Origin of the sequence: Janibacter alkaliphilus, from assembly GCF_013408565.1 — a bacterium.
Classification (GTDB): domain Bacteria; phylum Actinomycetota; class Actinomycetes; order Actinomycetales; family Dermatophilaceae; genus Janibacter; species Janibacter alkaliphilus.
Map to the genome: position 1 here is coordinate 1,508,067 of NZ_JACBZX010000001.1, position 57,100 is coordinate 1,565,166.

49 protein-coding genes and 2 tRNA genes (2 of these 51 only partly in view) are annotated in these 57,100 nt (G+C 73.5%); 21 read left to right on the forward strand and 30 right to left on the reverse strand.

Translation table 11 applies throughout. The features are described 5' to 3' along the window. The 4 genes from BJY28_RS07355 to BJY28_RS07370 form a co-directional block, all read right to left on the reverse strand. Window positions 1–1,059: the beginning of a DUF2339 domain-containing protein gene (locus BJY28_RS07355; protein WP_179462435.1), read on the reverse strand. Its footprint begins 1,065 nt before the window's first position; the window shows 1,059 of its 2,124 coding nt (coding positions 1–1,059); it begins with the start codon at window positions 1,057–1,059; its stop codon lies off the left edge, out of view. 482 nt (window positions 1,060–1,541) lie between these two features. Further along, window positions 1,542–2,891, reverse strand: coding sequence for a S1C family serine protease (locus BJY28_RS07360; RefSeq protein WP_246313365.1), 1,350 nt, complete (start codon window positions 2,889–2,891; stop codon window positions 1,542–1,544). A gap of 44 nt (window positions 2,892–2,935) precedes the next feature. After that, window positions 2,936–4,402 (reverse strand): sensor histidine kinase, encoded by a 1,467-nt coding sequence (locus tag BJY28_RS07365; RefSeq protein ID WP_179462436.1) that lies wholly within the window; start codon window positions 4,400–4,402, stop codon window positions 2,936–2,938. After that, on the reverse strand, window positions 4,402–5,124 hold the full coding sequence (locus tag BJY28_RS07370) for a response regulator transcription factor (protein WP_179462437.1): 723 nt from the start codon (window positions 5,122–5,124) through the stop codon (window positions 4,402–4,404). The genes BJY28_RS07365 and BJY28_RS07370 overlap by 1 nt, the downstream gene beginning before the upstream one ends. Before the next feature lie 238 nt (window positions 5,125–5,362). On the opposite strand from BJY28_RS07370, the gene BJY28_RS07375 reads away from it, so the two are divergent. Beyond that, window positions 5,363–7,087, forward strand: coding sequence for a multicopper oxidase domain-containing protein (locus tag BJY28_RS07375; protein ID WP_218875243.1), 1,725 nt, complete (start codon window positions 5,363–5,365; stop codon window positions 7,085–7,087). A gap of 22 nt (window positions 7,088–7,109) precedes the next feature. Here the strand turns inward: BJY28_RS07375 and BJY28_RS16830 are convergent, their stop codons facing one another. The 3 genes from BJY28_RS16830 to BJY28_RS07390 form a co-directional block, all read right to left on the reverse strand. Continuing rightward, on the reverse strand, window positions 7,110–8,678 hold the full coding sequence (locus tag BJY28_RS16830; RefSeq protein ID WP_179462439.1) for an ATP-binding protein: 1,569 nt from the start codon (window positions 8,676–8,678) through the stop codon (window positions 7,110–7,112). Window positions 8,679–8,909: 231 nt separating this feature from the next. Continuing rightward, complete coding sequence (locus BJY28_RS07385) at window positions 8,910–10,583, reverse strand: DNA repair helicase XPB (RefSeq protein WP_179462440.1); 1,674 nt, start codon at window positions 10,581–10,583, stop codon at window positions 8,910–8,912. Between the two features lie 48 nt (window positions 10,584–10,631). Further along, window positions 10,632–11,156 (reverse strand): hypothetical protein, encoded by a 525-nt coding sequence (locus tag BJY28_RS07390; RefSeq protein WP_179462441.1) that lies wholly within the window; start codon window positions 11,154–11,156, stop codon window positions 10,632–10,634. A gap of 109 nt (window positions 11,157–11,265) precedes the next feature. Between BJY28_RS07390 and BJY28_RS07395 the strand changes: the two genes are divergently transcribed. After that, a complete protein-coding gene (locus BJY28_RS07395) occupies window positions 11,266–12,231 on the forward strand; it encodes a hydroxymethylglutaryl-CoA lyase (RefSeq protein WP_179462442.1) in 966 nt (321 codons plus the stop codon). Here the strand turns inward: BJY28_RS07395 and BJY28_RS16835 are convergent. After that, window positions 12,166–14,409 carry a helicase-associated domain-containing protein gene (locus tag BJY28_RS16835; RefSeq protein ID WP_179462443.1) on the reverse strand — a complete coding sequence of 748 codons (2,244 nt, stop codon included), beginning with the start codon at window positions 14,407–14,409 and terminating at the stop codon, window positions 12,166–12,168. The genes BJY28_RS07395 and BJY28_RS16835 overlap by 66 nt on opposite strands. Window positions 14,410–14,483: 74 nt before the next feature. On the opposite strand from BJY28_RS16835, the gene BJY28_RS07405 reads away from it, so the two are divergent. The 3 genes from BJY28_RS07405 to BJY28_RS07415 all read left to right on the forward strand — a co-directional run bounded on the left by BJY28_RS07405 (window position 14,484) and on the right by BJY28_RS07415 (window position 16,685). Beyond that, a complete protein-coding gene (locus BJY28_RS07405) occupies window positions 14,484–15,452 on the forward strand; it encodes an aldose 1-epimerase family protein (protein ID WP_179462444.1) in 969 nt (322 codons plus the stop codon). An 83-nt stretch (window positions 15,453–15,535) separates the two neighbouring features. Then, complete coding sequence (locus BJY28_RS16605; protein WP_179462445.1) at window positions 15,536–15,931, forward strand: cold shock domain-containing protein; 396 nt, start codon at window positions 15,536–15,538, stop codon at window positions 15,929–15,931. Window position 15,932: 1 nt separating this feature from the next. Further along, complete coding sequence (locus tag BJY28_RS07415; protein ID WP_179462446.1) at window positions 15,933–16,685, forward strand: DUF3027 domain-containing protein; 753 nt, start codon at window positions 15,933–15,935, stop codon at window positions 16,683–16,685. Window positions 16,686–16,751: 66 nt separating this feature from the next. On the opposite strand, the gene BJY28_RS07420 is transcribed toward BJY28_RS07415, so the two are convergent. After that, complete coding sequence (locus tag BJY28_RS07420) at window positions 16,752–17,102, reverse strand: DUF2530 domain-containing protein (protein ID WP_179462447.1); 351 nt, start codon at window positions 17,100–17,102, stop codon at window positions 16,752–16,754. Window positions 17,103–17,165: 63 nt separating this feature from the next. Between BJY28_RS07420 and BJY28_RS07425 the strand changes: the two genes are divergently transcribed. From BJY28_RS07425 to serC, 3 genes are all read left to right on the forward strand, one after another. Next, window positions 17,166–18,656 carry an NCS2 family permease gene (locus BJY28_RS07425; protein WP_179462448.1) on the forward strand — a complete coding sequence of 497 codons (1,491 nt, stop codon included), beginning with the start codon at window positions 17,166–17,168 and terminating at the stop codon, window positions 18,654–18,656. 136 nt (window positions 18,657–18,792) lie between these two features. Next, window positions 18,793–20,076 (forward strand): MFS transporter, encoded by a 1,284-nt coding sequence (locus BJY28_RS07430; RefSeq protein WP_179462449.1) that lies wholly within the window; start codon window positions 18,793–18,795, stop codon window positions 20,074–20,076. Between the two features lie 107 nt (window positions 20,077–20,183). Next, window positions 20,184–21,311 carry a phosphoserine transaminase gene (gene serC, locus BJY28_RS07435; RefSeq protein ID WP_179462450.1) on the forward strand — a complete coding sequence of 376 codons (1,128 nt, stop codon included), beginning with the start codon at window positions 20,184–20,186 and terminating at the stop codon, window positions 21,309–21,311. A gap of 104 nt (window positions 21,312–21,415) precedes the next feature. On the opposite strand, the gene BJY28_RS07440 is transcribed toward serC, so the two are convergent. Further along, window positions 21,416–22,342, reverse strand: coding sequence for a hypothetical protein (locus BJY28_RS07440; protein ID WP_179462451.1), 927 nt, complete (start codon window positions 22,340–22,342; stop codon window positions 21,416–21,418). 230 nt (window positions 22,343–22,572) lie between these two features. Continuing rightward, window positions 22,573–23,679, reverse strand: a complete 1,107-nt coding sequence (locus BJY28_RS07445) for a citrate synthase 2 (protein ID WP_179462452.1) — start codon at window positions 23,677–23,679, stop codon at window positions 22,573–22,575. A 127-nt stretch (window positions 23,680–23,806) separates the two neighbouring features. Between BJY28_RS07445 and BJY28_RS07450 the strand changes: the two genes are divergently transcribed. Continuing rightward, entirely contained in the window at window positions 23,807–25,765 is a 1,959-nt protein-coding gene (locus BJY28_RS07450; RefSeq protein ID WP_179462453.1) for an acyltransferase family protein, read from the forward strand. A gap of 7 nt (window positions 25,766–25,772) precedes the next feature. Here BJY28_RS07450 and BJY28_RS07455 read toward each other — a convergent pair whose 3' ends face one another. Further along, window positions 25,773–27,776 carry an acyltransferase family protein gene (locus BJY28_RS07455; RefSeq protein ID WP_179462454.1) on the reverse strand — a complete coding sequence of 668 codons (2,004 nt, stop codon included), beginning with the start codon at window positions 27,774–27,776 and terminating at the stop codon, window positions 25,773–25,775. Window positions 27,777–27,896: 120 nt separating this feature from the next. Then, complete coding sequence (locus tag BJY28_RS07460; protein ID WP_179462455.1) at window positions 27,897–28,250, reverse strand: hotdog family protein; 354 nt, start codon at window positions 28,248–28,250, stop codon at window positions 27,897–27,899. A 527-nt stretch (window positions 28,251–28,777) separates the two neighbouring features. On the opposite strand from BJY28_RS07460, the gene BJY28_RS07465 reads away from it, so the two are divergent. Both BJY28_RS07465 and BJY28_RS07470 read left to right on the forward strand, forming a co-directional pair. Further along, on the forward strand, window positions 28,778–30,013 hold the full coding sequence (locus tag BJY28_RS07465; RefSeq protein ID WP_179462456.1) for an MFS transporter: 1,236 nt from the start codon (window positions 28,778–28,780) through the stop codon (window positions 30,011–30,013). After that, window positions 30,010–30,729 (forward strand): iron-dependent transcriptional repressor DtxR, encoded by a 720-nt coding sequence (locus tag BJY28_RS07470; RefSeq protein WP_179462457.1) that lies wholly within the window; start codon window positions 30,010–30,012, stop codon window positions 30,727–30,729. Before BJY28_RS07465 ends, BJY28_RS07470 begins: the two co-directional genes overlap by 4 nt. Before the next feature lie 60 nt (window positions 30,730–30,789). Here BJY28_RS07470 and mnhG read toward each other — a convergent pair whose 3' ends face one another. The 10 genes from mnhG to BJY28_RS07520 form a co-directional block, all read right to left on the reverse strand. Further along, window positions 30,790–31,170 carry a monovalent cation/H(+) antiporter subunit G gene (mnhG, locus tag BJY28_RS07475; protein WP_179462458.1) on the reverse strand — a complete coding sequence of 127 codons (381 nt, stop codon included), beginning with the start codon at window positions 31,168–31,170 and terminating at the stop codon, window positions 30,790–30,792. Next, window positions 31,167–31,433 (reverse strand): MrpF/PhaF family protein, encoded by a 267-nt coding sequence (locus BJY28_RS07480; protein ID WP_179462459.1) that lies wholly within the window; start codon window positions 31,431–31,433, stop codon window positions 31,167–31,169. The genes mnhG and BJY28_RS07480 overlap by 4 nt, the downstream gene beginning before the upstream one ends. Then, complete coding sequence (locus BJY28_RS07485; protein ID WP_179462460.1) at window positions 31,430–32,023, reverse strand: Na+/H+ antiporter subunit E; 594 nt, start codon at window positions 32,021–32,023, stop codon at window positions 31,430–31,432. Before BJY28_RS07485 ends, BJY28_RS07480 begins: the two co-directional genes overlap by 4 nt. Then, entirely contained in the window at window positions 32,023–33,648 is a 1,626-nt protein-coding gene (locus BJY28_RS07490; protein WP_179462461.1) for a Na+/H+ antiporter subunit D, read from the reverse strand. Before BJY28_RS07490 ends, BJY28_RS07485 begins: the two co-directional genes overlap by 1 nt. Then, window positions 33,645–34,079: a Na(+)/H(+) antiporter subunit C gene (locus BJY28_RS07495; protein WP_179462462.1), complete on the reverse strand. Its 435-nt coding sequence runs from the start codon at window positions 34,077–34,079 to the stop codon at window positions 33,645–33,647. The genes BJY28_RS07490 and BJY28_RS07495 overlap by 4 nt, the downstream gene beginning before the upstream one ends. Then, entirely contained in the window at window positions 34,076–36,937 is a 2,862-nt protein-coding gene (locus tag BJY28_RS07500) for a Na+/H+ antiporter subunit A (protein WP_179462463.1), read from the reverse strand. The genes BJY28_RS07495 and BJY28_RS07500 overlap by 4 nt, the downstream gene beginning before the upstream one ends. A 71-nt stretch (window positions 36,938–37,008) precedes the next feature. Beyond that, the gene (locus tag BJY28_RS07505; RefSeq protein ID WP_179462464.1) at window positions 37,009–38,544 is read right to left on the reverse strand and encodes a fused MFS/spermidine synthase; all 1,536 of its coding nucleotides are present in this window, start codon (window positions 38,542–38,544) and stop codon (window positions 37,009–37,011) included. 10 nt (window positions 38,545–38,554) lie between these two features. Beyond that, on the reverse strand, window positions 38,555–38,998 hold the full coding sequence (locus tag BJY28_RS07510; protein ID WP_179462465.1) for a potassium channel family protein: 444 nt from the start codon (window positions 38,996–38,998) through the stop codon (window positions 38,555–38,557). Further along, window positions 38,991–40,355, reverse strand: a complete 1,365-nt coding sequence (locus BJY28_RS07515) for a TrkH family potassium uptake protein (RefSeq protein WP_343037009.1) — start codon at window positions 40,353–40,355, stop codon at window positions 38,991–38,993. Before BJY28_RS07515 ends, BJY28_RS07510 begins: the two co-directional genes overlap by 8 nt. 45 nt (window positions 40,356–40,400) lie before the next feature. Continuing rightward, a complete protein-coding gene (locus BJY28_RS07520; RefSeq protein WP_179462466.1) occupies window positions 40,401–40,919 on the reverse strand; it encodes an O-acetyl-ADP-ribose deacetylase in 519 nt (172 codons plus the stop codon). A gap of 106 nt (window positions 40,920–41,025) precedes the next feature. Between BJY28_RS07520 and BJY28_RS07525 the strand changes: the two genes are divergently transcribed. From BJY28_RS07525 to BJY28_RS07540, 4 genes are all read left to right on the forward strand, one after another. After that, window positions 41,026–41,778 carry a (Fe-S)-binding protein gene (locus BJY28_RS07525; RefSeq protein ID WP_179463999.1) on the forward strand — a complete coding sequence of 251 codons (753 nt, stop codon included), beginning with the start codon at window positions 41,026–41,028 and terminating at the stop codon, window positions 41,776–41,778. After that, window positions 41,775–43,277 (forward strand): LUD domain-containing protein, encoded by a 1,503-nt coding sequence (locus BJY28_RS07530; RefSeq protein ID WP_179462467.1) that lies wholly within the window; start codon window positions 41,775–41,777, stop codon window positions 43,275–43,277. Before BJY28_RS07525 ends, BJY28_RS07530 begins: the two co-directional genes overlap by 4 nt. Further along, window positions 43,274–43,927: an LUD domain-containing protein gene (locus BJY28_RS07535; RefSeq protein ID WP_179462468.1), complete on the forward strand. Its 654-nt coding sequence runs from the start codon at window positions 43,274–43,276 to the stop codon at window positions 43,925–43,927. The genes BJY28_RS07530 and BJY28_RS07535 overlap by 4 nt, the downstream gene beginning before the upstream one ends. Window positions 43,928–44,065: 138 nt before the next feature. Beyond that, window positions 44,066–44,365, forward strand: coding sequence for a hypothetical protein (locus BJY28_RS07540; RefSeq protein ID WP_179462469.1), 300 nt, complete (start codon window positions 44,066–44,068; stop codon window positions 44,363–44,365). 164 nt (window positions 44,366–44,529) lie between these two features. On the opposite strand, the gene BJY28_RS07545 is transcribed toward BJY28_RS07540, so the two are convergent. After that, window positions 44,530–44,601, reverse strand: a tRNA-Arg gene (locus BJY28_RS07545). A gap of 273 nt (window positions 44,602–44,874) precedes the next feature. Here BJY28_RS07545 and BJY28_RS07550 point away from each other — a divergent pair. Then, window positions 44,875–48,495, forward strand: coding sequence for a DUF4011 domain-containing protein (locus tag BJY28_RS07550; protein ID WP_179462470.1), 3,621 nt, complete (start codon window positions 44,875–44,877; stop codon window positions 48,493–48,495). Beyond that, window positions 48,492–48,719, forward strand: coding sequence for a hypothetical protein (locus tag BJY28_RS07555; protein WP_179461186.1), 228 nt, complete (start codon window positions 48,492–48,494; stop codon window positions 48,717–48,719). The genes BJY28_RS07550 and BJY28_RS07555 overlap by 4 nt, the downstream gene beginning before the upstream one ends. Before the next feature lie 157 nt (window positions 48,720–48,876). On the opposite strand, the gene BJY28_RS07560 is transcribed toward BJY28_RS07555, so the two are convergent. From BJY28_RS07560 to BJY28_RS07575, 4 genes are all read right to left on the reverse strand, one after another. After that, window positions 48,877–49,245, reverse strand: coding sequence for an MscL family protein (locus tag BJY28_RS07560; RefSeq protein ID WP_179462471.1), 369 nt, complete (start codon window positions 49,243–49,245; stop codon window positions 48,877–48,879). Between the two features lie 198 nt (window positions 49,246–49,443). Next, complete coding sequence (locus BJY28_RS07565; RefSeq protein ID WP_179462472.1) at window positions 49,444–50,085, reverse strand: SAF domain-containing protein; 642 nt, start codon at window positions 50,083–50,085, stop codon at window positions 49,444–49,446. A 42-nt stretch (window positions 50,086–50,127) separates the two neighbouring features. Continuing rightward, on the reverse strand, window positions 50,128–50,502 hold the full coding sequence (locus BJY28_RS07570) for an FmdB family zinc ribbon protein (protein WP_179462473.1): 375 nt from the start codon (window positions 50,500–50,502) through the stop codon (window positions 50,128–50,130). Window positions 50,503–50,563: 61 nt separating this feature from the next. Beyond that, window positions 50,564–51,241, reverse strand: coding sequence for a 5-formyltetrahydrofolate cyclo-ligase (locus BJY28_RS07575; RefSeq protein ID WP_179462474.1), 678 nt, complete (start codon window positions 51,239–51,241; stop codon window positions 50,564–50,566). A gap of 23 nt (window positions 51,242–51,264) precedes the next feature. Here BJY28_RS07575 and BJY28_RS07580 point away from each other — a divergent pair, with 23 nt between their 5' ends. The 3 genes from BJY28_RS07580 to BJY28_RS07590 are packed head-to-tail and all read left to right on the forward strand — an operon-like array spanning window position 51,265 to window position 54,397. Continuing rightward, complete coding sequence (locus BJY28_RS07580; RefSeq protein ID WP_179462475.1) at window positions 51,265–52,668, forward strand: UTP--glucose-1-phosphate uridylyltransferase; 1,404 nt, start codon at window positions 51,265–51,267, stop codon at window positions 52,666–52,668. Beyond that, a complete protein-coding gene (locus BJY28_RS07585; protein WP_179462476.1) occupies window positions 52,665–53,333 on the forward strand; it encodes a GNAT family N-acetyltransferase in 669 nt (222 codons plus the stop codon). The genes BJY28_RS07580 and BJY28_RS07585 overlap by 4 nt, the downstream gene beginning before the upstream one ends. 26 nt (window positions 53,334–53,359) lie before the next feature. Continuing rightward, on the forward strand, window positions 53,360–54,397 hold the full coding sequence (locus BJY28_RS07590) for a hypothetical protein (RefSeq protein ID WP_179462477.1): 1,038 nt from the start codon (window positions 53,360–53,362) through the stop codon (window positions 54,395–54,397). Between the two features lie 262 nt (window positions 54,398–54,659). Here the strand turns inward: BJY28_RS07590 and BJY28_RS07595 are convergent, their stop codons facing one another. Continuing rightward, entirely contained in the window at window positions 54,660–55,976 is a 1,317-nt protein-coding gene (locus BJY28_RS07595; RefSeq protein WP_179462478.1) for an AI-2E family transporter, read from the reverse strand. Window positions 55,977–56,115: 139 nt separating this feature from the next. On the opposite strand from BJY28_RS07595, the gene BJY28_RS07600 reads away from it, so the two are divergent. Then, window positions 56,116–56,188, forward strand: a tRNA-Ala gene (locus BJY28_RS07600). 60 nt (window positions 56,189–56,248) lie between these two features. On the opposite strand, the gene BJY28_RS07605 is transcribed toward BJY28_RS07600, so the two are convergent. Then, window positions 56,249–57,100, reverse strand: the 3' portion of a protein-coding gene (locus BJY28_RS07605) for a restriction endonuclease (RefSeq protein ID WP_246313677.1). 24 nt of this gene lie beyond the right edge of the window; the window shows 852 of its 876 coding nt (coding positions 25–876); its start codon lies beyond the right edge, outside the window; the stop codon is at window positions 56,249–56,251.

Genomic DNA, 57,100 nt, shown 5'->3' on the forward strand with positions numbered 1-57,100 from the left:
CGCCAGCACCAGCGGGCGGTGCTCGCCGTCGCCGGAGACCGGCGCCAGGGTGAGCACGACCAGGCTGGTCGGCAGCACCCGGGCGAGCTCGAGCAGGTGCCAGCGGTGACCGATCTGGACCGGCCAGGTGGCGGCGGTGAGCAGCACGAGGAAGCCGCCGACGAGGACCCCGTCCGGCCAGCCGACGGCGGGGGCGAGCGCGGCCGCCCCGAGCACGGTCAGCAGACCGAGCAGCTCGCGCTCCCAGCGCCGGGCGAGCAGCAGCCCGCCGCCGGTGACGAGGGCGGCCAGGACCAGGCCGGCCGCGGCCGGGACCCACTCGTAGATCCGGGTCACGGCGAGGATGTCGAGGTAGGCGGCGGCCAGGCCGGTGCCGACCAGACCCACCGACCCGGTGGTGCTGCGCTGACGCTGGGCGACCAGCAGGCCCGCGCCGACCAGTCCGGCCGCGAGCAGCCCGCCGGCGATCACGCGGGCGGCCGGGCCGAAGAGACCCATCTGGATGGCGATGGCCACGAGGAAGGCGACGCCGATGAGGGTGATCGCGCCGCCGACCGCGGCGAGCACCGTGGCGATGCTCGCCCGGCGCCACCAGGGCACCTGCGGGGCGCCGAGGCCGGGGGGAGGCATGGGCGGGACCGGGCCGTGGGGGCCGGCGGCGAGCGGGGGCGGCGTGATCCGGGTGCCGCCCGGTCGGGCCGCGCCCGGTGCGGGTGCGGCGCCGGGGGCGACAGGGGCAGGACCGGCCATGGCCGGGGCCGGGGCGGCGGGCCTGGCTGCTCCGGCCGTCGGGGCGGCGGCCTGGTCCGGGCGGGGGGCGGCCGGCCACTCCGGGCGTCGCGGTGCTCCGGCGACGGGGGAGGCGGTCGTGGGTGCGGACGCGGCGGCTGCGCTCGTGGGGGGCGACGAGGCGGCGGTGGCCGGTCCGGCGGCGGCCGGCTGCTCGTCCGCGAGCGTGCGGCGCAGCCGGGCGAGGTCGTTGCCGACGGCGTACATCTGGGTCATCGCCGCGGCGAACTCGTCCTCGAGGTGCCGCACGGAGTCGAGAGTGGTGCTCATGCCCCCAGCGTGCTCCCTGTAGCACGCCGGGGGCATGAGTCTGGCTACTCAGCCCGGGCCAGACGCCACACCTGGTGTCCGGGCTCGGAGCAGCACCCCTTGCCAGGAACCGGGGTGGCTCGTGCGACCTGTCCGGGGAGGAGACGGCCGGTGCAACCGAGCCATCGTCCCGGCTCCTGATGGATACTCTGCACCCCCGATCTTGGGCCGCGCTGGCACGGACCTGAGAGTCGCCTGGGACCGGGACCACGCCCTTCGCCGCCGGCCTCTCACCCCCTTCGTCATCACCCCTCCGGCTGCAGACAACCTCTCGCTCACCCGACAAGCCTTCCCCCGCATCGGAGCCCTTATCGGGTAACCCGATAAAGGCTTGGTGACCGGAGAAGGCTTGTCGGGCTTTCGAGAGGTTCTCGTCGTGGAGACGGGGACGGCCCGGACCTCGCGGGGAGGTCCGGGCCGGTCGGCGGTGGGCGAAGGGGGGATCAGCCGTCGGCGGCCACCAGGGTCACCTGGGCGGTCTGCTCCTGGCCGTCGCGGACATAGGTCACCGGCACGCTCGTGCCGACGCCCTCGGCCCGCACCAGACCCACGAGCGACTCGGCGCCACCGACCGCCTTGCCGTCCAGCTCGGTGATGACGTCGCCCTCCTGCAGCCCGGCGTCAGCGGCCGGGCTGCCGTCGACGACCTGCTCGACCCGGGCGCCGGTGCGGCTGCCCGAGCCCACCTCGGCCTCGCCGTCGGCCGGGGTGACCCCGAGGAAGGCGTGCTCGGCGGTGCCGCTCTCCACGAGCTGGTCGGCGACGAGCTTCACCTGGTCGACCGGGATGGCGAAGCCGATCCCGATGCTGCCGGACTGGCTGGAGGCGGAGGAGCCGAGCGAGGCGATCGAGGAGTTGATGCCGATGAGCCGGCCGGCGGCGTCCACCAGCGCCCCGCCGCTGTTGCCGGGGTTGATCGCCGCGGAGGTCTGCACGGCGTTGGTCACGACGGTGGTGCCCTGCCCCTGCAGCTGGCCCTGACCCTCGCTGGAGGCCTGGGTTGCGACCGGGCGGTCCAGCGCGCTGACGATGCCGGTGGTGACCGTGCCGTCCAGGCCGAGCGGGTTGCCGATCGCCATGACCGCGTCACCGACGGTGAGCTGGTCGGAGGAGCCGAGGGTGACCGGCGTCAGCTCGTCCGGCGGGTCGGTCAGGCGCAGCACGGCGATGTCCGTGGAGGTGTCGCTGCCGGTGACCTCGGCCTCGTAGGTGACCCCGTCGGCGAGGGTCACGCTCACCTGCTGCGCGCCGTCGACCACATGCGCGTTGGTGACCACGTGGCCCTCCTCGTCCCAGACGACGCCGGAGCCCTCGCCCTCGCCTCCGTTGCCGCTCACGCCGATCGCCACCACGCTGGGCGAGACGGTCTCGGCGACCGCGTCCCAGTCGGGGGCGGAGTTGGCGGCGTCGGAGACCGGCACGGTCGACGCGCCGGAGCCGTCGCCCGCGGCGGTGGTCGTCGTGGTCGCCCCGGAGTCGTCGTCGAGCAGCGTCGTCGCCGCCACGGTGCCGCCGCTGGCGAGCATCGCGGCGAGCACCGCCACGGCGCCCAGCTCGGCCACCCGCCGTCCGCGACGCTCCCGTCGCGGCGGCGTCGGCGTGGGCACCGCGAAGGCGGGAGCGGGGGCGCCGGCGCCGGGGGCGGGGAAGGTGGGGATCGGCGCGGTCTGGTGCTCGGGCGCCTCGTGGAAGGCGCCCGGCGTGCGCTCGGGACCGGTCCGGCCCGGCTCGAGGGCGTGCGCGCGGGACCCGGGCGAGGGCGGCTCCTCCGGCGGGCGGTGCTGGTCCGACATGGTGGTCTCCTTCGTAGGGGTGACCACAGTCAAGCCGCCGAACTTCAGGGTCGGCTCGGTCCCACCTGGGTGCCGGCTGTGGGCAGCTCCACCCGGAAGGTGGCGCCGCCGCCGTCGGTCTGGCGCACGTCGACCCGGCCGCCGTGCTGGGCGACGACGGCGGCCACGATCGCCAGACCCAGGCCGCTGCCGCCGCGGGCGCGCGAGCGCGCCTTGTCCTCGCGGTAGAAGCGCTCGAAGACCCGGTCGGCGACCTCGGGCTCGATCCCCGGTCCGTGGTCGCGCACCTCGACCACGGCACTCCCGGTCGCTGCCGACGCCCCGTCGGCGGGGTCGGTGCCGACGAGCACCTCCACCGGCACGTCGTCCTCGGTGTGCATCAGGGCATTGCCGATGAGGTTGACCAGGACCTGGCGCAGCCGCGAGTCGTCGCCCGGCACGAGGACCGGGGCGAGCTCGCCGTGCAGCCCGCGCACCGTGACGGAGCGGTGCGGCGCGCGGGCCCGGGCGTCGTGGGCGACCTCGGCGGCCAGCACGACGAGGTCGACCTCGGTCACCTCCAGCGGACGCTCGTCGTCCAGCCGGGCGAGCATCAGCAGGTCCTCGACGAGGCCGGACATCCGGCCCGCCTCGCCCTCGATGCGGCCCATCGCGGTGGCCACGTCCTCGTCGCTGGTCACCGCGCCCTGACGGTAGAGCTCGGCGTAGCCCTGCACCGTGGCCAACGGGGTGCGCAGCTCGTGGCTGGCGTCGGCGACGAACTGGCGCATCCGCACCTCGGACTGCTCCTGCACGGTGAAGGAGTGCTCGATCCGGCCGAGCATGACGTTGAGGCTGTCGCTGAGGCTGGCCACCTCGTCGTGGCTGGTCCTCTCCGGCACCCGTCGGCTGAGGTCGCCGGCGGCGATCGCCGAGGCGACGTCCTCGATCCGGCGCAGCGGGCGGACTGCCCTCCGGGTGGCGAACCAGCCGAGCACCCCGCTGCCGACGAGCGTCATCAGCCCCAGCGAGGTGGCGATCACCGCGAACCGGCTGATCGTCTCGTTGACGCCGCGCATCGGGGTGCCCACGGCGAAGGTCGCCGACCCGTCCTCGTACTGACCGGCGATGAAGCGCCACGTCGTGCCGCTCTCGGTGGACTCGACGGTGAAGGGCTCGCCGGTGCGCACGTGCACCGAGTCCAGCGGGAGGGCCGGCACCTGCGGCTCGGCCTGCTCGCCGGTGGGGTTGATCGAGTAGCCGGGGGAGCCGTCGGTGGGCTGCAGGTCGAAGGCAAAGGTGTTCAGCGCGGTGTCGACGTAGGTCGCCCGCGGGTTGGCCGCCAGCGGCTGGGCGACCGCGCGGAGCTGGTCGTCGGTGGACTGGACCAGCTCGCGCTTGAGCAGGTAGGCGGTGATCCCCGAGGTGACCACGAGCGCGGTCATGAGGATGGTCAGCAGGATCGCCACCAGCCGCCAGGTCAGCGGCACCGACTCCAGCCGGCGGACGACCGCCTTGTGCGCCGGGCTCATCAGGCCTCCGGCGGCATCCGCAGCACGTAGCCGAAGCCGCGCTTGGTGTGGATCAGCGGGACCCGGTCCTCGGTGTCGATCTTGCGCCGGAGGTAGGAGATGTAGGACTCGACGATGCCCATCTCGCCGCGGAAGTCGTAGTCCCACACGTGGTCGAGGATCTGCGACTTCGACAGCACCCGGTTCGGGTTGAGCATGAGGTAGCGCAGCAGCTTGAACTCGGTGGGTGAGACGTCGACGACCCGGCCGTCGCGGCGCACCTCGTGCGCCTCGTCGTCCAGCTCGAGGTCGGCGAAGCGGAGCACCGCCTCGGAGGTGGGCTCGGTCTGGGTGCGGCGCAGGATGACCCGGATGCGGGCGATGACCTCCTCCAGGGAGAAGGGCTTGGTGACGTAGTCGTCGCCGCCGACGGTCAGACCCTTGATCTTGTCCTCGAGGGAGTCCCGGGCGGTGAGGAAGAGGATCGGCTGCTGCCGGTCGGCCGCGCGCATCCGGCGGGCGACGTCGAAGCCGTCGGTGTCGGGGAGCATGACGTCGAGCACGACGAGCTCGGGGTCGCTCTCGTGGACCAGGCGCATGGCGCTCTCACCGTCCGCGGCGACGTCGACCGAGAATCCGGCGAAGCGCAGCGAGGTGGCCAGGAGCTCGCGGATGTTCGGCTCGTCCTCGACGACGAGCAGGTGGGCCTCGACGTCACCTCGTCCGGGCGTGGCTGGGCTCATGGCCGACCAGTGTGCGCGCCGAGGCTGGGAGTCGGCTGTGCGCGCCGGCCGGGCACCCGGAAGCCGGTACTTGACTCGTCAGTAACAAAGATGTTTACTGCTCAGTAACAACCGGTCGGGGAGGACCGGGGGCCGAGATCGGGGGGCCGATGCTCTCCCGTGGGGACAGGGGGGTTCTGTCATGCATGCTGTGACACGTCGGACGATGCTCGGAGGGGCGCTCGGTGGAGCGGCTGTGGTGGGAGTCGGGGCTCCGCTCCCGCACAGCCGCTCTGCCGGCGCCCGGTCTCCCTTCCTCTTCCACTCACCGCCCTCGCCGCCCTTCCGCGACGAGGTGCCGCGGCTGCCGGTGCTCGACGGGACCGACCTCTCGGTGGCCGCCCGCTCCACCCAGCACCGCTTCCACCGGGACTACGACCTCTCGCCGGCGCTCGGCTACGGCGACCGCTCCTACCTCGGGCCGGTCATCGAGGCCCGCTCCGGGGTGCAGACCTCGGTGCGGCTGCGCAACCGGATGGGGGAGCACCCCTTCGCCGCCGACGTCGACCTCAGCCTGCACGGGGTGCCCGAGGACTTCGGCTCACAGCCGCCGACCACGCTGCACCTGCACGGCGGCGTGACCCGGCCCCGCTTCGACGGGCACCCGGAGGACTTCATCGTCCCGGGCGAGGCGCTGCGCAACCGGTACGGCAACGGCCAGGAGGCCGGCAGCCTCTGGTACCACGACCACACGCTCGGCACGACCCGGCTCAACGTCTACGCCGGGCTGGCCGCGCCCTACCTGATCAGGGACGAGTTCGACACCGGCGGCGAGGACAACCCGCTCGGGCTGCCCGCCGGCGAGTTCGAGTGGCCGCTGGTGCTGCAGGAGAAGGTCTTCGCCGACGGCGGTCGGCAGAGCGTGCGCTCGGTGCGGCTGGTGCCGCAGGGCAGCTGGGAGGGTGGCGCGGTCGGCGACCGTGGCCTGATCAACGGGGTCGTCTGGCCGCAGCTGAAGGTGGCCCGCGGGCTGTACCGCTTCCGGATCTGCAACGCGGCCTCGCTCAGCGTGTGGAACCTGCACTTCTCCGACCGGCGACGCTTCTGGGTGATCGGCAACGACCTCGGCCTGCTCGACGCGCCGGCCCCGACCCGTGAGGTGCGGATGGGTCCGGCCGAGCGGATCGACATCCTCGTCGACTTCTCCGACCTGCGCGCCGGCGAGAGCGTCGAGCTGCGCAACGACGAGCCGGTGCCGCTGCCGGCCGCCGCGGTCGGGGCGAAGCCGATGCCGCTCTTCGGCCGGTTCGTGGCGACCAGCGAGCGGGGTCACACCGGTCCGGTGCCGACCCGGCTGCGCGGCGGCTCGGGGCGCCCGGCGGTGCTGTCCCCGGTGGCCCGGCCGGAGCGCTCGCGGGACCTGACGCTCATCCAGGACCTCGACCGGCGCTTCCCGCCGACGATGATGCTGCTGAACAACCTGCACTACGACGACGAGGACATCGAGCGTCCGGTGCAGGGCACGGTCGAGGAGTGGAACCTCATCAACACCACCCCCGACCCGCACACGATCCATCTGCACCTGGTGCACTTCCGGGTCATCGAGCGGCAGCGCTTCAGCGTGTGGCGCTACAAGCTGGCCAACCACCGCCCGCCGGTCGGCACCCGCTGGACCCCGTCGGCGGACCGCTTCGCCTGGGGCTCGCCCAGCGCGCCGAAGCAGTGGGAGAGCGGGCCCAAGGACACCGTGCACGTCGACCCGCACACGATCACCCGGATCCTCGTGCGCTGGCCGGACCGGGCCGAGCTCGGCTTCGACCCGGACCAGACCTTCGTGCCGGCCGGCGCCGAGGCCCGGATGGCGACGACCATGCCGATGTCCACCGCCGAGGACGGCCGGCTGGGCGGCTACATGTGGCACTGCCACATGCTCGACCACGAGGACCACGACATGATGGCCCGCTTCCGGCTGGTCACCGGCTGAGCCCTGGCGGAGGTTGAGTCGCCTAACGATCGGTAGGCAAGGTGTAGCGCGTCCCTCGGCGCTGTCCCTCTTGGCGCAGTCGCCCCTCCCGGACCAGCCTCCGCAGAAGGGAGAGAGCCTCGCCGCGGTCGATGCCGGTGAGCTCGCGAACGCGCTGGTTCGTCAGAGGCTCATCCCTGGCTGCATCAAGGACGATCTGCTGGGTGCTGCGTTCAGGGCCGAGGATTCCTAGGGTGTAGTAGGCGCCCCCACGCGCACCGTGCTGCTCCAGCAGCCCAAGGTCACGCAGGCGCCGGAGGCGCGCTCGTGCCTCTGTGCTGTCGATGTCGAGTATGGCTCGTGCCACCCCGTTGTTGATGTGGTCGTTGCGCAGTGTCTCGACGAGGAGCGAACGGTCTTGGCGGTCAAGGTCGCCTCGGTGCTCGTGCTCTGCGAGCCATGCGCGCTCCGTCGCAGAGACCTGACCGCTCAGACGCAGGGTCACGATGAAGGAGTCACGTGTCTCGCGAAACACGGGCTCGTCGAGCAGCTCGAGTCGCATGTCGTCTTGCATGACGTCGATGCCTTGCCCGCTGTCCTCAGCCAGGCCGAATCGACGGAGTACGTCGATGACGGCGTGATTGCGTGCGGACTGGGCCTCGCGGAGAGACTCAACCGTCACGGGGTCTGGCAGGGAGCCAGGGCTGGCCACGCTGACGAAGGAGGGGCGTACCTCGATGACGATCGGCATCGCGTCGATCGAGTAGTCCCGGTGTGCGGCCGCGTTGGCTACTGTCTCGCGCACGACTCGGCTTGGTATCCGGCTCAGGTCATGGCGGCGTGATCCGGTGACGACGAGCTCGGTACCGATCTCTCTCAGCACGTACTCGGTGGCAGTCTCGACCTGGTGCTGCAACGTTCCAGTCACGACCTCCCGTCGCACGTAGGAGGTGCCCTGGTCCCGGGTATAGCTCCGGATGTCGATGTGGAACTTGGACGCGTCGAGGCTGAGATCAGGTGAGGTGAGGACAAGGGCTCCGGCAACTGTGAGGCTATGTCCGTCCGACGTCAGCAGCCCTCGTGTCTTCGCATGGGGTTCCCAAGCGGTCGATGGCCACCCATAGCTGTCGACCACCGATCTGAGCACTCCGCTGTCGATCGACGACAGTGGGACGGGGAGTGGTGTGCGCTCGTACGGAGTTTGGGTCCGGATCGACATGAGCTCGAACAGTTCACGACCGAACAAGGCGACGTTGCGTGCGCCCCTCCGTACCAGCACTCGCCCATCGCTGGTCTGGCTCACAGTGTCGATCCGCTGAGCCACGTCGATCGCGACGACCGTGCGATCGCCGACCTTGACTTCTCGCACGGTGTACGGACCGAGGTCGCGCGCGTCCTGAGCCGCTTGATGGATCGCGTCGTCTGTCCCCTGGTCGAGCCGCTTGCCGATGACAGTTCGCTCGTCGGTCACCCCGATGAAGACGGTCCCGCCATCGGTGTTACTCATGGCGACGAAGGCTTCCTGAAGCTTCTTGCCACTCGCGCCGCTCTTGAGCTCGATCTTGTTCGTCTCGCGTTCGACGAGCGTGGCGAACTCGTCATCGGTGTACACCTCGGCCGTGCCACCACTTTGACCCTCTTATAAAGAGACTTCAAGTTCGACTCGCTATCGAACATCCGATCTCTCCATAACGTGCTCATACGCGCTGCACGCTCGTGGTCGGCGTCGTTGTCTCTCACACGGCCATCTCGCGAGTGGCGTGGGTTGCTAGTCCTCAGGGGACAGACCTAGGCCCGCAGCCGCTGGTGCCATGGGCCACCGCGGAAGGCGCCAGGGTCTTGGTCAGGCCTGCTCGCGGGTGATGTCGTCGGCGTCGACGATCCGGTAGCCGTAGCCCTGCTCGGCGAGGAAGCGCTGCCGGTGGGCGGCCATCTCGGCATCCACGGTGTCGCGGGCGACGACGGTGTAGAAGTGGGCGGTCCGCCCGTCCTCCTTCGGCCGCAGCACCCGACCGAGGCGCTGGGCCTCCTCCTGGCGGGAGCCGAAGGTGCCGGAGACCTGGATGGCGACCGTCGCCTCGGGCAGGTCCACCGAGAAGTTGGCGACCTTGGAGACGACGAGCAGCCGCGAGCGGCCCTCGCGGAAGTCGGCGAAGAGCTGCTGGCGCTCCTTGACCGGGGTCTCCCCGGTGATCAGCGGGGCGTTCAGCCGCTCGGCCAGCTCGTGCAGCTGGTCGAGGTACTGGCCGATGACCAGGGTGGGCTCGCCCTGCCCGTCGCTGCCGGCGTCGGCGTGCCGACGCACCAGCGTCTCGACCACCGGCAGCTTGACCGGCGAGGTCGAGGCGAGCCGGTAGCGGTCCTCGGCGTCGGCGGTGGCGTAGGCCATCCGCTCGCTCTCGCTCGGGGTCACCCGCACCTCGACGCAGTCGGCCGGGGCGATGTAGCCCTGGGCCTCGATGTCCTTCCACGGGGCGTCGAAGCGCTTGGGCCCGATGAGGCTGAAGACGTCGGCCTCGCGCCCGTCCTCGCGGACCAGGGTGGCGGTCAGCCCGAGCCGGCGGCGGGCCTGCAGGTCGGCGGTCATCCGGAAGATCGGCGCCGGCAGCAGGTGCACCTCGTCGTAGACGATGAGGCCCCAGTCGCGGGCGTCGAGCAGGTCGATGTGCGGGTAGACGCCCTTCCGCTTCATCGTCAGCACCTGGTAGGTGGCGATGGTGACCGGCCGGATCTCCTTGCGGGCGCCGGAGTACTCGCCGATCTCGTCCTCGGTGAGGGTGGTCCGGCGCAGCAGCTCCTCGCGCCACTGCCGGGCCGAGACGGTGTTGGTGACGAGGATGAGGGTGGTCGACCGGGCGGCGGCCATCGCCCCGGCACCGACCAGGGTCTTGCCGGCGCCGCAGGGCAGCACGACCACCCCGGAGCCGCCGTCCCAGAAGCCGTCGACCGCCTGCTGCTGGTACGGCCGCAGCGACCAGTCGCCGGTGTCCAGGTCGATCGGGTGCGCCTCGCCGTCGACGTAGCCGGCCTCGTCCTCGGCCGGCCAGCCGACCTTGAGCAGCTCCTGCTTGAGGTGGCCACGCTCGGAGGGGTGCACCAGCAGCCGGTCCTCGCTCAGCCGGTCGCCCAGCAGCGGGGCGATCTTCTTGTGCCGCATCACCTCGGCGAGCACCGCCTGGTCGGTGGTGGTCAGCACCAGCCGGTCCTGCTCGTCCTTGCTCAGGGTCAGCCGCCCGTAGCGATCCATCGTCTCGGCGACGTCGACCAGCAGCGACTGCGGGACGGGGTAGCGGCTGTGGCTGAGCAGGGCGTCGACGACCTGCTCGGCGTCGTGGCCCGCGGCGCGCGCGTTCCACAGGCCCAGCGGGGTGACCCGGTAGGTGTGGATGTGCTCCGGGGCGCGCTCCAGCTCGGCGAAGGGGGCGATCGCCCGGCGAGCCTCGGCGGCGCGGGCGTGGTCGACCTCCAGCAGGAGGGTGCGGTCGGACTGGACGATGAGGGCACCGTCGGTGGTCATGTGAGGCGTCTCGGCTCCGTGATGTCGTGCGGTCTGTCGGTGGTGCGGTCAGTAGGTGCTCGGCGGCTGGCTGCCCAACCACCAGAAGAAGGCCACGACGGCGACGATCAGGACGAAGGTGAGCCCGACCAGGGTGACCCAGCCGACCCGGGCGAGCCGGTCGGCCTCCTCGGGGTCGGTGGAGTTCTTGCTCAGCGCCACCGCGCCGAGGACCAGCGGGATGAGGCTGGCCGGCGCGCAGTAGCAGGTGATCGTCATGATCCCGGAGATGATCGTCAGCACCAGGGCCGAGGCGCTCATCGGCCGCGGCGGCGGGTAGCCGTAGGGGGGGTAGGGATAGGGGTAGGCCGGGTACCCGGGGGCTGCCGCATAGGGGTAGCCCGGTGCCGGGTAGCCACCGGGGTACCCCTGGGCGGGCTGCCCGGCGGCCGGGATGGGCGTGGTCGGCGGCGTGCCGATCGGCTGGCCGTAGGCATCGACGTCGCCCTCCGACGGGCGCGACCCGCCGCGGCGCGCGTCCCGGTACGGGTCGGCGTCGTAGGGGTCGTGCGGGTACGGATCCTGCTGGCTCATCGCCGGGCGACCTCCTGCGCGCGTCCCTCCGGGCGGTGCACCCGGCTGCGGGTCAACACTAGGCGAGGGACCGGCATTCCGTGCCAGGCCGTGGTGGGACGATGGGGCGATGTCACGAGCATTGCCGCAGCGTGCACCGGCCGTCGGGCTGCCGGAGTCGGTGACGATCTACGAGGTCGGGCCCCGGGACGGCCTGCAGAACGAGCAGGCGGTCGTGCCCGCCGAGGTCAAGGCCCAGTTCGTCCGCCGGCTCCTCGACGCCGGCCTGACGACGGTGGAGACGACCTCCTTCGTCTCGCCCCGGTGGGTGCCGCAGCTCGCCGATGCCGCCGAGGTGCTCGCCGACCTCGGTGAGCTGGGACGCGGCCGCGACCGTCCGGTGCTCGTGCCGAACGAGCGCGGGCTGGACCGGGCGCTGGAGAGCGGCGTGCAGGCGGTGGCGATCTTCGGCAGCGCCACCGAGACCTTCGCGCAGCGCAACCTGGGCCGCGGCCTCGCCGAGTCGGTCGAGATGTTCGCGCCGGTGGTGCGGCGCAGCCAGGAGGCCGGGCTGTGGGTGCGCGCCTACGTCTCGATGTGCTTCGGCGACCCCTGGGAGGGGCCGGTGCCGGTCGAGCAGGTCGCCGACGCGTGCGTCTCGCTGATGGACCTCGGCTGCGACCAGCTGAGCCTCGGCGACACCATCGGGACCGGCACCCCGGGCCACGTCGAGGCGCTGCTGGAGGCGCTGGAGCGCCGGGGCATCGGCGTCGACCGGACCGGGGTGCACTTCCACGACACCTATGGCCAGGCGCTGGCCAACACCCTCACGGCGCTGCGTGCCGGGGTGCGGGTGGTGGACGCCTCCACCGGGGGGCTCGGCGGCTGCCCCTACGCCAAGAGCGCCACCGGCAACCTGGCCACCGAGGACCTTGTGTGGATGCTCGACGGCGCCGGGGTGCGTACCGGGGTCGACCTGGACGCGCTGGTGGCCACCTCGCGGTGGATGGCCCAGCAGCTGGGCCGCCCGTCACCCTCGCGGGTCGTCAAGGCTCTCGGGGGAGACGTCGCCGACGCCGGTGATCCGGTGCAGTGACAGGGTGCGGGGACTCCCGTCCACCTCGCCGTGCACCCGGCCGCCCTCGACCTGTCGCGGGTGGAAGAGCAGCCGGGAGGTGCTGCCGACCGCGTCGGTGACGCCCACCCAGACCGGCAGCCGGTCGGCGGCGGCCTCGCGCAGCAGCGCGGCCGAGCTCACCGGGTCCAGCGCCGGGACGCTGCGGCCGGTGCCGGTCTCCCGCCGCGGCCGGTCCTCGGCCGCCCGAAGGGCGGTGACGACCTCACCCGGGGCGTCCGGCTCGACGTCGGTCACCCCCCGTCGTCGCGGCGGCGGGACCCTGCGTCGGGAGGGTCCGCTGGAGACGACGCCCCCGCCGCTCTCCAGCACCGGGCTGGCGCCGACCTCGCGCACCGACTCCAGCAGCACCGCCGCGCTCGCCGGAGAGACCAGCACGGTGGGCGCGATCTGCCGCAGCTGCAGGTGGCCCAGCTCGCGGTGCCGGGCCAGCGACTCCAGGTGGGCCGGGTCGTCGCTGCGCAGATAGCTGGCCACCGCGCCGACCCGCAGGGTGCCGTGCCGGCGGGCGACGTCACGCACGAGGTACTGCAACGGCTGGGGCACGCCGGTGGCGCTGGCCCGGCCGATCGCCTCGAGCAGGTCCTCGGCGACCCAGCCGCCGTCCAGCGCCCCCCGGATGCTGTCCTCGGTGAAGCGGAAGACCGCCGCGCCGCCGCGTGACTCCAGCGTCGCGCTGCGCCGCAGCAGGTCGGCCAGAGCCGGCGCGGGCACGCCCGGCACGACCGCGGTGAGGTCGGCCTGCAGCAGCGCCTCGGTGACCGGGGCGGGCAGCAGCTCGGCGACCGCCTCGCGGGCCCGGCCGCCCGGGTCCTGCGGGTCGGCGGCCAGCAGCCGGCCGGCGGTAGTGACCGCGTCCAGGGCCAGCAGGCCGAGGGCGGTGTGCTCGACGAGCAGCGCCCGGACGACCTCGTCGGCCTCCCGAGGCAGCCGCCGCGGGCGGCTGCGCCGCAGCGCGTCGGTGACCTGGGCGGCGTCGGCCCGCCCGGCCGGCAGCTCGACGGCCAGCCGCAGCACCTCCAGGCGCAGCGCCCGCACCGGCGGCCAGGACAGCCCGTCGGACAGCGCGTTGCCGCGGCTCTCCTCCCCGCCGGGGACCAGCGGTGCCCGGAGCGAGACCAGCCAGGGCAGCGCGAGGTCGTGCCAGCGGGCCGCGTCCTCCCGCTCGTGCCACTCGTCGGCCAGGGTGGTCAGCCGCCAGGCCGGCTCGGTGGCGTGGTCGTCGGCCAGCAGCCCGGCCTCGCCGGCCAGCTCGAGCAGCAGCAGGGTGCGCTCCTGGTCCAGCCCGGTGCGGGAGGACAGCTCGCGCAGGTCGCGCACCGCCAGGCCGCCGCTGCGCAGCACCCGCGGGCGCAGCCGGTCCACCTGCCGCAGCAGCTCGTCGACGTCCGCGACGAGCTCCGAGACCGCGCCGGCGGCGACCCGGTCGGCGTGCTCGGCCCCCTTCGACGGCTCCGGGGCGGGCGGGTCGGCCAGGCCGGCGCGGATCCGCAGCGCCACCTCGCGCGGCAGCGTGACCGTGCCCGAGGTGTCGAGGAGCAGGCCGCGCGCCACCAGGTCGGCCACCGCCCGGCCGGCTCTCGTGGCGGGGTCAGGGGTGCGGGCCGAGGGGCCCTGCCAGGCCAGGCGCCGCAGCACCGTCAGCTCCTCGGTGCTCAGCTCGTCGAGCTGCCCGAGCAGGGCGGCGGTGGCTGGCTCCAGCGCCCGCTGGTGCGCCTGCAGGCTCGGGCCCAGGCTGGCGACGTCCGGGGTGAGCACCTCGGACGCGGTGCGTGCGGGCACCAGGCCGGTGGCGCTGCGCCACAGCAGCGCCTGGTCGTGCAGGTCGCCGATGAGCGTCGCCACCAGCTCGGGGTCCAGGCCGGTCAGCGCGCTCACCCCGGGGACGGCGACCCCGTCGTCCGGCGGGCCTGCCGCGGGGCCGGCGTCGCCGTCCAGGGCGACGCACGACTGCAGGACGACCAGGTGCCGCAGGTCGAGGTGGTCGACGGCCCGCGTGGTGCTGGCCTGGGTGGCGGCCCGCGCCGCCAGCGCCGTCAGGTCGGTGGGCCGCGGTCGGGCCAGGTCGGGGCGGGCCAGCAGCAGCCGCACCAGCTCCTCGTCGGTGCGGCTGCGGATGTCCTCGGCGAGGGAGCGCACCGACCCACGGTAGTCCACGCCGGAGGGTCCCTCGGAGCGCCCGGCCACGGCACGCCCGCCCGTAGGATCGCGCCATGGCAGTGCCCCCGACCGGTGAGCAGTGGACCCTCCGTCACGGCGGGGCCGAGGCGGTCGTCGTCGAGTGCGGGGGCGGGCTGCGCTCGCTCACCGTGGGCGGCCACGAGCTGGTCGCCGGCTACCCCGGCGACGCGATGCCCTCCTCCGGCCGGGGCCAGCTGCTCGTCCCCTGGCCCAACCGCATCCGGGACGGGCGCTACCCCTTCGCCGGTCAGGAGCACGAGCTGCCGGTCACCGAGCGGGCCACCGGCACGGCCAGCCACGGGCTGGTGCGCTGGGAGTCCTTCACCGCCGCCGAGCGGGACGAGGACCGGGTGGTGCTGCGGCACACGATCCACCCGCGGCCCGGCTACCCGCACAGCATCGAGGTGCGGGTCGACTGGAGCCTGGAGGCGACCGGGCTGCGCTGCGCCAGCACCCTGACCAACACCGGGGCGGCGCCGGCCCCCGTGGGCTACGGCGCGCACCCCTACCTGGCGCTGAGCGCCATCCCGGCCGCCGACGCGCGCCTGACGGTGCCGGCCGAGGAGGTCGTGCTCGTCGACCCGGGCACCAAGACCCCCGTGCGCACCGCTCCGGTCGGCGGCACCCCCTTCGACCTGCGTCACGGTCCGCGGCTCGGCGACGTCGACCTCGAGGTCCTCGACCACGCCTTCACCGGCCTCGCCCGCGGCGACGACGGCTGCTGGACGGTGACCCTGGAGACACCCGCCGGCGCGATCGCGGTCTGGGGCGACGAGGCGATGGGCTGGGTCCAGGTCTTCACCGGCAAGAGCGACCCGCACGGGCTGCCGGCCGGCCAGCCGCCGGGGGTGGCGATCGAGCCGCTCTCCTGCCCGGCCGACGCCTTCCGCAGCGGGGACGGTCTCGTCGTGCTCGACCCGGGCGGCTCCTGGCGCGGCCAGTGGGGCATCGAGCTCGTCCCGGGCGGCGGTGGCTCGCCCCGCGCCACGGCCACGGGTTAGCCTGGGGCGAGGGGACGCCAGCCCGCCCTGCGCGGCGCGCCCCGACACGACATCCATCCGACATTCTTCCGACGAGGTGCACGGTGCCCACTGGCAAGGTCAAGTGGTACGACGCCGAGAAGGGCTTCGGCTTCATCTCCGGCGACGACGGCGAGGACGTCTTCCTCCACGCGAACGCGCTGCCGTCGGGGACCAGCACGCTCAAGGGCGGCACCCGCGTCGAGTTCGGTGTCGTCGAGGGGCGCCGCGGCGCCCAGGCGCTGCAGGTCCAGGTCCTCGAGCCGGCGCCGAGCGTCGTCTCCAACCGGCGTGAGCGCGACCGCAAGCCGGCCGAGGACATGGTCGGCATCGTCGAGGACGTCATCAAGCTGCTCGACGGGGTCTCCGGCGGGCTGCGCCGCGGGCGCTACCCGGACCGCGCGCAGGGTGCCAAGATCGCCCAGGTGCTGCGCCGCGTGGCCGACGACATGGAGGCCTGAGATGGCGACGAAGACCGAGCGGCGACCGAAGTCCGACGCCGTGCTCTCCGGGGCCGGTGAGCTGGCCCGGGCCGCGCTGGTCGAGGCGACCGGCGGCGAAGGGGTGGGCGAGCACGCCGGCTTCACCCTGGACGCCGAGCGGGTCGGCACCCACTGGTTCGCCGCCACCCTGCCTGGCTATCGCGGCTGGCACTGGGCGGTCACCGTGGCGCGGGCCCCCAGGGCGAAGTCGGCCACCGTCAGCGAGACCCAGCTGCTGCCCGGCGACGACGCGCTGCGCTCGCCCGAGTGGCTGCCCTGGTCGCAGCGCCTGGCTCCCGGCGACGTCGGTCCCGGGGACGTCACCCCGAAGGTCGAGGACGACCCCAACCTCGAGGCCGGCTACGAGGCCACCGGCGAGGAGGACGTCGACGCCGTCGCGCTCTGGGAGCTCGGCCTGGGTCGCCCTCGGGTGCTCTCCGCCGAGGGGCGCGAGCGGGCCGCGCAGCGCTGGTACGACGGCGAGCACGGCCCCACCGCCCCGGTCGCGGTCAAGGCCGGCGCCTCCTGCGAGACCTGCGGCTACTTCGCCCCGATGGCCGGCATCATGCGCCGCAGCTTCGGGGTGTGCTTCAGCGAGTGGAGCCCGAGCGACGGCAGCGTCGTCAGCCGCGACCACGGCTGCGGCGCGCACTCCGAGCTGGACATCCCCGAGCCGGAGCCCGAGCAGGTTACCGACCCGATCCTCGACGAGACGGTGCTCACCGAGCTCTGACGCGCCGGGCGCGGGGCCGGGTGCAGTCTCGACCGGTCACGTGACGCACCGTCGTCGCGGCCGGAGTCAGCCCTCGTCGCGCCGACCGGAGCGCCGCTGGCGCACCTGCTCGACCCGCTCCTGGGCGGCCTCCACCTTCTCCGCGGCGGCCGGCGGCACCGAGACCGGGTCGTTCGCCTCGGCGGCGTTGCCGCGGCCGCGGCGCAGGTAGACCCAGCCCAGGACCCCCAGCGCGAGGCCGCTGACGCAGGCCCACGGCCACCAGCCGCGCTCGCCCTCGTGCCATGAGGGCACCAGCAGCACCAGCAGCAGGGCGATCGCCCACAGCCCCAGCCCGGCCAGCACGATCCGGTCCGAGCGCACGGCCAGGGTCAGCGCCCCCGGGCGGGGCGCGTCCTGGGGCGGGGTCGGGCTCACCGGACCAGGGTACGGCGCGGACAGGGTGCGCACCGATCCACCTGGGGCCCTACGCTGCTCGCCATGTCCTCGGCTCCCGCCACCTCCACCGGCCCCGCCGGCTCGACCGGCATCGACCGCTTCTTCAAGATCACCGAGCGTGGCTCGACCGTCGGCCGCGAGGTGCGCGGCGGGCTGGTCACCTTCTTCACGATGGCCTACATCGTCGTGCTCAACCCGCTGATCATCGGCACCCAGCCCGACTCCACCGGCGGCTTCCTCGGCGGCGGCGACGGGCCGAACCTGGCGATGGTCGCGGCCTGCACGGCGCTGGTCGCCGGGGCGCTGACCCTGCTCATGGGCGTCGCCGCGAACTACCCGCTGGCGATGGCCACCGGGCTCGGGCTGAACGCCTTCGTCGCCTTCAGCATCGCCGCGCTGCCCGAGATGACCTGGGCCGACGCCATGGGCATCGTCGTGCTCGAGGGCCTGATCATCCTCGTGCTCGTGCTCACCGGCTTCCGCAAGGCGGTGCTCGGCGCGGTGCCGCCGCAGCTGAAGACCGCGATCAGCGTCGGCATCGGGCTCTTCATCACCATCGTCGGCCTCGTCGACGCCGGCTTCGTGCGCAAGTCCGAGGGCGGCGTGCTCGGCGAGCTCGGCGTCGGCGGCGTCATCGCCGGCTGGCCGCTGCTGGTCTTCATCATCGGGCTCTTCGTCATCGTCACCCTGCACGTGCGCGGGGTGAAGGGGGCGATCCTCTACGGCATCCTCACCACGACCGTGCTGGCGATCGTCGTCGAGGCGGTCTTCTCGATCGGCGGCCAGACCAACGAGGCGGGCGAGCTGGTCAACCCCACCGGCTGGGGACTGAACATCCCGCGCCTGCCGGACGCCGTCGTCGCCGCCCCGGACTTCTCCATGCTCGGCGAGTTCAGCCTGCTGGGGTCCTTCTCCAAGATCGGCGCCGTGGCCGCGGTGCTGCTCGTCTTCAGCCTCATGCTCGCCGACTTCTTCGACACCATGGGCACGATGGTCGCCATCGGCGGCGAGGCCGGCCTGCTCGACGAGGAGGGCAACCCGCCGAACAGCCAGCGGATCCTCGTCGTCGACTCCGTCGGCGCGATCGCCGGCGGTGCGGCCGGGGTGTCCAGCAACACCGCCTACATCGAGTCCGCCTCCGGCGTCGGCGAGGGTGCCCGCACCGGGCTCGCCTCGGTGGTCACCGGGGTGCTCTTCCTGCTGGCCACCTTCCTCAGCCCGCTGGTCGCGGTGGTGCCCTACGAGGCGGCTACCCCGGCGCTGGTGCTCGTCGGCTTCCTCATGATGCAGCAGGTCACCCAGATCGACTGGGACGACCTGGAGATCGCCATCCCAGCCTTCCTGACGATGGTGCTGATGCCCTTCACCTACTCGATCACCGTGGGCATCGGCGCCGGCTTCGTCACCTACGTGCTCATCAAGGTGGTCCGCGGCAAGGCGGCCGCGGTGCACCCGCTGATGTGGCTGGTCGCGGTGCTCTTCGTCGCCTACTTCGCCATCGAGCCGATCCGCGAGGTGCTCGGGGTCGGCTGACCTGGGCGGAGGTCAGCCCTGCTCGCGGCCAGGGTCGCTCGTGCCGTTCCCGGTCCGGGCCCGGGGAATAGCGGGGGCGTCCCGCGGGGTTCGGAAGAGGTGACGAAGGGAGCAGGATGAGCCTGGTGGCGGCCGGATGAGCCCCACCTTCGCCTCCCTGCACGTGCGCAACTACCGCATCTGGGCGGCCGGCGCGATCGTCTCCAACGTCGGCACCTGGATGGGCCGGGTCGCCCAGGACTGGGTGGTGCTCACCGAGCTCACCGACCACTCCGCGACCGCGCTCGGCATCGTCACCGGGCTGCAGTTCCTGCCGATGCTGCTGCTCGCCCCGTGGACCGGCGCGATCGCCGACCGGGTGCCCAAGCGCCGGCTGCTGCTGGCCACCCAGGCCACCCTCGGGCTGGCCGCCCTCATCGGCGGTCTCCTCGTGGTCACCGGCGCCGCCGAGCTGTGGCACTTCTACGGCATCGCGCTGCTGACCGGGGTGGCCACCGCGCTCGACAACCCGGCCCGGCAGACCTTCGTCGGCGAGATGGTGCCCGCGGACCGGCTGCCCAACGCGGTCGCGCTCAACAGCGCCTCCTTCAACCTCGGCCGGCTCGTCGGCCCCGGCGTCGCCGGGGTGATCATCGGCGTCGCCGGCTCGGGGCCGGCGCTGCTGCTCAACGCGGTCACCTTCGTCGCGGTCATGGGGTCGCTGCTGGCGATGCGCGCCGCCGAGCTGACCCCGGCCCCGCGCACGGCCGGCCGCGGCTCGGCGCGCGAGGGGCTGAGCTACGTGCGGCACCGGCCCGACCTGCAGCTGGTGCTCGTGCTCATCTTCGTTCTCGGCACCTTCGGGATGAACTTCCAGCTGACCATCGCGCTCATGGCCACCCAGGTCTACGGGCGCGGCGCCGAGGAGTACGGGCTGCTCGGGTCGGTGATGGCGGTCGGCTCGCTCTCCGCGGCGCTGCTGGCGGCTCGGCGCAACGAGCCGCGGCTGCGGGTGCTGCTGGTGGCGCTGGTGGGTTTCGTGCTCGCCGCGACCGCCGCCGCGCTGGCTCCGACCTACCTCGTCTTCGCCGTGGCGCTGGCCGCCTGCGGGCTCACCGCGCTCACCGCGATGACCACCGCGAACGCCATGGTGCAGATGCGCACCGCGCCGGAGATGCGCGGGCGGGTGATGGCGCTCTACATGGCGATCTTCCTCGGCGGGACCCCCGTCGGGGCGCCGGTCATCGGGTGGATCGGCGACGTGCTCGGGCCGCGCTGGACCATCGGCGTCGGCGCGCTCGCGGTCGGGATCACGCTGGTGGTGGTGTCCATCTGGCTCGCCAGGCACGAGAATGTCCAGGTGAGCTACGAGTCCCAGCGCCGCCCCCGGGTGCGGATCGCCGCCGTCCCGACCCACGACGTGCCGCAGGCCGCGCGATGACGCCGCGGGTGCGCCGGATCACCACCTGGCTGGTGCTCGTGTCGCTGCTGGTCGTCGCGGCGATGGCCGCGCTGGGGTGACGGCGGGCCGGATGGAAGGATGGTCGGGTGAGCCAGCCCGTGCCTGAGATCGACATCCCCGCCGAGCTCCGTCCTCGGGACGGCCGCTTCGGCTCCGGCCCCTCCAAGGTGCGGCCCGAGCAGGTGGCCGCCCTGCAGCGGCACGCCACGACGCTGCTGGGTACCTCGCACCGGCAGGCGCCGGTGCTCGAGCTCGTCGCCGAGGTGCGACGGGGGCTGGCCGAGCTCTTCGCGCTGCCCGAGGGGTACGAGGTAGTCCTCGGCAACGGCGGCACCACCGCCTTCTGGGACGTCGCCGCCCTCGGGCTGGTGCGCGGGCGGGCGCAGCACCTGGTCTTCGGCGAGTTCGGCGGCAAGTTCGCCGACGCCACCGGGCGGGCGCCCTTCCTCGACGCGCCGGACGTGCGGCGGGCCGAGCCGGGGTCGCTGGTCGCGCCCGAGGCCGCGGACGTGGATGTCTACGCCTGGCCGCACAACGAGACCTCGACCGGCGTGATGGCGCCGGTGACGCGCCCGGCGGGCGTCGAGGACGACGCGCTGGTGCTCGTCGACGCGACCTCGGCGGCCGGCGGTCTGGGCGTGGACGTGTCGGCCACGGACGCCTACTACTTCGCGCCGCAGAAGTCCTTCGCCTCGGACGGCGGGCTGTGGTTCGCGCTGCTCTCGCCGCGGGCGCTGGCCCGGGCCGACGAGATCGGGGCGAGCGATCGGTGGGTGCCGGAGTTCCTCTCGCTGACCTCGGCGATCGCCGCCTCGCGCAAGGAGCAGACGATCAACACCCCGGCCCTGGCCACCCTGGTGCTCATGGCTGAGCAGCTGCGCTGGCTGCTTGCCGAGGGCGGGCTGGAGGGCGCCGCCCGGCGGACCGCGGACAGCTCCGGCCGGGTATACGCCTGGGCGGAGGCCAGCGAGCTGGCGACCCCCTTCGTCACCGACCCGGACGCCCGCAGCCACGTCGTGGCGACGGTGGACCTGGTCGAGGAGATCGACGCGGCGGCGGTCGCGGCCACCCTGCGCGCCAACGGGATCGTCGACGTCGAGCCCTACCGCAAGCTCGGCCGCAACCAGCTACGGATCGCGACCTTCCCGGCGATCGACCCGGACGACGTCAGCGCCCTGCTGGCCTGCATCGACCACGTCATCCCCCGCCTCTGACCCCACCCACTCTCTGATCCCCAACCCCCTAGGCAGCTGGATGCGCTCACCTTGCACGGTGAGGGTCTGGGACGAAGGTGAGCGTCTGTCGCCTGGTCGTCGGCTCAGGCCGCGCGGCGGGCCCGCGCGACCGCCGACCGGACGCGGGCGTCGAGCTGCTGAGGATCGTCCAGGTCGTCCGACACGACACGGACGAACTGCCAGCCGATCTCGCGCAGGTCGTCCTCGCGCGACTTCTCCTCCAGCAGCACCGCGCCGTTGGTGTACTTGAGGCGTCCGTCGTACTCGATGGCCACCCTCTCGCCCTCGACGCCCAGGTCGATGCGGCGGGCACGACCGTTGACGACCACGGGCACCTGCGGGACCAGCCGCCAGCCGCGCACCCGGAGGGCGTCGTGGGTAAGTGTCTCGCCGGGCGACTCGTGGCGGGGGTCGAGGAGCGGCAGCGCCTCCCTGGCGGTCTCGACGCCGCGGCGCCCCCGGCGCCTCTCCAGCGCGTGTCCCAGCTGGTCACGGGTGCACGCTCCGGCGCGGAGGGCGTGGTCGCCGGCCACCAGCATCGCCGCGCGACCGCTCGTCATCCCGGTCCCGACCACGGCGGCCGCCACCGGGACGGTCGCGACAGTCACGCCGAGGTCTGCGAGCTGAACAGCCTCCGGGGAGTCGACCAGCTCCCCGATGTGCATGCCCCCACGCGTGCGGCCGTGGGTCGCGCGCGGCCTCGCGAGCTCCACGGTGTCGAGGCGGGCGCGGGACAGCGGCAGCCCGTGGACGAGGGCGGCGGAGTGCGCGTTCGCGGCGACTGTGTCGTCGACCAGGCGGAGGGCGGCGACCGTCCTCAGCAGGTGGAGCTCGTCGGCCTCGGCCTGCACCCGTGTGGAGTACCAGCCTCGGGTCAGCCGGATGAGGTGACCCCGCCGCACGAGGGTCTGCAGGTCGGTGTCCGAGAGGCGGCCGTCGAGGCGTGCCTGCTCCCGGCTGAAGAGGGGCGCGTCGCCGAGGTCGGGGAGCGAGATCAGGGGTCTGGTCATCGCTGCATGCTGTCGAACGACGACCCAGCCCCCGCCGAGTTATCCACAGCGTCGAGCGCGGACGAGCCCCCGGACGTCGCCTGGACGCCGGGGGCTCATCGAGCTGAAGAGGCACAGACGCTCACCTTCGCCCCAGACCCTCACCGTGCAAGGTGAGGGCATCCAGCTGCCTAGGCAGTTGGGGATTCGGGACCGGCGCGCACAGGGCGGGGGTGGGAGGTGGGGGGGCGTCAGGAGGGGGAGGGGGCGCGGTAGCCGGCGACGTCGCTGAGCGGGCGGGGGCCCGGGCCGACGTAGCGGGCGGAGGGGCGGATGAGCCGGCCCGTGCGCTTCTGCTCCAGCACGTGCGCCGACCAGCCGGCGGTGCGGGCGCAGGCGAAGAGAGGGGTCATCATCTCGCCCGGCACCTCGGCGAAGTCGAGCAGCACCGCGGCCCAGTAGTCGACGTTGGTCTCCATCGTCCGGTCCGGGTAGCGCTCGGCGAGCTCGGCGATCGCCGCCTTCTCCAGCTCCAGGGCCACCTCGTAGCGCGGCGCACCGAGCCGCTCGCAGGTGTCCCGCAGCACCGCGGCCCGCGGGTCGTAGGCCCGGTAGACCCGGTGCCCGAAGCCCATGAGCCGCTCCTTGCGGTCCAGCGCCTCCTTGACGTACCGGGTGGCGTCGCCGGTGCGCTCGACCCCTTCGATCATGTGCTGCGCGCGCGACGGGGCGCCGCCGTGCAGCGGGCCGGAGAGCGCGCCGATCGCCCCGGAGAGGCAGGCGGCCGCGTCCGCGCCGGTGGAGGCGATGACCCGGGAGGTGAAGGTGGAGGCGTTCATCCCGTGCTCGGCGGCGGAGATGAAGTAGGCGTCGATGGCCTCGACGTGCGCCGGGTCCGGCTCGCCGCGCCAGCGGATCATGAAACGGTCGACGATCGTCCGGCCCTCGTCCACCCGCGACTGCGGCACCATCGGGCTGTCCTGCCCGTGCGCCGACTGGGCGACGAAGGACAGCGCCATGACCGAGGCCCGGGCCAGGTCGTCGCGCACCTGCTGCTCGTCGATGTCCAGCAGGGGCCGGAAGCCCCACACCGGCGCCAGCTGCGCCAGCGCCGACTGGGCGTCGACCCGGATGTCCCCGGTGTGCACCGGCAGCGGGAAGGGCTCCGCGGGCGGCAGCCCGGGGTCGAAGCCGTTGTCCACCAGCAGGCCCCACACCTGACCGAAGCTCACCCGACCGACCAGGTCGTTGATGTCGACGCCGCGGTAGCGCAGGTTGCCGCCGGCCTTGTCCGGCTCGGCGATCTCCGACTCGAAGGCGATGACGCCCTCCAGCCCCGGCCTGAAGTCGTCGGACATGTGGCGGATCCTCCTGTGGATCGAGCGACGGTGATCAGCGCCCAGTGTCGCACGAGGGCGGACGTGCCTGGATCGCCTCGACTACCGGCCGGTAACCTCGTGCCGGATACCGACGAAGGGGGCGGCCGTGGCGGACCGACGGGCCGGCTACCTGCCTGCGCTGGACGGGGTGCGCGGCCTGCTCATGCTGCTCTTCATGGCCTACCACCTGGGGGCGAGCCAGCTGCAGGGCGCGTGGATCGGGATCAACCTCTTCTTCATACTCTCCGCCTTCCTCATCGTCCGGCTCCTGGTGATCGAGCACGACCGACACGGCGACATCGACGTGCTCGGCTTCTACCGGCGTCGTGCCCGGCGGCTGCTGCCCGCCCTGCTCCTCGTGCTCGCCGCGGTCTCGGTGTGGTGGGGGCTGCTCGGCGAGGGGGAGGTTCGGCGCCGGCTCGGCGGCGACGTGCTGGCCACCCTGGGCTACGTCATCAACTGGCGGCTCATCGCCCAGAGCGACGAGTACTTCGGCGACCGGGCGGGGGCCTCGCCGCTGCGGCACGCCTGGAGCCTGGCGATCGAGGAGCAGTTCTACCTGCTCGTGCCGCTGCTGGTCATCGCGCTGCTGATGCTGCTGGGCCGCCGCCGGCTCGTGGCGGTGGCGGTGCTGGCCGCCGCGACCGTGCTGGCCACCCTCTGGACCGCCAGCGTGGCCGGCGACCCGGGTACCGGCTTCGCCCGGCTCTACTACGGCACCGACACCCGGGCCCAGTCCCTCCTCCTGGGTGCAGCGCTGGGCCTGTGGTCGGCGCCGCGGGCCGGCCGTCGACCGATCCGGTCGCTGCCGGGCGGGCTGCTCCTGGCCATGGGTGCGGTCGGGCTGATCGTCACCCTGGTCGGCCTGGTCGTCATCTCGCCGGAGGCGCCGTGGATGTACCAGCGCGGCGGGATCCTGCTGCTCGGGCTGGCGGCGGCGGCGCTGGTCCTCGCCTGCGCCGACGACCGGGGAAGCCCGCTCACCCGGGCCCTCGGCTGGGGCCCGCTGGCGCACACCGGGCGGCTCGCCTACGGCCTCTACCTGTGGCACTGGCCGGTCGCGCTGATCCTGCTCGACCTGCTCGGCAGCGACGGCCCGGTCAACATCGTGCTCGGCACCGCCGTGAGCTATCTGCTGGCGCACCTGTCCTACACCTACGTGGAGCGTCCGGTCATCGCTCGTGGGGTCCGCGGCCTGCTGCCCACGCGTCGACCGGCCCTCGTTGGGGCGCTGCCGGTGGCCGCGGTGACGGCGGTCGGGCTGGTGCTGGTCGGCACGGCGCCGGCGAGCCCGGCCGAGCAACCCGTGGCACCGGCCCGTGACCTCGTCGCCGGGCAGCCGGAGCACCGGCCCGGTCAGCCGTCGCGGATCGCGGTCCGGGGGGACTCGGTGCCGTACTACCTCGCCCGGGACTTCTCGGCCTCGGCTGCCGAAGGGGTGCAGATCGACAATCTCGCCGCGACCGGCTGCGACCTGCTGCCGGAGCCGGCGGTGGTCACCGAGGACCTGCTGCTGCGGGACGAGGATGCCTGCGCCCGCCTGCGGGAGACCTGGCCGACCACCTTCGAGGAGCGGGGAGACCAGGTGCTGCTCCTCTTCGGCTCGCCGCTGCTGATCCTGCCGCACCGGATCGACGGCGAGACGATCGGGCTGGACGACCCGGCCTACCGGCGCGCGATCACCGATCGTCTGGACACGCTGAGGGAGCAGGCGTACGCCGCCGGGGCCGAGCAGGTACAGCTGGTGAACCTGCCCTGCCGCCGGTCGATCCCGCAGGGGCTGCCGGCCGAGATGCGTGACGCGCTGGAGGAGAACGCGGAGTTCCGCGCCGAGTACCAGGACCCGGTCCAGGTCAACGCGATCCTGGAGGACTGGGCGGACCGGTACGACGACGTGGCCCTGCTCGACCTGGACGGCGCGCTGTGCGCCGACGGACCGCGCGAGCAGGTCGGGGGGCAGACCGTCTACGGCGACGACCTGCACTTCTCGGAGGAGATCACCCCGACCGTGTGGCGCTGGCTGCTGGGTCAGGTCAGCCAGGAGTACGCGGCTCGGGAGCGGTGAGGGCGCCTCAGGTCTGGGCGAACTGCCAGGCGGCAACGACCTGTGGGGCCAGCCAGGTCCAGACCAACCGGGCCCCCTCGTTCGAGTAGTGCAGCCGGTCCGAGTAGATCTCGGCCCCGTTGATGGTCGCGCGATAGCCCTCGCTGCACAGGGCCGCATCGAGGTCCAGCACCGCAACGGTCACCGGTCCCGACCCGGCGTTGACCTCGGTGGCCCAGTCGCGCAGGACCCGGTTGGTGGGCTCCGGGTCGATCCTGATCGCGTCCACCTCGGCGCCGTCACGGACGCCGGCCGGCTCGTCCTTGCAGACCGCGTTGACGACCTGGAGCTGCCTGGCCCCCGACGCCTCGGTCTGCTCGAGCAGCGCATCCATCGCCCGGCGGATCTGCCGGTCGTGGCCGGGTGTCCCCGGAGTGAGGGTGCGGCCGTCGACCACCAGCGGCTCGGTGAGCGCCGACTCGACCGGGCTCAGCACGACGTCGGTCCCGGAGCGGCTGACCTCCTCGGGCCACCGCTCTCGCCAGGCGGCGCACGAGTCGCCCTCCGGGATCCGTCCGCCCCCCTGGAAGACGAAGGTCAGGGGAACCGGGTTGCACGAGCCCCGCTGGGTGTAGCCGTCGACCACCAGTCCCGGATAGTCGTCGTCGAAGCCGTCCCGCAGGGACTGGGCGACCGAGCTGCCGACGACCGCCACCCGGAGCTCGTCGTCGGGCGGCGAGTAGGTCTGGGCGCCCGGCAGCGGTCGACCGTCCCAGTCACCGTCGATCGCCGGGCTCCACACCGTGGCGAAGCCCAGGGAGACCGCGGCGACGGCTGCGGCGACGGTCGCCGGGACGAGCCGACGACCAGGCAGCCCCGGGAGCAGGGCGCCGAAGCCCCGCTGCAGGATCGGGAGCTCCACGTAGCGGTAGGACAGCAGCGCGACCGCCCAGGTGACGGCCAGCTGGACGAGGATCGAGACCGGGAGCGGCAGGCCGTCGAGGGGGAGCCACATCGCGATCGGCCAGTGGTAGAGGTACAGGCCGTAGCTGATCCGTCCGAGGTGGACGAAGGGCGCCGCCCCGATGACTCGGTGGATGGTCAGCGAGCGGGTGTCGCCAGCGGCCAGGCACATCCCTCCGGCGAGCACGGAGAAGGCGAGGATCCCGCCCGACTCGTAGACCCACCGGTCTGCCTCCCCGACGAGCACGATCGATGCCGCGACCCCACCGACGCCGAGCCATCCGAGGAGGTCCATCGTCCTGCGGCCCAGCTGCGGAGGCTGGTCACGGCGGTCGCCGCGGGTGAAGAGCGCGGCGGCCGCCAGTCCCACGAGGAAGGCCTGGGCCCGTACGTCGGTCCCGTAGTAGAGCCGCGACCCCGTGGCTCCGTCGCGGGCCAGCCAGGCCGCCCAGAGGGCGCTCCCCAGGGCGGCGGCGACGAGGAGCGCCGTCCTGGCCCTGCGTCCGCGCAGCAGCATCAGTCCGGTGATGAGCAGGGGGAGGAGCAGGTAGACCTGCTCCTCCACCCCGAGCGTCCACAGATGCCGCAGCGGACTGGGGTCGGCGAAGAAGTTGACGTACTGGTCGTCCCTGGCGACCAGCCGCCAGTTGAGCCAGAAGGTCATCGCGGCGAACGAGTCGCCGGCGATCTGCGGCCGGTCGCCCTCCTCGACCACCAGCGTCCGCAGCATGATCACGCCCACGACCATGGTCAGGGCGGGCAGGATCCGGCGGGCTCGGCGCAGGTAGAAGCCGGCCGCATCGACGGCGCCGCGGCGCTGTCGCTGGGTGATGAGGATGCCCCCGAGCAGGAAGCCGGTGAGCACGAAGAAGGTGTTGATCCCGACCCAGCCGCCGGCCAGCCAGGTGACGCCGAAGTGGTACATCATCACCAGCAGCACGAAGAGGCCCCGGCAGCCGTCGAGGCCGGGACGGTAGCTCGCCCCGTGGCGCTGCTCGCCGGTGCTCACCGCAGCCCGCAGCCACCCGGGGACCACGGCGCGCCGCGCAGCAGGTCTCGCAGCGGGCACGCGCTCTCCTCGTGGCTCGGCGGTGAGTCGGACCTGCGCAGGTTACTAGGCAGTCATGGCCGATCCCGTCGTCCGCGCCGCACCGGGCCCTCGAGCCCCGGGCCTTCGAGCTCCGGGCGCTCAGCCGGCCGGCGCGACCCAGGTGTGCGCCGCACGGGCGAGGACCTGGCCCCCTTCGGCCAGCAGCGCGGTCCCGCAGTACCGCTTGCGCCCCTCGCTGCCGGTCGCCCACCCCATGACCACCAGCTGCTCGCCGGCCGGGATCTCGCGATCGATCCGGGCGGTCATCGTGCCCAGCAGGATCGGGTCACCGTCGGCCATGCCGATGGCGAAGGCGCCCGGGCAGTCCAGCGCCGCCCACACGGCCGGGGTGGTCGGCTCGGTGAGCAGCACCGAGGAGGCCACGACCTGCTTGCGTCCCGTGACCGGCCCGGGGAAGATCCGCAGCCCGTCCTCGCGGTCGCTGCCGCACACGTAGCACCCGGGAAGGGGTGGCTCGCGTGGTCGAAGTCGCAGGCGGCCAGGTCGGCCTCGACGAGGCTCACCGGCTCGGGGAGCTCCAGCCCGGTCGGCCCGTCGTCGGCCGCCGCGGTGGCGATGAGGTCCTCGCCGTCCCGCATCTCCGCGGTGCGTCCGTCGTCGCTCAGCACCACCTCTAGGTCGCGGTCCAGCGGGCACGGCGCGGAGAGCCGCACCGTGCCGGTGCCCCCGACCTGCGCGACCAGCGAGCCGGCCACCCATCCTCCGTTGCCGGTCCCGGGCGGTCCGCAGTGGCGAGCATCGATGATCGCGGGCGCGAGCCTACGCGTCGGGCGCGCACCGGTGGAGAGCAGCGAGGATCGTGGTCGGCTGTGCTCCATCCCTGCCTTCGGCGAAGGGCGTGACCCCGAGATCTCTGGGCCGGGCGCGGCGACCGTCCGAGAGGTACAGCACGGGGGACCGCGCCGCCCTTCGCGGTCACGGGTGGGGACGAGATCCCGGGTGACGTGACAATGGCCCCGATGACCGATCGGACCGGGGCGGATGCCCCCTTCGCCTGGCGGCGGATCGCGGTGCCCGCCTACGGCCCGTCCTTGCTCAACGGGGCGGCGGTCGGCGCGGTCATGCCGGTGGCCGCGCTGCGGGCGGCCGACCTGGGAGCCTCGGTCGGCCAGGCCGCCTTCGTCGTCGCGCTGCTCGGTGTCGGGCAGCTGCTCGGGGCCCTGCCCAGCGGCGCGCTGGTCGCCCGGGTGGGGGAGCGGCGCGCGCTCATCGGGGCCGGGGTGCTCGACGTGCTCGCCCTGCTCGTCGCCGGGTGGGCCGGCACGCTGTGGCTCATGGGGCTGGCGCTGCTCGCCTCCGGCCTGGCCAGCGCCACCTTCTTCCTCGCCCGCCAGGGCTTCATGATCGACCTGCTGCCCCCGCAGCGGCTGGCCCGGGGGATGTCGCTGCTCGGCGGCGCGATGCGCACCGGCCAGCTGCTGGGGCCGGCGGTCGGCGCCGGGGCGGTGGCCGTGCTCGGGGTGCAGGGCGCCTACGGGGTCGCGGTGGCCTTCGCCCTCGGCTCGCTGCTCGTGGTGGTCACCACCCCGGACATCACCCGTGAGCAGGAGGCCGCCCGCTCCGCCCAGCAGCGCAGCGGGGTGCTGCGGGTCGCCCGCCGGCACGCCCGGCTGCTGCTCACCCAGGGGCTCGGCGTCATGGTCATCTCCGCGCTGCGGCACGCGCGGCTGGTGATCCTGCCGCTGTGGGCGCTTCACCTGGGCCTGGACGGGGTGGACAGCTCGGTGATCTTCGCGGTCGCCGGCGCCGCCGAGCTCGTCCTCGTCTACCCGGGCGGCTGGCTGATGGACCGCCTCGGCCGGGTCTGGGTGGTGGCACCGCTCATGCTCGTGCTCAGCGCCGGCTACCTGCTGCTGCCGCTGGCCGGCTCCTTCGCCGGTCTGCTGGCGGTCGCGCTGGTGATGGCCCTGGGCAACGGCCTGGGCTCGGGGATCGTCATGACGCTGGGCGCGGACGCCGCCCCGGAGCGGGACCGGGGGCAGTTCCTCGGGGCCTGGCGCTTCTGCGGCGAGGTCGGCAACGCCGGCGGCACGCTGGGCCTGAGCGCCGTCACCGCGGTGCTCTCGCTGCCCGCCGCGGCCCTGGCCCTCGGGGCCTGCGGGCTGCTCGGCTGGGCCTGGACGACCCTGTGGGTGAGCCGCAGCGACCGGCACCGGGCCACGTCGTCGGCGGGACAGGGCATGATGGTCCCGTGAAGGATCTGGTCGACACCACAGAGATGTACCTCCGGACGATCTTCGAGCTCGACGAAGAGGGCATCGCGCCGATGCGTGCCCGCATCGCCGAGCGCCTCGGGCACTCCGGTCCGACGGTCTCGCAGACCGTCGCCCGGATGGAGCGCGACGGGCTGCTGCGGGTCGGTGACGACCGGCACCTCGTGCTCTCCGAGGAGGGACGGCAGCTGGCCACCCGGGTGATGCGCAAGCACCGCCTGGCCGAGCGGCTGCTCGTCGACGTCATCGGCCTGGAGTGGGAGTTCGTCCACGACGAGGCCTGCCGGTGGGAGCACGTGATGTCCGACCGGGTCGAGCTGAAGATCGTCGAGCTGCTCGACGAGCACCACGAGTCCCCCTACGGCACCCCGATCCCGGGACTGGACGACCTGCTCGGCGAGGCACCCAGCGGCGAGACCTTCCTCGAGGGGCTGCGCAGCCTCGCCCAGGTCGTCGACGAGACCGACGGCGACGAGGCGGTCGGCTGCCGGGTGCGCCGCATCGGCGAGCCGGCCCAGGTCGACGGCGAGGCGCTGGCGCTGCTGCGCGAGGCTCGGCTGCGCCCCGGCGAGCCGGTCGACGTCCGAGGCGACGGCGACCGGGTGCTGGTGACCCGGCCCGGCGGCGACGACGGGGTCTCGCTGCCGCGCGAGGTCGCCGAGCACGTCTTCGTCGAGCCGCTGACGGCCGACGCCTGATCCACGTCACGCCTGACCGGCCGTCGCGGCACCACGCGACGGTCGGTCAGCGAGGGTCGGTCAGCCCGACCTGCGCCCGGGGTTCGGGCCGCGCTCCTCGGCACGACGACGGGCGCTCGCCAGCTCGTCGTGCACGAGCAGGTCGGAGTCGATCCCGGTCTGCGCCCGGTGCGTCGCCCGGCCCAGCAGGTGCGCGGCCATCGGCGCGGTCAGCGCCTGCGCGCCGAGCACGATGAGCAGCGTGGCCACCGCGGACCAGGTCCGCAGGATGAGCGCCAGCCCGACGAGCACGAGCAGCAGCCCGAGGGTCTGCGGCTTCGTCGCCGCGTGCATCCGGGTGTAGAGGTCCGGCAGCCGGACCAGGCCGATCGCGCCGATCAGCGCCAGCGCCGCGCCGACGACGAGCACCACCCCGCCGATCACGTCGAGCACCTCGGTCATCGCTCGTCCTCCCGCCGCGCCATGTACCGGGCCACCGACACCGAGCCGACGAAGCCGGTGAGGCTCACCACGACGAGGATCGGCAGCGACGCCGCGTCCCCGCTGCGGGCGACGTAGACCGCCGCGGCCGAGGTGACCAGCACCGCCAGCACGTCCAGCGCCAGCGCCCGGTCGAGGTTCGTCGGCCCGCGGTAGATCCGCACCAGGGTCAGCGCGGCAGCCACCGCCAGCAGCCCGGCGGCCACGCCCAGCAGCGCGGTCATCGTGTCCCCCCTGTCGTCATCGCTCCCCGGTCGTCGTGACCCCCGGCGCACGCGGCGATCTCCTGCTCGTTGCCGACCGCGCGGACCACCGAGCGCTCCACCGACAGCACCTTCTCCCGGGCGCGCTCCCGGGCGTCGTCGTCGCCGGCCCCGAGGACGTGCACGAAGAGCACCCCGGCGGTGCGTCGCGCCTCGATGACGGTCGAGCCCGGCTCCAGCCCGACGACCGTGGCGACCAGGGTCAGGTAGAGCTCGGAGCCGGTGCGCAGCGGCACCTCGATCACCGAGCTCGGTGGCAGCGGCCCGGGCCGCAGCACCACCCAGGCGACCTCCACCGAGGAGCGCACCAGGTAGAGGAGGAAGCGCCCGACCAGCGCGAGCAGCGGCAGCGGGTGCAGCCGACCCCGGTAGCCGATCGCCGGCAGCGGGAAGAGCCGGGTGATGACCACCCCGAGGATCAGCCCGTTGACGACGTTGCCCAGGCTCAGCCGGTCCCACAGCAGCACCCAGACCAGCGCCACCAGCAGCACGGCCCGGGGCTGCCAGCCGCCGCGGCGGGCCAGCGGCCGGAGGAGGCGGGCGCGGGCCATCACCGGACCTCCTCGGGCAGCACGACCTCGAGGTAGCTGCCCCGGGAGGTCATCTGCCAGGCGGCCGAGTCGGTGTACTCGAAGAGCGGCCCGCCGGCCAGCGAGAGCACCACGCTGAGCACCACCACCGCCGTGGTCGCGCCGAGCATGAGCCGGGGGATCCGCCCGTCCGACCCGTCCTCGTCCTCCGCCGGGCGCACCGGCGCCTCCCGGGCGGCGAGCACGCCGTGCCCGACGGCGTCGCTGAGCCGGCCGAGGCTGGGCTCGATGATGCCGGTGGGGATGACCGAGGCCTCGCCCTGCTCCTGCGGAGCCGGTCGCCAGAAGGCGGCGCTCCACGCCTTCGTCACCGCGTAGAGGGTGAGGATGCTCGTGACGATCGACCCGGCGACGAGGGTCCAGGCGACCGCCCCGCCGTCGGCGACGCCGGCCTGGATCAGCCCGGTCTTGGCGACGAAGCCGGAGAAGGGCGGGATCCCGGCGAGGTTCATCGCGGGCACGAAGAAGAGCACCGCGAGCAGCGCCGAGCGGGAGGCCAGCCCACCGAGCCGGTCCAGCACGGTGGAGCCGCCGACGCGCTCGATCAGCCCGGAGACGAGGAAGAGCGCGGTCTGCACGGTGATGTGGTGGGCGATGTAGAAGATCGCTGCGGACAGCCCGGCCTCGCTGCCCAGCCCGACGCCGAAGAGCATGAAGCCGATGTGGCTGACCAGGGTGAAGGACAGCATCCGCTTGATGCCGGACTGGGCGACCGCGCCGAGGATGCCGGTGACCATCGTCGCCAGCCCGAGGACCATGAGCAGGTCGCCGAGGTCGGAGCCGGGGAAGAGCAGGGTCTCGGTCCGCAGGATGGCGTAGATGCCGACCTTCGTCAGCAGCCCGGCGAAGACCGCGCTCACCGGCGCCGGCGCCGAGGGGTAGCTGTCCGGCAGCCACGCCGACATCGGGAAGATCGCCGCCTTGATCCCGAAGACGATGAGCAGGCTGAGCTGCAGCGCCAGCGCGACCGTGCCGTCGATCTCCGGCAGCCGCAGCGCCAGCTGGGCGAGGTTGACCGTGCCGGTGGCTGCGTAGACCGCGGCGATGGTCACGAGGAAGAGCATCGAGGAGACGACGCTGACGATGACGTAGGTGGTCCCCGCCCGGATCCGTGGCCCCTGACCGCCCAGGGTGAGCAGCACGAAGGAGGAGAAGAGCAGCATCTCGAAGCTGACGAAGAGGTTGAAGAGGTCGCCGGCGAGGAAGGCGTTGGACACCCCCGCCGAGAGCACCAGGTAGGTGGGGAAGTAGATCGCCAGCGGGCTGTCCTCGTCGCCGTCGCTGACGCCCTGGCCGATGGCGTAGACGAGCACGAGCAGGCAGACCGCGCTGGAGACGAGCAGCATGAGCGCCGAGAGCCGGTCGGCGACGAGGACGATGCCCAGCGGCTCGTCCCACGCCCCCAGCCACAGCGCCTGCGGGCCCTGCTCGTGGGTGACCAGCATGAGCGCCACCGCGGTCACCACCTGGGCGACGAGCACGGTGAAGGCGACCGTCCGCTGCAGCATCGCGTGCCGGCGCAGGGCCAGGGTGAGGGCGGCGCCGAGCAGCGGCAGCAGCACGGGCAGGGGCAGCAGGTCGCTCATGCGCTCGCGTCCTCCTCCTGCGCGCTGGTGGTCGAGGTGGTGTCGTCGTCGAAGGTCGAGGAGACCTCGTCCCGCCCGGCCATCCGGCGGATCACCTCGTCCTCGGCGTCGTCGGGCACGTCGTCGCTGCCGGTCAGCCGCCACTGCCGATAGGCCAGGGAGAGCACGAAGGCGACCGATGCCAGCGAGATGACGATCGCGGTGAGCACCATCGCCTGGGGCAGCGCGTCGCTCATCTCGGCCGCCGGGCGGGCGCCGACGAAGGCGGCTCCGCCGGCCGGTCCGGAGGCGACCAGGTAGAGCACCCCGACCCCGTTGCTGAGCAGCACGATGCCGAGGATCACCCGGGTCAGGGCACGCTCCAGCACGAGGTGGACCCCGCAGGCGACGAGCACCGCGGCGACCACCACGAGGGTGAGGTTGACGCTCATCGGGCGGCCTCCTGCTCGCGCTCGTCGATCTCCCGGTGGGCGTCGATCCCGCCGCCGAGGGAGCGCACGATGTCCAGGGCCAGGCCGACGACGACGAGGTAGACCCCGATGTCGAAGACCAGGGCGCTGACCACCTTCACGTCAGCGTAGACCGGCAGCCACACCTCGAGCACGCTCGACTCCAGGACCGCGCCGCCGAGCAGCAGCGGTGCCACGGCGGCCAGCACCGAGATCGCCAGCCCGCCGCCGAGCAGCAGACCGGCGTCCACCGGCGCCGCCCGGTCCAGCTCGAAACGGCCGCCGGCGAGGTAGCGCACCAGCAGCGCCAGCCCGGCGGTCAGCCCGCCGGCGAAGCCGCCGCCGACTTGGTTGTGCCCGGCGAGCACGAGGTAGAGGGAGAGCGCGATCATCACGTGGAAGAGCAGCCGGGTGACCGTCTCGAGGATCACCGAGCGGCGGGCCGGGGCGAGCGGGTTGCGCTCGGCCGCGGCGACGGCGGCCGCCCGGCGCTGGCTGGGCCGGGCGGGGGTGTCCCGCATCCGCACGAAGACCAGCGAGGCCACCCCGGTGGCGGCCGCGACGACCACCGAGATCTCGCCGAGGGTGTCCCAGGCGCGGATGTCGACGAGGGTGACGTTGACGACGTTCTGCCCGTGGCCGAAGTCGTAGGCCTCCTGCGGGAAGCGCTGCGAGACCGGGGCGGCGGTGCGGGCCGAGGCCGAGACGAGCAGCAGCACCCCGGTCACCGCACCCGCGGCGGCGGCCAGCAGCGCCCGCCAGGAGCGGCTGATCGGCAGCGGCCGGCGCGGCACCTGGGCAGGCAGGTTGCGCAGCACGAGGACGAGCACCACGAGCGAGACGGTCTCGACGAGCACCTGGGTCAGGGCCAGGTCGGGGGCGCCGTGGACGAGGAAGAGCAGCGCGACCCCGTAGCCGGTGACCCCGACGAGCACCGCGGTCTGCAGCCGGTCCCGGGCCCGGGTGGCCAGCAGCGCGGCCACGACGACGACCACGCCGATGGCCAGCTGGCCGGGCTCGTCCCAGAGGTGCACCTGTGCGCCGGGCAGCGCGGTCAGGGCGACCAGCCCGGGGCCGAGGATGACGACGACGAGGATGGTGCCCAGGTGCCCCGGCAGGGAGCCGCGCTGGGCGACCGCGGTGGTCTCGACGGCGAGGCGGTCGAGGTTGCGGATGAGGTGGGTGTAGCCGGACTCGGCGTCGACCAGCGCCGGCACCCGCTGCTGCGCCTGGCCGACGAGGTCGCGGGCGGCGAAGAGGAGCAGCCCGGCGGCGACTGCCAGCGCGGACAGCCCCAGCGCCGGGGTCAGCCCGTGCCACAGCGCCAGGTGCTCCGGCTCGGCGCCGCCGAGGGTGGCGACGTAGCCGGCGAAGGCCTCGGTGAGCAGCGGCCCGGCGAACCCGCCGAGGAGACCGAGGGCGGCCAGCACGGCGGGCCCGACCTGGATGGCGGTGGGCGCGGCGAAGCCGGTGACGATCGGGTCGCCGGCGACGGTGCGCTCCGGCCCGAGGGCGCCCCAGAGGAAGCGCGCGGTGTAGGCGACGGTGAGCATCGCCCCGAGGGTCAGGCCGGCGGTGAGCACCCAGCCCCACAGCGCCGGGTCGCCGCCGTCACCGAGGCCGGACACTGAGCCGTGGCCGCCGGTGGCGGCGTCCAGCCCAGCCGCCAGCGCCGACTCCTTCGCCACGAAGCCGAGCAGCGGCGGCAGCCCGGCCATCGACGCCCCGGCGAGCACCGCGGTCGCGGTCAGCAGCGGGGCGCGACGACCGAGCCCGGAGAGCTGGTGCATGTCTCGGGTGCCGGTGGCCTTGTCGATGATGCCGACGACGAGGAAGAGCGCGGACTTGAAGAGCGCGTGCGCCACGAGCAGGGCGAGCGCGGCCTGGGCGGCGGCCGTGGTGCCCAGCCCGGCGACCGCGGTGAGCATGCCGAGCTGGCTGACCGTGCCGAAGGCGAGCAGCAGCTTGATGTCGTGCTGGCGCAGCGCCCGCCAGCCGCCGAGCAGCATCGTCCACACCCCGAGGCCGATGGTCAGCGCCCGCCATCCGGGGGTGGCCGCGGCGATCGGCGCGAGCAGCGCGACGAGGTAGACCCCGGCCTTGACCATCGAGGCGGCGTGCAGGTAGGCGCTGACCGGGGTGGGGGCGGCCATCGCGCCGGGCAGCCAGAAGTGGAAGGGGATCTGCGCCGACTTCGTCAGGGCGCCGAGCAGCACGAGAAGCACGGCGGTGGTGGTCAGCGCGCCGGGAGCCGGGGGGTCGGCGAGCAGCCGGCTGATCGTGTAGCTGCTGCTCTCGCCGAGGATGACCAGCCCGACGAGCATGGCCAGGCCGCCGAGGGTGGTGACCAGCAGCGCCTGGGTGGCGGCGCGTCGGTTGGCCGAGCGGACCGGGTTGTGCCCGATGAGCAGATAGCTGGTGACGCTGGTCAGCTCCCAGAAGACGTAGAGCGCCAGCAGGTTGTCGGCCAGGACGAGCCCGAGCATGGCCCCGGCGAAGGCGGTGAAGACGCTGGTGAAGCGCCACAGGCTGCGGTCGGTCGCCGAGAAGTACCACGCGGAGTAGGCGAGCACGACGCTGCCGACGCCGGTGACGACGAGGGCGAGCACGAGCTGCAGCGCGCCCAGGCGCAGGTCCAGCGCAAGGTCGAGGGAGGGCACCCAGGCGACGCGCTGGTCGACCGGGTCGCCGTCGAGGACGGCCGGGGCCTGGGTGAGCAGCCAGGCGAAGGAGGCGGCCGGGACGAGCGCGAGGGCGAGGAAGGTGCGCCGGTCGAGCACCCGCACCAGCGCCGGCGCCGCCCCCGCTGCCACGAGGTGGAGCAGCAGGAGCGCGGTCACGTGGTCCTTCCGGGAGTGGGGCCGTCGGCGGGCCGGACCTGCCCGATCCTATCTCCCGGCGCGGGGAGCGCTCAGGTCTGGCTCAGCAGCTGGTCCACCGGGGCGTGGTCGTCGGTGAGCACCTCGGCCGAGCGCGTCAGATCGGCGACCTCGGCCGCGCTCATCCGCTGCATCGGCGAGTCCTGCTCGGCCAGCCCTGCGTCGATCGCCGTGTCGTCCAGCGGCTCCTGGGAGGCGAGCAGCACGAAGTTGCCGCCGTCGGTGTCCTCGGCCTCGTGGTAGACCGCGACCTCGGCGAAGACCGCCTGCATCGTCACCACCTCGGCGGCGAGGAACTCCCGCTCGCCGTGGTCGATGAGGTTGAGCATGGCCGCGCCGCCGGGGCGCAGCACCCGGTCCACCTGGGCGTAGGTCTCCCGGGTGGTCAGGTGCCACGGCACGGCCACCCCGCCGAAGGCGTCCCCGACGTAGACGTCCTGGCTGTCGGTGCCGGTCCGCGCCAGCGCCACCCGCCCGTCGGCCTGCTCCACCTGCAGCCGCGGCGAGCGCGGCAGGTCGAGCTCGTCCCGGGCGATGTCGATGACCCCCGGGTCGATCTCGACGACGGTGCTGCGGCTCTCCGGCCGGGTGGCCAGCAGGTAGCGCGGCAGGGTCATCGCGCCGCCGCCGACGTGCAGCACGTCGCTGCCGCTGCCGGTCGGTGCGGCCGCCGCCATGAGCCCGGCGAAGGTGCGCACGTAGCCGAACTCGAGATAGGTGGGGTCGTCGAGGTCGACGTGGCTGTGGTGCAGCGTGTCCAGCACCAGGGTGCGCCCGGCGGGCCGGTCGTCGTCGGCGACCACCGAGGCGCAGTGGTATCGGGTCTCGACGTCGCAGGGGTCCGGGGCGAGCACCCCGGTGGTTCCGGCGACGAGCGCCAGCACCAGCGAGGCCCCGGTCCCGGCGGACACCTCGTCCTCGCCCCGGCCGGTCCAGGCGAGGACGACGCCGCCGAGGACGAGCAGCAGCCCGGTGACGAGCAGGATGATGCTTGTCGGCACCAGCGCCACGAGCACGAAGCCGGTGATGAAGGTGGCCACGATGGCGCCGATGGTGCCGACCGCGGACAGCCGGCCCACGGTCGCCCCGGTCTCGTGCAGCGACGCCAGCTGCAGCTTGACGACCATCGGCGGCACCGCGGAGAGCACCGCGGCCGGGGCGAAGACGCAGATCGCTGCCAGCACCAGCGCCATCCCGGCGGCCGAGGCCGGGTCGCTGCTCGCCGCGAACCAGCGCACCGCCGGGGTGATCGCCATGGTCAGCGCCCCGCCGAGGACGAGCAGCGGGCCGATGAGCGGGCGTGGCGGCCGCTCGTCGGCGGTCACCCCACCGAGCCACGCGCCGAGGGCGATGGCCGCCAGCGCGAGACCGATGACCGCGGTGTTGGTCTCCATGGTGATCCCCACGTAGGGGGCGATGAGCCGCAGCGAGGTGATCTCCAGGACGAGCACGGCCGCCGAGGAGCCGAAGGTCACCGCGGTCGCGACGGTGGGGTGCAACGGGCGGCTCGCCGGCGGGGCGTCCGCGGGCGGGGTGGTGGAGGCGGTGGGCGGGTCGGTCGAGGCCACGACGCGCAGCCTACGGGCGGCGTCGGCCGCGGCGGTGGCGCTGGTGGTGCCTCTCGAGCAGCTCGCCGGCCATGAGCAGCCCGGCCTCTCGTTCGGGCTGGACGATCCGGGTGACGCCGAGGCGGGAGAGGATCTCGGTGTGCTGGTCCGACCCCGACTTCGCCCAGATCTTGCGGACCCCGAGGGAGGTCAGCGAGGTGACGATGAGCATCGAGGCCTGCACGTCGGTCATCCCGACGACGACGAGGGTCTCGGGGGTGATGCCCAGCTGCTCCAGGGTCTCCGGGTCGCGGGCCTGGGCGACGGCGAGGTGGCGGATGTCGTCGGCCAGGGACTGCACCAGCCGGGGGTCGGTGTCCACCCCGAGCACCCGGCGGCCCTGCTCCTCCAGCCGGACGGCCAGGGCGCTGCCGAAGCGCCCCAGCCCGATGACGGCGACGTCGTACCTAGCCAACGGTGACCCTCTCCTCCGGGACCTCGAAGCGGCGGGGCCGGGTGCGCAGCGCCAGCGCCGCGCCCAGCGTGATCGGCCCGAGCCGCCCGAGGAACATCAGCGCGATGACGACGAGCTCGGCCGCGGGGGGCAGCTCGGTGGTCAGGCCGGTGGACATGCCTACGGTGGCGAAGGCGGAGACCGCCTCGAAGAGCACCTCGTCGAGCGTGGCGTTGGTCAGCACGAGCAGCGCTCCGGTGGCCACCACGACCACGGCCACCGACAGCAGGGCCACACTCAGGGCGCTGCGCTGGATGCTCGCCGGCAGCCGACGGTGGAAGGTGCGGACCGTCGGCTCGCCCCGCAGCTCGGCCCAGATGACGAACCCCAGGACGGCGAAGGTGGTGATCTTCAGGCCCCCGGCCGTGCCGGCGCTGCCGCCGCCGATGAACATCAGCACGTCCAGGGCGAGCAGCGACTCCGGGTGCAGGTCGCCGATCGGGACGCTGTTGAAGCCGGCGGTGCGTGCGGCCACGGACTGGAAGGTCGCGGTCAGCAGCCGGGCGCCGGGGTCGAGGGCGCCGAGGGTGCGGGGGTTGTGCCACTCGAAGAGTGCCAGGACGAGGGCGCCGACGACCCACAGCACGACCGATCCCCAGACCGTGATCATCACGTGCACCGACCACTGACCGGGTCGTAGCAGGCGGCGTCGCAGGTGCCACAGCACGGGGAAGCCGAGCCCGCCGAGCATCACCGCCACCATGAGCGGCACGCACACCCAGGGGTCGGCGGCGTAGGGGGTGATGCTGTCCTCGCGCAGCCCGAAGCCGGCGTTGTTGTAGGCCGAGATCGAGTGGAAGACGCCGCTGTAGGCCGCCTCGCCCGGGGAGAGGTCGTATCGGGTGGCCAGCCGGACGGCGAGGCTGGCTGCCACGAGCACCTGGACAGCCGCGCTGATCCGGGTGATCGTGACGATCACCTCACGCACCTCTTCCCGCGGGATCGCGCGGGACTCGGCGCTGCTCAGGGCCGCGGAGGCGGCGCCGAGCCGGCGCCCGACGGCGAGCAGCAGCAGCGAGGCGGCGGTCATCACGCCCAGCCCGCCGATCTCGATGAGGACGAGGATGACCACCTCACCGAAGGCGGACCAGTGGGTGGCGGTGTCCACGGTGACCAGCCCGGTGACGCAGGTGGCCGAGGTCGAGGTGAAGAGGGCGGTGATCAGGTCGGTGCGCTGACCGGGCTCGGCGGCGACCGGCAGCGCCAGCAGCACGGTGCCGACCGCGATGACCCCGGCGAAACCCAGCATGACGGTGCGTGCCGGGTTGGCGACGAGCCGGTTGAGCAGGTGCGAGTTGACCGCGCGGGGGTGACCCACAGCCGCTGACTCTAGACCTGTCCGGTCGCGGTCGTGCGCGGGCGGTCAGTCCAGGTCGAGCGCGTCACGGAAGGAGGCGAGCAGCTCCTCGGAGAAGAGCACGAAGCGGACGAGCAGCAGGGTCTCCGGCGTGTGCTCGTGGACGGTCTCGGCGGCGGCCCGCGCCACCTCCTCCCGGCCCCAGCCGAAGATGCCGGCGCTGATCGCGGGCAGGGCGACGGTGCGGGCCCCCACCTCGGCAGCCACTCCGAGGCTGGTCCGGAAGGCGGAGGCGAGCAGGGCCGGGTCGTCCTGGCCGGCGCGCCGGTCGGGGCCGACGGTGTGGATCACCCAGCGGGCGGGCAGGCCGTGGCCGCCGGTGGCCACCGCCTGGCCGGTCGGCAGCCCGTCGGGCAGCCGGGTGCGGCGCAGCTCGCGGCACTCGGCGAGCAGGCGCGGTCCGGCGGCGCGGTGGATCGCGCCGTCGACGCCGCCCCCGCCGAGCAGCGCCGTGCTCGCCGCGTTGACGATCGCGTCGACCCGCTGCGTGGTGATGTCGCCGCGGACCGCCTCGATGGTGGCCATCGTCTGCTCCCTTCGTCCGTCTGCTGGTCTGCCCTGCGTCGTGCGCGCGACGCTATCGCCCTCCCGCCTGTGGCAGGATGCGACGAGCGGAGGAGCGGAGGTGGCGATGAGGGTCGGGCTGCTGACCACCTGCCTGGGGGACGCGATGTTCCCCGAGGCGCCGCGGGCCACGGTGCGGCTGCTGCGCCGGCTCGGGGTGGACGTCGAGGTGCCCGAGGCCCAGACGTGCTGCGGTCAGCCGATGGTCAACACCGGCTACCTCGACGAGGCGGTGCCGGCGCTGCGCACCTTCGCCGAGGCCTTCGACGGCTACGACGCGGTGGTCGTGCCGTCCGGCTCGTGCGCCGGGTCGGTGCGTCACCAGCACCGGCTGGTGGCCGAGCGCTCCGGCGACCCGGCGCTGCGGGCGGCGGTGGCACGGACCGGTCCGGTGACCTACGAGCTGTCCGAGCTGCTCGTCGACGTGCTCGGGGTGATCGACGTCGGCGCCCACTTCCCGCACCGGGTGACCTACCACCCGACGTGCCACTCGCTGCGGATGCTGCGGGTCGGCGATCGCCCGTGGCGGCTGCTGCAGGCGGTGCGCAGCATCGACCTCGTCGAGCTGCCGATGGCTGCCGAGTGCTGCGGCTTCGGCGGGACCTTCGCGGTGAAGAACGCCGACGTCTCGGTGGCGATGGGCGCCGACAAGGCGCGGCACGTGCGCGAGACCGGGGCCGAGGTGCTCGTCGCCGGGGACGCCTCCTGCCTCATGCACATCGGTGGGCTGCTCTCCCGGCAGCGCAGCGGGGTGCGCACCATGCACCTGGCCGAGGTGCTCGCCTCGACCGCGGACGAGCCGGCCGGAGCAGTCCGGTGAGCGCCACCTTCCTCGGCATCCCGCCCTTCCCGCAGGCGGCGAAGGGGGCGCTCGCCGACACCCAGCAGCGGCGCAACCTCACGCACGCCACGTCCACGATCCGCGCCAAGCGGGCGGACGTCGTCGCCGAGGTGGCGGACTGGGAGGACCTGCGGGTGCAGGCGGCCGCGGTCAAGGACGAGACGCTGACCCACCTCGAGGAGCACCTGGTCCGGCTGGAGGCGGAGCTGACCGCGCGCGGGGCGGTGGTGCACTGGGCCCGGGACGCCGAGGAGGCGTGCCGGGTCGTCGCCGAGGTCGCCCGCCGGCACGAGGTCGACGAGCTGGTCAAGGTCAAGTCGATGGCCACCCAGGAGATCGGGCTCAACGACGCGCTGGCGAGCGAGGGGATCGCCGCCTGGGAGACCGATCTGGCCGAGCTCATCGTCCAGCTCGGCGACGACCTGCCCAGCCACATCCTCGTCCCGGCGATCCACCGCGGGCGGGCCGAGATCCGGGAGATCTTCCGGGAGCGGATGGCCGCGGCGGGGCGGCCCGCGCCGGACGACCTCAGCGACGAGCCGGCCGAGCTGGCCGCGGCGGCCCGGCAGCACCTGCGGGAGAAGTTCCTGCGGGCACGGATGGCGGTCTCCGGGGCCAACTTCGCCGTCGCCGACAGCGGGACGCTCGTCGTCGTGGAGTCCGAGGGCAACGGACGGATGTGCCTCACCCTGCCCGAGGTGCTCGTCTCGGTGGTGGGCATCGAGAAGGTGGTGCCCACCTGGGGCGACCTCGACCTCTTCCTGCAGCTGCTGCCGCGCTCCTCGACCGGCGAGCGGATGAACCCCTACACCTCGACGTGGTCCGGCATCACCCCCGGCGACGGGCCGCAGGAGGTGCACGTCGTGCTGCTGGACAACGGGCGCACCAGGGCGCTGGCCGACGAGGTGGGGCGGCAGGCGCTGCGCTGCATCCGCTGCTCGGCCTGCCTCAACGTCTGCCCGGTCTACGAGCGGGTCGGCGGGCACGCGTACGGGTCGGTCTACCCGGGGCCGATCGGCGCGATCCTCAACCCGCTGATGCGTGGCGTGGGCACGCCGGAGGTGGACGCGCTGCCCTACGCCTCGACGCTGTGCGGGGCGTGCGGCGACGTGTGCCCGGTGGCCATCGAGATCCCGGACGTGCTGGTGCACCTGAGGACGAAGGTCGTGGACGCGCACCGGGACGACGCGGTGCCGAAGCCCGAGGCGGTGGCGATGGCGGCGACCGGGTGGGCCTTCGGGGATGCGCGGCGGCTGGGGCTGGGGGAGCGGGTCTCCGGGCTGGCCGGGCGGGTGCTGGGTGGGGGGCTGCTGAGTGGGGGAATCCTTGGTGGGCGCGCGGGGCGGGGGATGCCCGGGGGGCGACGGGCGCTGTCCTGGTTGCCCTTCCCCGGGTCGCGATGGACCGGAGCGCGTGACCTGCCAGTGCCGCCAGGGGAGTCGTTCCGGCAGTGGTGGCGGCGCGAGGGTCGCCCGTGAACGCGCGGGACGAGGTGCTCGCGTCGGTGCGGGCCGCGCTCGGTGGGCGGGAGCGGCCGCAGGTGCCGGTGGACCGTGGCTATCGGCAGCGGACGGTGGGCGCGGCGGGCACGAGGCCGGCCGGGTCGGCGCCGACGACGCCAGCCGAGCTCGTGGACCTCTTCGCCGACCGGGTGGCTGACTACCGGGCGGAGGTGGTGCGGTGCGCCGAGGCGGAGCTGGGGGAGGCCGTGGCCGTCCAGCTGGCGGGTGTGACGCGGGTCGTGGTGCCTGCGGGGCTGGGCATCGACCTGGCGGTCGGGTCGGACGTCGAGGTGCTGGCCGACGACGGGCTATCCCGCGCCGACCTGGACGCGACCGGTGCGGTGGTGACGACCGCGACGGTGGGCATCGCCGAGACCGGGACGATCGTCCTGGACCACGGGCCGGGCCAGGGGCGGCGGGCCCTGACGCTGCTGCCCGACCGGCACGTCTGCGTGGTGCGTGAGGACCAGGTCGTGGTCGGTGTGGTCGAGGCGGTGGCGGCGCTGGACCCGGCCCGCCCGCAGACATGGATCAGCGGTCCGTCGGCCACCAGCGACATCGAGCTGAGCCGGGTCGAAGGGGTGCACGGCCCCCGCGACCTGCGGGTCGTGGTCGTGGGGGCGTAGCGGAGCAGGTCTGGGGCAGAGGCCGGCTCGGCGTGGGCCGCTCGACGCGCGAAGCGGGCAGAACTCTGCTTGTCTGTCGCCACCAGGGTCGCCGGGCGCGCTTGCCCCGGGGTCGTCGCGGTCGATCGAAGGGTGCCGATGAGCCAGGTGGATCAGGTCACGTTCTTCCGGCGACCCGGCTGCCTGCTGTGGGGGTTCTTCCTCGTCGTCGGACTGTGCAGCGCCTCCTGGCTCGCCCAGTGGATGCAGGAGCAGGGATGGGTGGGCGACGGTCTGCTCCAGTCGCTGGCGATCATGGTGATCACGCTGCTCGTCGCCTTCGGCCTGGCCCGGCTCTTCCGAGAGCTGACGAGCCGGACGCGGCGGGTGTGCCCGCACTGCGGGGTGGTCACCGACCCCACCTTCCGCGTCTGCCGCTCGTGCGGCCGGGTGAAGTGACCCGTGCTCGGGCGCGGTGCCGCATCGCCCCGAGAGTCGCTGGGGCCACCCTTCGACGACGTCGCATCCCCTCAACTTGGTCCCAGCTCCTCAGGCTGCAACCTGAGCGGACACAACTGCCTAAGGGGTTGCGGACATGGGAGGGCCGGGGAGTAGGGAAGGGGTGCCCCCGGCAGGATTCGAACCTGCGACACCTTCTTTAGGAGAGAAGTGCTCTTCCCCTGAGCTACGAGGGCGGGCCCACCCGCAGATGGGCGGCTCCAAGGGTACGGGGTGGGTGCCGACCGGGTCCCACGTGTCGACTCGCGCTGCAGCCCGGCGGGGCCGAGGGCCCGGTTCCCCGGCATCACCGTCTGTGCCGGGAGGCCAGGGCGCGAGCTGCAGCGCGGCGGGACGCTCTTGCGCACCAGCTCCTGGAAGGCAGCGGTCATCGCCAGCCACGCACCCCACCGCCCAGCATGCCCCTCGTCCCGGCCTGGCGGAGCGCCGGGCGTTGTTAGCCTTCAGCCGTGACGACCGCCGCCGAGCCACCCGCCTCCTCCGGCTCCCCGGTGGCTGCCGCGAGCGCCGACTGGCGCCGCGAGCTCATGGAGCTCGGCGGCCCCAACACCCTCATCTGGCCGGCCCGCGACCCGGACATCCTCGACCTCACCCGCGCCCACCCCGGCGGCGTCGCCATGCTGCTGGCCGGGCGCGAGGTCCGCCTCAGCGACCTCGTCCGCGAGCCGGACACGCTGCACCGCCTGCAGCGCAAGGCCGTCCGGCTCGCCGCGCACGCCGAGGAGATCGCCCAGGAGCACGGGGTGCACACCTGCTTCCTCTCCATGGGCACCGCCACCTGGGCCGTCCCCGGGCAGGACGAGCGCCCGGTCGCGCCGGTCATCCTGCGACGGGCCCGGCTGCGTCGCCTGCCCGGCGGCACCGACTTCGCCCTCGACCTCGACCAGCGGGTGCAGCTCAACCCCGCCCTGACCACCTACATCAGCCGGGCGCTGCGCCGCGACCTCGACGCCGACGCGCTCATCGCCCGCGGTTGGCGGGGCAGCGGCTTCAACCCCGAGCCGATCTACGCCGCGCTGCGCCGGGACTGCGCCGACCTGCCCGAGCTGCGCATCGAGCGCCGCCTGCTCGTCGCCACCCACCCCTACGGCAAGGCCGAGGCGCTGGCCGACCTCACCGCCACCGCGACCAAGGACGACCCGCCGGCCGCGCTCACCGCACTTGCCGGCGGCCCCCCGATCGCGCCCCGCGAGCGGAACGTCGCCACCAGCGCCCGGCACGCCGTCCTCGACCTGCCGCTGGAGCAGCAGCGGGTGCTGGACCGGGCCACCGCCGGCGAGGACCTCTACGTCGAGGCCGCTCCCGGCACCGACCCCGAGGGACTGGTCGCCGCCGTCCTCATCGAGGCCGCCCGGACCTCGCAGCGGGTGCTGCTGCTCACCGAGAAGCCCGCCGTCGTCGACACCGTCCGTGCCCGGCTCGCCACCGTCGGCCTCGCCGGGCTGCTCGGCCATGTCGACGACCCGGCCGCTGAGGTCGACCCGCGGGTCATCACCGAGCGCTGGCCCGCCGTCGAGACGCCCTCCGCCCCCGCCGCCCGCACCACCACCGAGGCCGAAGGGGTGACCGCGCACGTCCGCGCGATCCACGCCGTCCGGGAGCCCTGGGGGGTCAGCGTCGCCGACGCGCACGACGCCATCGTCGCGCTCGCCAGCCACCGCCCGGCGCCGCGCTCCCGGGTGCGGCTGAGCGAGGACGTCCTCGCCGCCACCGACCAGGCCGGTCGGCAGCGGATCGCTGAGCGGCTCACCGCGCTCGCCCGCGAGCAGGCCTGGCGCCCGGAGAAGGCCGACGAACCGTGGATCGGCGCCCGCCTGGACACCGACGACGAGGTGGACGAGGCGCTGGCCGCGGTGCAGCGGCTGCGCAGCGGCTCGCTGGACGACCTGCGGCGGGTGGTCCGCGAGGTCTTCGCCGACGTCGCCGAGCCGCGCGGGGTCACCCCCGGCGAGCACGGCACCTTCCTCGCCCAGATCGAGAAGGTGCGCGACACCCTCGAGGTCTTCCGCTCCGAGATCTTCGACACCCCGCTCGAGCCGATGCTGCAGGCCACCTCCGACGGCGGCGACCTCGGTCTGCTCGAGCGCCGTCGGCTGCGCGCCCAGGCCCGCGCGATGCTGCGCCCCGGTCGGCCGCCGACCGACCTCAACGCCGCGCTGCGCGCCGCCGACGCCCAGCGTCGCTCCTGGTCCCGGCTCACCGGCGGCGGTGGCCGCCCCCGCATCCCCGCGGACATCGACCGGGCGCACCACGCCTACGAGCGGGTCTACGCCGACCTCACCCACCTCTCGGCCGTCCTCGGCGACACCACCGAGGGCGGGGAGCTGCTGGCCACGCCATGGGACGAGCTCGAGGAGCGGCTGGCCCGGCTGGCCCGCGACGAGGAAGGCGCCAGGACCGTGCCACGGGTGACCCCGCAGGTCGACGCGCTGCGCGCCGACGGGCTCGGCCCGCTGCTGGACGACCTCGTCGAGCGTCGCGTCCCGGCCGGGGCGGTCGCCGACGAGGTGGACTTCGTCTGGTGGATGTCGGTGCGCGACCACGTGGCCGGCCTCGACCCCGACTACGGGCAGGCCCGCGGCACGCAGCTCGAGGGGGCGCTGACCGCCTTCGCCGACGTCGACCGGGACCGGGTGCGGCGCAACGCCGCCGAGATGGTGGCGCGGCAGCGAGGCCGCTTCCGCGAGCTCGCCCTCTCTCGGCGTGAGGTAGCCCGGGACGTCGCCGACGTCGCCGACGGACGGCGCGGCGGACCCGCCTGGCGGGGAGCCTTCGCCCGGTGGGGTGCGCTGCTGCACGCGGCGGCCCCGGCCTGGGCGATGAGCCCGTCGGTGGTCGGCCAGGTGCTGCCGGCGGCCGAGCGCGTCGACCTCGTGGTGATCGCCGACGCCTCGCGCACCACCCTCGCGCGGTGCGCGGCCGCGATCGCCCGGGGCCACCGCGTGCTGATCGTCGGTGACCGGGCCGGGCTTCCGCCGGCCTCGTGGACCGCCGACGCCGGGGTGCACGCCCCGACCGCGCCCGGCCGCTCGATCGCCGACGCGGCTGCCGAGGCCCTGCCGACCGTGGAGCTGCGCGAGGTGCCGGGCACCCGGCCGCCGCTGCCGGTCGCCGGGATCGGTGGAGACCGCGGCGGCCTCACCCCGACGCCGGTGCCGGTGCTGCCGCGCCCGCCCGGCCTGGTGCTCGTCGACGGACGGGCCGCGCTGGACGAGCGCACCGGCACGGTGGCGACCACCCCGGCCGAGGTCGAGGCCGTCCTGACGCAGGTGCGTGACCGGCTGCGCCGTGGCGCCCGGTCCCTGGGGGTGCTGACCTTCTCCGACGCGCACGCGGCCGCGGTGACCACGGCGCTGGCCACGGCCGCAGCGGGCGACGCCGAGCTCGCGGCGGGTCTGGACGCGCTGGCGGAGCCGCTGCTGGTCCGGACGGCCCGTCGCTGGCAGGGCGAAGGGCGGGACGAGGTCGTCGTCAGCGTCGGCTACGGCCGCACCACCCAGGGGCGGCCCACGACCCGGCTCGGCGAGATCGGCGGCCCGGTGGGCGACCGGCTGGTGCGGCTCGCCGCGACCCGGGCCCGCCGGTGGGCGGTCTGGGTGAGCGCGCTGTCGGCGAAGGACGTCGCGGCCGCTGAGGGTGAGCGCGCCGGTGTCGAGGCGCTGCGCGGGGTGCTCGACGAGCTCGCCGGCGACCCGGAGACCGCTCCCTGGCCGTCGGCGGCGAAGCCGGACGGGGAGCCGACGCTGATCGCCGACATGGTCGCTCGGCTGCGCGCCGACCACCTCGCCGTGCGCACCGACCTCGACCTGCGCGAGCACCCGGTGGCCTTCGTCGTCGCCGACCCCGAGGACGGGGGCCGCTTCACCCTGGCCGTGGACATCGACGGGCCGCCCGCGGACGACCTGGCGGCGGCACGCGAGCACGGTCGACGCCGTCAGGAACGGCTCGAGGAGCTGGGCTGGGCCTACCTGCGGCTGTGGTCGACCGAGGTCTATGCCGACCCGGCGCGGCAGGAGGCCCGGATCGCGCACGCGATGCGTGCCGCCCGGCAGGCGCGGGACGACGCGTGAGCGGGGCGGACGTGCCAGACCCGGAGACGGTGGGGTCGGAGTCGGTGGGCGCCGACTCCCCAGGCGCTGGTGGCGAGGAGCGCGTCGAGCCAGCCGCGAGACGGGTGGTGCGTCGTCGACCCGAGCAGAGTCGGGACGACACCGACCGTGGCTGGGGCGAGCGGGTCGACGAGGACGAGCACGATCGGTGGCTGCGCGAGCAGCGCCCGCCGCACTGGGACTAGCCGGAGGACGGGCGGGGACGCCCTGCGCTGCAGGGTCGCGCCCCGGACCACGGTGCCCTGACGACAGACGACGGCCCGGCCACCCACGTGGGGTGACCGGGCCGTCGGTTCGTCAGACGGGTGCGCGGCGCGGCCGTGCCCCCTTCCCGACGTCAGGTCAGGCGTTGCCGCGGCCCGCGCGCAGCTCGTCGCGGATCTCGCGCAGGATCTCGGCCTGCTCGTCGGTGGTCTCCTCGTCCTCCTGGACGAAGCGCTCGCGCATCGCCTGGTAGGGCTTCACGACGCCGAAGTAGACGATGCCGGCCATCATGATGAAGGCGATGACGGCATTGATGAACGGGCCGACGTTGATCTCGGCGATGGTGATGCTGCCGATCTCCGGCGGGCCGCCGAAGAGCTTGCTGATGACCGCGGTCAGCAGCTCGGTGAACGCGGTGACGACCGCGGCGAACGCGGTCGCGATGATCAGACCGACGGCAATCTCGACGAGATTGCCGCGCATGAGGAAGTCCTTGAAACCCTTCATGGGCGTGTCCTTTGGTTCGGGGAGACATGGGGGCGCGCGCCATCGCGCGACGAAGAATCTTCTTGCACTTTCACTCATCGCGCAAGTCGAAACGCATCGGGGCAGCGACGTTCGTGCTCCGGGGACAGTTCTGATCCGGGCGCGGTCAGACGCTGCACGCTGACGTCGCAGGTCAGGGCGCTGCGGGTCCGCCCAGGGTCACGGACGCAGGGCCAGCACGAATCCTGTCGTCGCGTCCTCCCCGAGGGCCTCGACCAGCGATCCGGCGTCGGCGCTCGGCACGGCGACCACCGCCTGCGGGGTGCTCGTCGACGGTGCGAGCCCGTCCTCGCTCGGCGGGTCGGCGGCCACGACCAGCGCGTCGCGGACCACCGGCTCGGCGCTCCCGCCGCGGTAGACGTCCACCCGCTCACCCGGCGAGACGTCCGTCGGGCCCAGCAACGGCAGCGAGACCGCCCGGTCGCCGTCCTCGGCGTCGGCGAGCAGCCCGGCGCCGGTGCCGCGCGCGGCGGTGAGCACCTCGCCGCTGCGGATCGGCACGCTGGCCCGGCTGCCGACGAGGTCGGTGGGATCCTCCAGCGCTCCGGCGACCGGTTCGCCGCGCGTCTCGGTCAGGCGCAGGTGCTCGGCGCGGATCGGCTCGCCCGCGGCGACGTCGCTGGTGGCGACGACCACCTTCGCCCCGCTGGCCGGGCCCCGGGCCGCGGCGACGGCGACCTGCAGGGCGGTCAGCAGCAGGACTACGGCCAGCAGTCGGCGCAGCACCACCCGCCGCCAGGCGGCCCGGCGGGAGGGTCCGAGCAGACCGGGCAGCTGGTCGGCGAGCGAGGTACGAGCCATGCCGCCGACGCTAGGTCCGCGGCGCGCCCGCCGCCGGTGTCGTCAGGAGGTGGTGGAGGAGGAGGCCGAGGCCCCCGAGCCTGTGGACGAGCCGCTGCCGGAGGAGCCCGAGCCGTTCGACGACGTGGACGAGCTGCTCGAGCTCTCCGACGACGAGCCGGTGCTCGATGAGCTGTCCGAGGACCCGCCGCCGGAGCTGCTGGAGTCGCCCGAGGAGGCGCTCGTGGCGCCCTTGCCGTCGGTGCGGGAGTCGTTGCGGTAGAAGCCGCCGCCCTTGAAGACGACGCCGACCGCGTTGTAGAGCTTGCGCAGCCGACCCCCGCACGTGGGGCACTCGGTCAGCGAGTCGTCGCTGAAGGACTGCACGATGTCGAAGGCGGTGCCGCACTCGGTGCACCTGTACGAATAGGTAGGCATCTCGCGGGTCATCATAGGCGGCGCGGCAGAGCCGCCGAGGCGGACCGTCCGGTCCCGCCGGTCAGTCGTGCCCGGAGCCACCCTCGTCAGCGGTGCCGCTGCCGACGGTCACCGAACCGTCGGCGCTGATCACCCGACCCACCGGCACGTCGTGCGGCTCCCGCGGCAGCGGCGCCTCGTCCTCGCCGCGCAGCTCACCCGGGTGCAGCAGCACGACGACAGGAGTGCCGGGCCGCAGCCGGGGGAAGACCCGGTCGTAGCTCCCGCCGCCCTGCCCGAGGCGCGTCCCGGCGACGTCCACCGCCAGCCCCGGGGCGATGACGAGGTCGGCCGAGGCCGGGCTGTCGGTGCCTCGCGGGAGGCTGTCGGTGTCGGTGAGGTCGCGCCAGTCGAGATCGAGCCAAGGGAGGGTGATCGGGACGAGCACACGGTGCCCGGCGGCGAGCAGCCGCTCGTTGAGCCGCCCGGTCGGCGGTTCGTGGGGGAGGGAGACGTAGGAGAGCACGACCATCCGCTCGTGGTCGTGGTCGTGGTCGTGGTCGTGGTCGTGAGCCCGCCGCGCGCTGGCCGTCGCCTCGGCGAGACCGAGGACATGGTCCGCCAGCGAGCGTGCGTCGGTATCCAGGTCGCGCCCGGCGACGAGGGCCCGGCGGTGGGCGCGCAGCGCCCGGCGCAGCTCACCCTTCGCGTGCGCGGCGTCACCCTCGGAGGGCGGCGTCCGTCGCCCGTCACCGTCCATCGGCTCATCGTAGGCTGGCGAGCATGAGACCCGATGCGCTGCAGCAGGCCGTCACGAAGATGGAGCAGCGCGGGGTCGACGGTCGGGCGATCGCGGTCTTCGAGGACTACTGGCGCCAGCTCGCCGACGGCGCTCACGGCTACATCGCCGAGAGCGATATCGCCCCGCTGACCGAGGTCCCCGAGCTGCGCCAGGTCGACGTCGACGACGACCAGCGGGCCGAGGCGCTGCGCCGCGTCGCGGTCATCAAGCTCAACGGCGGGCTCGGCACGAGCATGGGCATGTCCGGGCCCAAGTCCGCGCTCGTCGCCCGCGACGACCTCACCTTCCTCGACGTCATCGCCCGCCAGCTGCTCGCGCTCGGTGAGCAGCACGGCACCCGTCCGCCGCTGGTGCTGATGAACTCCTTCCGCACCCACGAGCAGTCGGTGCGCATCCTCGAGACCTACCCCGAGCTGGCCCACCAGGACCTGCCGCTGGACTTCCTGCAGTCGGCCGAGCCCAAGCTCGTCACCGACGACCTCAGCCCGGTCAGCTGGCCCGACGACCCCGAGCTCGAGTGGTGCCCGCCCGGCCACGGCGACGTCTACGTCTCGCTGGCTACCTCCGGCCTGCTGCAGCAGATGCGCGACGCCGGCATCCGCTACGCCTTCATCTCCAACGCCGACAACCTCGGGGCCACCTGCGACCCCGACCTGGCCGCCTGGCTGCTGGAGGAGGGGGTCCCCTTCGCCGCCGAGGTCACCGAGCGCACCGCCAACGACCGGAAGGGCGGTCACCTCGCCGTGCGCACTCAGGACGAGCGGATCGTGCTGCGGGACAAGGCGCAGGTCGCGCCGGGCGACGAGGACGCCTTCCAGGACACCGGGCGGCACGGCTGGTTCAACACCAACAGCCTGTGGGTCGGGCTCGACGAGCTCGCCGCGCTGCTCGAGGGTCGCGACGGCGGGCTCGGGCTGCCGATCATCGTCAACCGCAAGCGCGTCGACCCGACCCGCACCGACGCCCCCGAGGTCATCCAGATCGAGTCGGCGATGGGCACCGCGGTCGAGGCCTTCGCCGGCTCGCAGGCGATCCGGGTGCCGCGCAGCCGCTTCCGGCCGGTGAAGACGACCAACGAGCTGCTGCTGCTGCGCAGCGACGTCTTCGAGCTCGGCGACGACGCGGTGATCCGCTCCACCACCGGACGCACCGACCCGACGATCCGGCTCGACGAGCACTACACGCTCATCGCCGACTTCGACGCCCGCTTCCCCCACGGGGTGCCCTCCCTGCAGGACTGCACCTCGCTGACCGTCACCGGCGACATCACCTTCGGCGCCGACGTCGTCTGCGTCGGTGACGTCGAGGTCCTCGCACCCGAGGGCCCGGCGCAGGTCGCAGACGGCGCTCGGCTGGAGGGGCGCATCACGCTCGACCCGGCGTGAGCCGGCACTGGCCGGTACGGCTCACCGGGGAGACGCCGACCGGTGTGGGGCTGGTGCTGCGCCCCCTTCGTCGTCGGGACAAGGGTGAGCTGCTGGAGCTGCGCCGCCAGGACGCCGACTGGCTCCGTCCGTGGGACCCGACGACCCCGCCCGGCGGCGGCCCACGACAGGATGCCGTCAGCGACTTCCGGGCCTACCGTCGCGGGCTGGAGGCGGCGGCGCGCAGCGGCAGCACGCTGCCGCTGCTCATCACCTCAGAGGGCCGGATCATCGGCCAGATCTCGGCGAACACGATCGTGCACGGCGCCTTCCGCTCGTGCTCGATCGGCTACTGGGTGGCCTCGCGGATGGCCGGTCGCTGGGTGGCGCCGACCGCGGTCGCGATGCTCGGCGACCACCTGCTCGACCCCGACGGTCGCGCGCTGCACCGGATCCAGCTCGACGTGCGCCCGGAGAACGAGGCCAGCCTCCGCGTGGTCCGCAAGCTCGGGATGCGTGACGAAGGGCGCCGCGCCGCCTACCTGCACATCGACGGCGACTGGCGCGAGCACCTCTCCTTCGCCCTCGTCGCCGAAGATCTCGGTCCGGGAGGGCTGCAGATGCGGGTGTCACGTGCGTATCAGCAGTCACGTGCGCGACACACCGGCGGATCTGCCGGGCCCTGAGGCCGGGGCTGCATAGCGTTGCCCCCGTGCAGTCGAGCAGCCTCATCTTCGTCATCGTCGTGGCGATCTGGGCCGTGTACCTGCTCCAGTACTGGATCAAGCGACGCGACCACCTCTCTACGGTGCGATCCGTCGACCGCTTCTCCGCGGCGATGCGTGTGCTCGACCACCACCGGCTGCACGACGAGGGCGCCGAGCCCGCGCCGCGCTCCTACGCGATCACCCCGACGAAGGCGGCCCGCCCCACGGTGACCGTCAAGCGCGCCGCCGCCCCCCGGGCTGCGCACGACGGCGGTGCTCACGACGGTGTCCATGAGACCCGCGACGCCGGCGCCCCCGACCACGAGAGCCCGGTGCAGCCCATGACCTCCGCGCAGCCCGCTGCCCGCCGCACCCTCATCGACCGGGTCGTCGACGCACCCCGACGGGTGCGCGGCCTCACCCTGCTGGCCCACCTCGCGCTGCTGCCGGTGGTGCTGCTGCTCACCGCCTTCGGGCCGCTGCCCTGGTGGCTGCCCGTCGTCATGCTCGTCGGCACCGCCGGTGCCTTCGGCTGGCTGCGTCAGGGCGTCGTCGAGGAGCGGGCCGCCGCGCGCGCCCACGCGCGTGCCGTCCGCCACCACGCCGACACGGGCGCACCCGAGCGGGCGCGCACCGCACCTGCTGCCACCCGCACCGCGGCTGCTCGTCCTGCCGCCACGCGCAGCTCGGCCCCCCGCACCTCGACCGCGGCCGCGCCGACTGCTGAGGCGACGGTTCGTCGTGAGCGGGCGGACGCCCCCTTCGACGCCCAGCCGAGCGCCGATCTGCCGCAGGCCGAGGCGCCCACGGCCGAGGTGGTCGAGCCGGTCGAGGCCCGCACCGAGCCGGAGCCGGGAACGTGGCAGCCGGTGCCCGTGCCGCGCCCGACCTACACGATGAAGGCCCGCGTGCAGCGGCCCGAGCCGGCCCCGCTGCCGGCCGAGCAGCCGCGCCAGGCGATGGCTCCGGTCGAGGACGACCTCGAGGAGCTGCCGGCTGTGGACGGCGACCTCGTCGCCCCGCGCCGCGTCGTCGGCGGCTGAGCCGCCCCCCTTCGCCCCGGGCTGCCGCCCCCTTCGCCAGGCTGGGCTACCGACCCGGGCCTGTCTTCCACTCGGTCCCTCTGCCCCGGCCCTCTGGCCGACCTCTCCCGTCACAAAACTGCTGCTGGCACCAGTTCCGCCACCCAGCCGCACCTCGTAGTGCTGCTGACTCACGGAACTGCAGCCAGCAGCAGTTCCGATGTCACGGGTCGGTCCGGGGCGAGACGAAGGGGAGATGGCGGTGCGGATGCGGCTGGCCCGGTCAGGTGCGGTAGGTGCCCTCGCCGCGTCCGGTCTCGGGGATGACGTCGCTGTCGGCGACGTCCTGATCGATCTGCGCCTGTTCCTCCTCGGTGACGAGATCCTCGGGATGCTCGTCGCCGTCCTGCGGCTCGGAGGAGAGCAGGTGGTGGCCGACGGCGTTGAGCACGGCCAGCAGCGGCACGGCGAAGAGCGCGCCGAAGACCCCGCCGATGATGACGCCGCTGCCGATGCCGAGCACGACCGCCATCGGGTGCACCCGGACCGCGCGCCCGAGCAGCAGCGGCTGTAGGAGGTTGGCCTCGGCCTGCTGGACGATGACGGTCACGCCGAGCATGGCGAGCGCGGCCAGCGGCCCCTGGGTGACCAGCGCGAGCACGACCGCGATGAAGCCGCTGACGAAGGCCCCGATGATCGGGATGAAGGCGCCGAAGAAGGTGAGCAGCGCGATGCCGGAGGCGAAGGGGACCCCGAGCGCGAAGGCGCCCAGGCCGATCCCGAGCGCGTCGACGGCGGCGACGAGGATGGTGGCGCGGGTGAAGGCCTTGAGCTGGGCCCAGGCGATCCGGCCGCTGCTGAGGGCGCGGGCGCGGGCCGGTCGGGGGAAGAGGCGCACCACCCAGGCCCAGATGCGCGGGCCGTCGTAGAGGAAGAAGAAGAGGACGAACATCGTCAGCACGAAGCCGGTGGCGATCGAGCCCGCGGTCAGACCGGCCTGGGCGGCCGAGCTGGACAGGTCGCCGCCGGCGTTGACCTGCTCCCAGCGCTCGGAGACCCACGAGGTCAGCTGGCTCTCGGAGACGCCGAAGGTGTCCTCGATCCACTGCCGCATGTCGGCGACGCCTTCGCCGACCTGGTCGGTGATGTCGCCGAACTGGCTCGCGAACTGGTTGACGACGAAGCTGAAGAGGGCGATGAGCGCGGTCAGCGTGCCGAGCACGGTGAGCCCGGCGGCGGGGCCGCGCGGCAGGATGATCCGCAGCCGCTGGTAGACCGGGTCGAGCAGGGCGGCCAGCAGCACGGCGACGATCACCGGGAAGACGACCTGGTGCATGAACCAGACCCCGCGCATCAGCGCGTAGATGGCGGCGGCGATGAGCAGCAGCCGCCAGGCCCACTCGCTGGCGTCGCGGATGGTCTGCGGCACGGCGCTGGCCTGGCTGCCAGGGGCGGGGGCGGTGGTGCGTACGACGATCTCGCGCTCCGGGCGGGGACGGGGCAGGCGTGGGGCGCGGGCGCGGCCGGACGTGCCGGACCGCTCGCGGCGCCGCAGCGAGCGCGCGATCTCGCCGATGCTTCTCGGGGTGCTCTCGGGCATGCAGGTCCTCGTCCGGGCGGATGGCTCCCCGAGGCTATCCCGGCACGGGGACATCGCCGGCCTGGGAGGGCGGGCTCGGCGGTTTCCAGCCCGGGCCAGCGCGGTGTTATCGTCTCTGCTGCACCTGATGAGGGTGCTCGGGGCTGTGGCGCAGTTGGTAGCGCGTCTCGTTCGCAATGAGAAGGTCAGGGGTTCGAATCCCCTCAGCTCCACCCGTCAGGATCCACGTCAGTTCAGCTGTGACGCGGCGCCCAGGGCGGACTCGTCTTGCTTCACCCATCACCCGATTCCCTCTTCGGGCACCCCAGCGTCCCTATGGCAGCGCCGACTACGATGAACTCGTCCGAGAGTTCCAGTGGCGACCAGACCTGACATTGGTAGAGCCGACGTCCCTCGTGCGCGAAGGGATACATGATGGCGAACTGCACCGCATCGAGCTCGGCGAGATCAATCATCGCCCGAAGGGACGGTTGTTCCAGGCCGCAAGTGCACCACGTCCCGTCATCGCCGTACCTGAGTCGCCCGTAGCGCATCGCCTCTGGTCGGGAGAGGAACAGCGGTATCGCCCTGTCCGGCAAGGTGCCGTTCGATGGCGGACTGTCTTCGATGGGAGTGAGTAGCCAAGATGCCGTCGGCTCCCCATCCTCCGCTTGCCTGATTGTCCAGAAGGGTTGACCAATAGCGGATTCGTCGGGCAGGGCGATTGGACCCAACCAGGAAGCGATAATCCGGCCGAAATCCGGAATCGTCTCACCGTCCACGTACTTGATGCCGTGGTCTTCCAGGTACCTTAGGGCGCCGCTTTGAAATCCCTTCATTGACACGAAAACACCAATCGTGCTTGGCATGTCACTGATCTTGCCGTGGAACGCGATTACCTCATCCCGCGTTGTTCGGCGCTTGTGATCCTTGCACTCGATAGCCACGCGGTGGCGAACGCCTGCCACCTCGAACTCGAAGTAGACATCAATGGCATAGGTGTTTCCTCGCTTGTCTGCGACTTTCGCCCCGTTGGTGACGCGGATGTTCTGAGCATGTAGGACCAGCAGGGACTGATACATGTAGGTAACGTAGCCTTCGAGGAACTCGCCCGGACGCGCCTTTCGGCCGCGATTGGCTCGCAT

Coding starts and splice junctions, on each gene's coding strand:
- BJY28_RS07575 (WP_179462474.1), bottom strand. CDS start 51,241: ATGGACGGTGACGGGCGACGGACGCCGCCCTCCGAGGGTGACGCCGCG.
- BJY28_RS07445 (WP_179462452.1), bottom strand. CDS start 23,679: ATGTCCGACGACTTCAGGCCGGGGCTGGAGGGCGTCATCGCCTTCGAG.
- BJY28_RS07360 (WP_246313365.1), bottom strand. CDS start 2,891: ATGTCGGACCAGCACCGCCCGCCGGAGGAGCCGCCCTCGCCCGGGTCC.
- BJY28_RS07485 (WP_179462460.1), bottom strand. CDS start 32,023: ATGGCCCGCGCCCGCCTCCTCCGGCCGCTGGCCCGCCGCGGCGGCTGG.
- BJY28_RS07385 (WP_179462440.1), bottom strand. CDS start 10,583: ATGACCACCGACGGTGCCCTCATCGTCCAGTCCGACCGCACCCTCCTG.
- BJY28_RS07465 (WP_179462456.1), top strand. CDS start 28,778: ATGACCGATCGGACCGGGGCGGATGCCCCCTTCGCCTGGCGGCGGATC.
- BJY28_RS07480 (WP_179462459.1), bottom strand. CDS start 31,433: ATGACCGCGCTGCTGGGCGTGGCCGCCGGGCTGCTGGCGGTGGCTGCC.
- BJY28_RS07415 (WP_179462446.1), top strand. CDS start 15,933: ATGGCGACGAAGACCGAGCGGCGACCGAAGTCCGACGCCGTGCTCTCC.
- BJY28_RS07490 (WP_179462461.1), bottom strand. CDS start 33,648: ATGAGCGACCTGCTGCCCCTGCCCGTGCTGCTGCCGCTGCTCGGCGCC.
- BJY28_RS07425 (WP_179462448.1), top strand. CDS start 17,166: ATGTCCTCGGCTCCCGCCACCTCCACCGGCCCCGCCGGCTCGACCGGC.
- mnhG (WP_179462458.1), bottom strand. CDS start 31,170: ATGACCGAGGTGCTCGACGTGATCGGCGGGGTGGTGCTCGTCGTCGGC.
- BJY28_RS07370 (WP_179462437.1), bottom strand. CDS start 5,124: ATGAGCCCAGCCACGCCCGGACGAGGTGACGTCGAGGCCCACCTGCTC.
- BJY28_RS07520 (WP_179462466.1), bottom strand. CDS start 40,919: ATGGCCACCATCGAGGCGGTCCGCGGCGACATCACCACGCAGCGGGTC.
- BJY28_RS07540 (WP_179462469.1), top strand. CDS start 44,066: ATGAGCCAGGTGGATCAGGTCACGTTCTTCCGGCGACCCGGCTGCCTG.
- BJY28_RS07580 (WP_179462475.1), top strand. CDS start 51,265: ATGAGACCCGATGCGCTGCAGCAGGCCGTCACGAAGATGGAGCAGCGC.
- BJY28_RS07570 (WP_179462473.1), bottom strand. CDS start 50,502: ATGCCTACCTATTCGTACAGGTGCACCGAGTGCGGCACCGCCTTCGAC.
- BJY28_RS07395 (WP_179462442.1), top strand. CDS start 11,266: ATGTCACGAGCATTGCCGCAGCGTGCACCGGCCGTCGGGCTGCCGGAG.
- BJY28_RS07495 (WP_179462462.1), bottom strand. CDS start 34,079: ATGAGCGTCAACCTCACCCTCGTGGTGGTCGCCGCGGTGCTCGTCGCC.
- BJY28_RS07430 (WP_179462449.1), top strand. CDS start 18,793: ATGAGCCCCACCTTCGCCTCCCTGCACGTGCGCAACTACCGCATCTGG.
- BJY28_RS07365 (WP_179462436.1), bottom strand. CDS start 4,402: ATGAGCCCGGCGCACAAGGCGGTCGTCCGCCGGCTGGAGTCGGTGCCG.
- BJY28_RS07525 (WP_179463999.1), top strand. CDS start 41,026: ATGAGGGTCGGGCTGCTGACCACCTGCCTGGGGGACGCGATGTTCCCC.
- BJY28_RS07595 (WP_179462478.1), bottom strand. CDS start 55,976: ATGCCCGAGAGCACCCCGAGAAGCATCGGCGAGATCGCGCGCTCGCTG.
- BJY28_RS07390 (WP_179462441.1), bottom strand. CDS start 11,156: ATGAGCCAGCAGGATCCGTACCCGCACGACCCCTACGACGCCGACCCG.
- BJY28_RS07565 (WP_179462472.1), bottom strand. CDS start 50,085: ATGGCTCGTACCTCGCTCGCCGACCAGCTGCCCGGTCTGCTCGGACCC.
- BJY28_RS07560 (WP_179462471.1), bottom strand. CDS start 49,245: ATGAAGGGTTTCAAGGACTTCCTCATGCGCGGCAATCTCGTCGAGATT.
- BJY28_RS07405 (WP_179462444.1), top strand. CDS start 14,484: ATGGCAGTGCCCCCGACCGGTGAGCAGTGGACCCTCCGTCACGGCGGG.
- BJY28_RS07440 (WP_179462451.1), bottom strand. CDS start 22,342: ATGACCAGACCCCTGATCTCGCTCCCCGACCTCGGCGACGCGCCCCTC.